The following is a 57,671-nucleotide window of genomic DNA, read 5'->3' as shown; positions in this document are numbered from 1 at the left end:
AATAAGCCCTTACAGGCGGACCGGAGCGAACGTTGTGAGTGCCGACGCACAGCCGATCTTGCTGTCTGCCAGGCACGCACTGTAGGAAGGTTGCTCGGTGATATGAGTGCGGCGTGCAAATGTCGTGACCTGCGCTGTGAGCGGGGAATGACGCACGACCGCGGGGCCTCTAGCTTCCGCTTAGAAGTCGGCGAAGACCGTTGGGGCAGGTTTTTGCCCAGGGGGCGAGGAGAGGGAGCCGGCCGGTCAGTTGTTGCTGCCGTCGGCCGAGCCGTTGGCTCGTCCGGCGGCGTTGGTAGGCCATGACGGTGATGACGGCTGCGGCACCGGCGGCCGCGACGACCGGAACGGGCTTGGCGCGCACCGCGGAGCCGACCTTCGCTGCCGCGGCACGCGCGGAGGTGATCGCGGCGGACCCGGCCTCACCGGGGGCCTGAGTGCCGGTTGCCGCCGAGCCTCGCACTCGGGCCACGGCTTGTTTGCTCTTCTGCTTCACGGCAGCGGCGCGCTGGGAGGTCTGCTGCCTCACCGTGCCGAACCTTTGGGCCGCCGAGGTTTTCGCTGACTGGCTGGCTGCGGTCAAGCGCTGCTTGAGCCCGTTGGCGGCTGAGGTGCCCTTGGTGCGCATGCGGGTCTTGACGTCGGTCTTGGCGGCCAGTGCTGCGACGGTTTCGCCGAGCTCGGCGCGTGTGTGCTGGATGTCCTGCCGTGTCTTGTCCGGGTCGTTGCCTGCGTTTGCCGTGCTCATGGCTGCCTCCGATCTGCCGCGCCGCGTATCGTCTCGGTGTCTGCCCGCACGCTGTCCCTGGTTTCCGTCGGCGTGAATGGCATGACCTTCGTGACCTGCTTCTTTCCCCATCGCGCCGCTACCGCCGCGGCGATGAACAGGATGACGGCGACGATGAGCGCGGCCAGCGCATCCGGAATGAGCGCGCCCAGGGCCAGCACCGCCGCGGCGACGAGGGCGCCGCCGCCGTAGAAGCCGAGCGTGGCGCCACCACCGAGCAGCCCGGCGCCCACGCTTGCGCGTTTGCCCTTCGCGGTCATCTCCGCGCGTGCCATCATCAGCTCGTCCCGGACCAGACGGGTGATCTGGTCCGTGGCGCGCTGTACCAGCTCGGCGACCGGGGTGTCAGCAGAGGCAGCGCCGGGGCTGCCGCCGGGTTGGTCTGCCATGAGTGTCTCCACCTGTTCTCGCGGGCCGGAAATGGCCAGGAACGTCGATGACGTGACCTGGGTGGCCGCGCCCAACCTGGTGTTCAGGGAGCTCTGGGTCAGCCGTGTTGCAGTGCTGGCGCGGCCTCCGAACCGTGCGAAGGCCCGTCGACTCGCCCGTCCGGAGACGAGGAAGCGGTATCGATTGGCCAACCGGCGTGATCACCTGTCGAAACGTCGTCTGCCTGCCAGCGACGCCGCAGCGTCAGCATGCCCGCCGCCCCGGTCAACGCCCCAACCCCGAAAGCAAGGATCAGCGCCTGCCGGATGCCTGAGTCTTTCCTGCGCGCCATGATCGCTCCCTGAACCCAACGCGGCCTGTAGAGCCTTGATTGTCCGACTCGGCCACCGAAGGCGTGCACCTAATCGGCGGACCTGTATGCCGACCATGCGGGTTGTTACGTCCGTCCGCAGTTGGGGGGACCGTTGACCTCCAGCAGCCGGGTGGCTACGGTGCAGAAACCGTTTTCTCGCCGTGACGAGTGGGAGACCCAAAGCATCTCAACGCCAATTGGAGACACAGATGGCTGGGAAGAATCGGCGACGCTTTGCTGCGGCGCTCCTCGCGGCAAGCTCGATGGTGCTCCCCACCGTGGCCTTTGCGGATCCGCCCGGCAAGCCCACGCTGGCCGTGGACAAGGGTCCCGTTGGTTGGGACAGCTTCCGTCAGCTCAACAGAGTCTCGGAGCTCCCGGCAGGCGTCCGGACGCTGCAGTTCTCCAGCTTCGACCGGTCCGGCGGCAACGCTGACTTCTCGACGTGTCTGGCCGAGACACCGGAAGGCTGCGTGATCGCCGATGCTCGTGGTGCCGGCGAAATCGCTTCGGTCTGGTTCACGAGCTGGAACGAGGAGCCGGGCGATGCTGACGTGTCGAAGATCGGCAACCTGCGCATCGAGCTCGACGGCAAGACAGTGGTGGATGCGCCGCTCCAGGACATCGTCGACGGCAAGCTCGGCGCGCCGTTCGTGCACCCGCTGGTAGCGAATGCGGACCAGAGCTCCGGCGGCATCTACATCAAGGTGCCGATGACCTACCGCGAGCGCATGCGGATGGTCGTGGACCACAACCCGATCCCCCTCTACTACCACGCCGCCTACCGCGCGTTTTCCGATGCCGAGGGAATCCAGACCTTCGACCCGAACGACGCCGCGCTGGACGTGGTCAATCTCCTCGAGCAGTCCGGCACGCGGGACCCCAAGCCGCAGACCGGCCCGGAGGCCACAAGGACGACCGCGTTGGAAGCGGCACCCGGTGAGATTGTCCGCATCGCGGAGCTTGAGGGGCCAGCCACGATCGATGCGCTCAGGATGCGGCTGCCGCAACTGGTCGGCCCTGCACCCGCCCGTGAAGTGTCCGATGACGGCCGCGCGTTCGGCGCCGGTGGTTCCAACCAGTTCACCGTCAAGGTGGACCCCGACAATGAGGGCGTGCGGCTCACCCGTCGCTTGGACGCCGGCATCGGCAACCAGAAAGCCCGCGTGTTCGTCGACGGGGTCGAGGCCGCGCAGTGGAGCGGTCCGCCCGCTCAGCCGGGGTGCCGCTGGCGGGACAACGCCCTGGAGATCCCTGCCGAACTGACAGCCGGCAAGTCCGAAATCACGATCGGCACTGAGTTTATCTCCGCGGACGTGGACTTCAACGAGTTCGCCTACTGGGTGGACTCCCACGTGGGGGATGAACTAGTCCGCACCGACACGCTCGACATCGGCCCGGACTCGGTCGCCGATGAGCAGGCGCATGACTACCGCATCACCAGCCAGACCTACTCCGGCCGGGCGAACTTCTGCTACCCGCCAGACCCCGCTGATGAGGAGAAGACCCGCGTGTCCGATTCGGTGCTAGCCGACGCCCGCGTCCGGATCACTTTCGACCGGAAACGCACGGTCGACGCACCGCTCGGCGAGTTCTTCGGCTCCGGGCTCGGCGAGTACCGGGTGGCCTCCCTGATGAGTGCGATCGACCCTGACGGCTGGTACTCGTCCTGGTGGCCAATGCCGTTCCGCGACACAGCCGTGGTGGAGCTCTACAACGGCTCAGACCACTCCATCCAGGGCGCGGAGGCGGAGGTGCGCACCGAGAAGACCCCGGGTGTCGCACGTGGCCTCGCAGCTCACGGCGAGCTCGGCTACTTCCACGCGACCTCGCACGCTGCGGAGACCCAGCCGGACCGTGACTGGACGTTCCTCCGGACGCAGGGGAGGGGCAAGGTCGTGGGCGTCGTCCAGGTCGCCGACGGCATCGCCGAAGGACCGCAGGCTCCGGGTATTCGCAGCTATCTCGAGGGCGACGAGCGTGTCACCGTCGACGGCTCGCGTAGCCCGGCCATCCACGGCACGGGCACCGAGGACTTCTACGAGGGCGGCTGGTATTTCAACCGCGGCACGTTCTCCGCGCCCCTGACGGGCAATCCGGCCCACGAGCCAGGCACAAACGGCTGCCCGAAGGACTGCGACAGCCTCTACCGGTACTTCGTCGCTGATTCGATGCCGTTCTCCCGGTCGATGGACTTCGCCATCGAACATGGACCAGAGAACGATGTGCCGGCGCGTTACAGCTCCACTACCTTCTGGTACGGACGTGACGACTACGCGCTTCGAGCGAGCGACGTCCTCGACGTCGGTGACCCGGTGGACGAGGCGGCCCACGGTTACACCGGCGGTGCGACGCCTGAGCAGCCTACCTCCACGTTCGAGGGCGACGATGAGACCCGTCTCTCCGATGACGGCAGGGCCTTTGACGGGCCGGTCGAATTCCGGCTCAAGCTCGACGGCCGGGCCGACCAGGGCGCACTGTTGCGCCGATTGTCCGACCAGGCCCAGCCCGGCCAGTCGGTGGATGTCTTCGTCGACGGTGAGCCCGCCGGCGTCTGGCACCAGCCTCTCAGTAACCGCACCCACCGGTGGCTCAACGACGAGTTCGAGATCCCGGCCGCACTCACCTTCGGCAAGATGACGATCCGCGTCCGACTCGTGCCGATCGACGGCGCGCCTGCCTGGCACGCAGCACGCTACGAGGCGTTCGCGCGCACCTTCCCGTTCGCCGACCGTCGTGCACCCGATCAGGTGACCGGCCTCCAGGCCGAGGCGCAGACGGGCTTCGACGCGATCAGCATTGCGCTCGGCTGGCGACAACCGTCAGACGACGTTGGCGTAGCCACGTACGAGGTGCACGCGTCGAGGGAGGCCGGCTTCGAGCCGCGCGATGCCACCCTCATCGGCACCACCACCGCCCCTGGGCTCGTCCACGACGACCTCGCCACGGGTGAGCGCTGGTATTACCGCGTTGTCGCCTTCGACGGCGCGGGGAACGTCAGTGCACCCTCATCGGAATTGGCGGTCACCGCACCGGAGGAGTACGTCGACAACGCCTCGATCGTGCTTGGCCCGGAGAACGAGCCGAACGGTGTCCGCCAGCTGGACCACGACGATGGAGTCACCGAGGGCGTCAGTGTCGCTGGCCGCACCGCACGGCGCACTGTCCCTGGGCGTGATCCGGCATGGAGCCGGCAGATGTACTTCGATCTTGACGACGAACTGGCGTTTGATGGAAGTCGTGCCCTCACCGTTACGGTGGAATATCTCGACACGGGCGCTGACAGCTTCGCGCTGGAGTACGACTCGGCGAACCCCGATGGTGGACCGCTGCAAGGGGCGTTCACGCTGGCAGGGCGGATAACCAAGACCGACAGCGGCGAGTGGCGCACCGCGACGTTCGAATTGCCCGACGCGCGGATGGCGAACCGGCAACAGGGCCGCTTCGACTTCCGGATCGTGGCGGGCGTCGGGGACGCCGAGGCCGAGACGATCCACCGCGTGACCGTCACGAGGCGGCGCTAGGTTCCCATCACGCTGCCGACGGCGAAGTAGCGCAGCTCGTTCATGATGGGGGCATGGAGGTCCCCGGCAGCCGCATCCTGTTGGGTCCCACCGAGCTCGCTCGGAGTCACCGGTTCTAGCGGGACACGTTGGGGCTGGCGATCTACCGCGAGTTCGGCGAGGAGGCACCTGGCCTGGAATTCTTGCCTCGGCAACGGCCTGCTCGAGGTCAGCGGCCGCGCGACCGAACCCGCCGGGGGACGGGATCGCGCGGGGCTCCAGATCGGCGACCTCGGTGCCGAGCATCGATGCGTGGTCGACGCTGGGGTGAGGGTCCTGAGGGAGCCGAGACGGGAGGCGTGGGGCCTGGACGAGATGTGGATCGCAGGTCCCGACGCAGTGCGCATCGTGCTGGTCGAGGTCCCGAGGGAGCATCCGCTCGCCGGGACCAGCGCCCCCTGGCCAATGGCGATGCATGAGCCTGCCCACGTCGACCGCAGGCAACTCCGGTAAGTCGCATCGGCCACTGGACCTGCCCCGAGCCGGTCTTCCTCCATCCACTGCTCGAGCACGACATCGAGCTGCTCGTCGATGTGCGTGCGCTGCCCGTCCGTGGACGAGGAATACACAACGGTTCTTTCCGACGCTGGCGGGGTGGAAGTCCTTCCAACGCCGACATCAAGTCCCGGATTTCCTGCCCGAGTCTGACAGACCTACCGGAGGACTCGGTAACTCTGATGGGGCTGCCGCTGCGGGAGTCCCTGCTGAAAGCCCTCGCCCGGCAGCAGCGCCCGACGTCCTTGGAAGATCCACGCTGCTCGAGGTCGATGCGGCACCGTAACCAGCGGCTGGCGTAGATGCGAGCAGGTTTGGTCTCAGGCACACGACTTGGTTTATCGTCCGAGCCCGCCGCCAGCGACTGATGCAGGGATGGCGGCGAGCGAGACACACGACGACCGTGAGTTGAGGCATCAACGCGACTCCCCGACCCGACGCACGGACGAGGCACTATTGGTCGGAGACCGCTTCGGCGGACCCGAAGGCATCTAGGTTCGGCAGAAGCAATGCGGCCTCGATCACCGCTCTGACTGACGTTGCGGTCGTACTAGGCTTCGCGGTCATGACCGGGGCATCTGCCATGTCGATGTTCGCCGCACTGCTGGACCGCTCGGTGGCCCGGATCGGGGAGCGGGTGGCCGACGGCCGCCGTTTCGACCGGCAGGCGACCAACCCCCACGCCGTCTCGCACACCGTCGACATGCTGCTGTCCCTCTGGGATGACTCCTTCACCGTTACCCGCCGCGAACCCGGCGCCCACTGTCACTGAATGCCTGGCTGAACTGGACGCCGTACCTCCGGGCGTGCCGAGAGCAGCGCACCTGCGATGGCCGACGGATATGGGGCGCGGAGGCAGTGGGCGGCGGACCGGGCGTTGCGGGCGCCGATGCGATCGCCGGGCCGACCTGAGCCCTCGCGCGCTGTGCAGCGGGAGTTCTGGCGGCTGATCGCGACGGGGGTCACGACGGTCGAGGCCGCACTCGGAGTCGGCGTGTCGTGGCCGGTCGGGGCGCGGTGGTTTCGACACGCTGGTGGCATGCCGCCGATCAGCCTCGACGAACCATCGGGCCGCTATCTGTCGTTCGCCGAACGCGAGGAGATCGCGCTGCTGCGGGCGCAGGGCAAGGGCGTGCGGGAAATCGGCCGCAGCATCGGACGCGACGCGGGGACGATCTCGCGTGAGGTGCGGCGCAACGCGGCGACCCGGGGCGGCAAACAGGAATATCGGGCCACGGTGGCGCAGTGGAAGGCGCAGCAGGCAGCCAAGCGCCCGAAGACCGCCAAGCTGGTGTCGAATCCGCGGCTGCGCGAATACGTCCAGCAGCGCCTCAGCGGCAGCGTCCGCTGGTGTCACCCGGCGAGGATGATGTTGTGGAGGTGGGCGATGCCGGAAGCGGTGTCGGTCAATGTGTGGGCGGCGCGGCGGTAGTCGCGCAGGATCTTGAAGCACTTCATGCGGGCCAGGGCGTGTTCGACCTGCGCGCGGACGGTGCGGTGGTGCTTGTTCAGGTCGGCCTTCCAGTCGGGTAGTTCGCTGCCGTCGGCGGGCTTGCGGTACGGGATGATCACCTCGGGGTTGCCGCGGTAGGCGCCGTCGGCCATGACCGGCCGTCCGGCCAGTTTCTGGTCGATGCCGGAGGTGCGGTAGACGATCGTGTCGTTGCGGTTACCGGGCTGCGGGTCGCCAAGGGCGACCACGAGGCGGGTGTGGGCGTCGATGGCGACCTGCAGATTTGTGCTGTAGCGGTAGTTCTTGCTCGGGGCAGCCAGGCGGTGGTCCCTGGTCGGGATCAGCGTGCCATCGACGATCGTGATCTGGTCGACCCGCCGCCGGCGCACCGGTGCCAGGGCCAGAAGCGGGCCGAGGGTGTCGATGACCCGGTGAGCGGCCGAATGCGACACCCCGAACAGCGGGCCGATCTGCCGCATTGTCAGGTTCGTCCGCCAGTACGCTGCGACCAGCGATACCCGATCGGCGAGGTCGAGAGACCACTGCCGGCCCGGCCGACCGTCCGCGATCGCGTCACCACCACGCTCGGCCACCAGCTTGACGAGGCGGCGGAACTGGGCGGGCTGCAGCCCGGTGAACGGGAAGATCCACTCCGGGCGGGCTGCCGAGATCACCTGCGCCCCGACATGATCCACCATGGACCGACCGCCGCGTTACGAGACGTCCCTTAGTGGCCTGCGTTTGGGTCGTAGAACTGCTCGTCGTCGAGGCCGAGCCAGGACGTCTGCTGACGTTCGGGCGGGCTGCCCGGTGCACCACAGTTTGTCCCCCGTGCGAGCTACCTGCGAATGTCCACCGTGCGGTGACTACTTTGGGCGGGCAAATCCATAGCGTTCGGGGTAGCCCGCGACGCTCCCGCCGCGGCTTCTCAAGGAGTCATCATCGTGCGTCTGGTATGGCAACTCTTGGCGGTTGCGGCGGTGTGGATCCTCGGCAATCTGGGCACGGCAGCGGTGAAGGACACTCCCTGGCTGGCGCTCGTTGCCGGCCTGCTGACGGCCGCCGTCGGGGTCCTGGTCTACGACTGGGTGGTGCGGCGAACCGAGCACCGCGCCCCCGTCGAGGTCTCGCTGAAGGGAGCAGGTGCCGGAATCGGCTGGGGCACGCTGCTCGGCATCGCGCTGTTCGGGGCAGTGATCGCGAACATCGCCTTCTTCGGTGACTACACGATCAACGGCCTGGGCGCGCCGGCGAGCGCCGTCAGCCTGCTCGGGATCATGGCGGGTGCCGCTGTGGCCGAGGAGCTGGTCTTCCGCGGTGTCCTGTTCCGGAACATCGAGCGTTGGACCGGAACCTGGGTCGCGCTCGCGCTGACCGGCTCGCTGTTCGGCCTGATCCACCTGGCCAACGCGAACGCCACCCTGTTGGGTGCCATCGCTATCGCCATCGAGGCAGGCGGGATGCTGACCGCCGCGTACATTGCCACCCGCAAGCTGTGGGTGCCGATCGGTCTGCACTTCGGCTGGAACATCGCCGCTAGCGCCATCTTCAGCACCGAGGTGTCCGGCAGCAACACCGCGCAGGGCCTGCTGGACGCGACGATCTCGGGTCCCGCGCTGGTCACGGGCGGCGACTTCGGACCGGAGGCCAGTGTCTACGCGGTGGTGCTCGGCGTGCTGGCCACCGGCACGTTCATGTGGCTGGCCTACCGGCGTGGTCACGTGGTCCCCGTCCGTCGCCCGGCCCGGGCGGACGTGGCCGCTAGGCTCACTCGGTGACCGATCTCCGGCGGGTCCTGGACCGGTGGCGTCAGCTCGACGTCACGGTCCGGGACCTGCCGCTCGCGTTGGTGCCGGCGATCGCATCGTTCGTGCCGGCGTTCCACGGGCTTGGGACAGAGATCGGCGCGCTGCCGACCCGTCCCTTCGACGCGCTGGCCGTCGTCGCGATCGTCCTCCAGTGCTTCCCGCTCGCCGTTCGTCGGCGGTGGCCGGCCGCCTGCCTTGTCCTGGTGTTCCTCGGCTTCGCCCTCGATCAGCTCCGGGGTTACCACACGTTGGCGGGCGCCGGGCTCGCTATCGCGCTCCTGAGCGCGGGTGCCCACCTGGAACGCCTTCGCCGCACGGTCGCGATCCTCCTCTCGGCTGCCTACGTGGTGCTGGCGGTCGCGCTCGACCTGGTCGGCGGGACCGAGCGGGCGGACGGGTACCTGACGTTCTACGTGGCGCTGGTCCTCGTGTGGGCCGCGGGCTCCTGGCTGCGCGCCATCTGGGCGGCCGAGGCCGAACGGCGCCTCCGGGTCGCCGAGGAGACCCGCACCGCGGAACGCACGCGGATCGCCCGCGAGCTGCACGACGTCGTGACCCACCATGTGACGGCGATGGTCGTGCAGACAGAGGCTGCTAGGTATCTGACGGGCGCGCCCGACCGTCTCGACGACACCCTGAACGCGGTCACTGACACGGGCCGCCGGGCGATCGGCGACCTACGTCATCTCCTGGACTTGCTCGACCCGGGCCACGACACCGCTGCCCGGACACCGTCGCTCCGGGAACTGTGCACGCTCGTCGAGCAGACCCGCCGCGCCGGACAGCCGGTGGAGCTCACCGAGGAGGGCACGCCGTCGGAATCGGCCGGGAGCGCCGAGCTGGTCGCCCACCGAGTGGTGCAGGAGGCTCTGACGAACGCCCTCAAGCACGCACACGGCAGCCCGACTGCGGTGAGCGTGCGCTACGACGACAGGGAGATCACCGTGGAGGTCAGTACGGCGGGCGTGAACCCTGAATCCGCCGGCGCCCGACAGCGCCCTGCCGGCGGGAGCGGCCGGGGGCTCGTCGGGCTCCGTGAACGGGTGGACGCCCTCGGGGGCGAGTTCAGCGCGGACCGGCGGGCGGACGGCGGGTTCGTCGTCCGTGCGCGCATCCCTACCGGGAGCCGGGCGTGAGTGCGCCGCTCCGGGTCCTGGTGTGCGACGACCAGGCGCTGATCCGCACCGGTTTCGCGACAATCATCGACGCCCAGCCCGACCTCGAGGTGGTCGGCGAGTGCGCGGACGGGCAGGCCGTCGTCGACCTTGCGGGCCGACTGAACCCGGACGTCGTGGTGATGGACGTCCGGATGCCGGTGCTCGACGGCATCCAGGCGACCCGCCTTATCGCCGGCGCCGGGGTGGCGCGCCCCGTCAAGGTGCTCGTGGTGACGACGTTCAACCTCGACGAGTACGTCTACGAGGCGCTGCGCGCCGGGGCCAGCGGATTCCTGCTCAAGGACGCCCCGACCGCGCAGCTGCTGAACGGCATCCGCACCGTCGCGACCGGGTCCGCACTGCTGGCACCCGAGGTGACCAGGCAGCTCGTCGGCCGGTACGCGGCCCGGATCCGGCCCCCAGAGAGCGCGGACCCCGAGTCCGCGCTGACGCCGCGCGAGCTCGAGGTGCTGCGCCTCATCGCCAACGGCCTGTCGAACGGCGAGATCGCCGCGACGCTGGTGATCAGCCAGGAGACCGTCAAGACGTATGTGTCACGCATCCTGGCCAAGCTCGGCCTGCGCGACCGCGTGCAGGCAGTCGTCCACGCCTACCGCAGCGGCCTGGTGACCTGAGGATGGCGCACAGCGGCCCCGTGCACAGGCTGTGCACGGGGCCGCCGTCAGCGGCGGGTGGTCGTCATTCGACCCCGAGCGCCGCCACGGGTGAGGTGCGGGCCGCGGCCCGCACCGGTAGCACCGAGGCGAGGAGCCCAGCGACGAGCGCGATGGCCACGACCGCCCCGACATTGGTCCACGGAACGGCGTACCGGACGTCGCCCGTGAGGGACAGCGCGGTGGCGGCGCCGGCCCAGCCGAAGATCAGTCCGAGCACGATGCCGAGGGTCGCGCCGACACCGGCGATCAGGACGCCCTCGATGGCAAGCATGCCGCGCAGCTGCTCCTTGCTCAGGCCCGGCTTGGGACTTATCTGGTGGCTCGCCCGGAAACGCCGCTGGCATTCGGCAATCGCGCCCCAGTGCCGGACCTCTCTGGCCGTGACCCGCGGAAGCCGGAGTTCCGTCGTGACGTGGGCGCGGTCGCCCGCAAGGGCGAGGCCCCGATCGCGCAGATCGCGAAGGACTTCGGGATCTCCGAGTCGTGCCTCGTGGCGAGTCCGTAGAGCGTGGCGGTGACCGCGCCGCCGACGGCGGCGGCGAGGTATCCCCGGCGGATGCGGTTGCCGATGGTGGGTTCGGGTGTTGACGTGGCGGGTGTTCCGGCGAGCCAGGTGGTGGGTGCCAGGTGCGCGACGGCGAAGGCGGTGAGCATGGCGAGTGCAGTGTCACCGTCGGTGCCCCAGCCCCGAGCGGCGCCCTCATCTCGTGGCCATCGCCCAGCCGGTCCTACCTGCTTGGCCGCACCGTCAGCAGGCAGACCAAACAGGCGCTTGCCGATCATCTCGGTGAGGCGCGCAGTTCCATGCCTTCAGCTCCCGCGCGTTCACCTTGATCGGACCGTTGTCCGCCTCGAAGGTGAAGATAAGATGCTCCAGATGCATGTCGATATCAGAAATCATGCGAGAGTGAGCTGGCGCGCGGCCGTTTAACAGGTCTATCTCTTGAGTCCCGACTCCTCTGTCGAGCTCAGATCCCGGCCGTATTAAGATCTGATACGAGTCAACGTTCTCCATCGCACGGATCACCTTGGTGCCATCGATTCCCACGAGGCCGGCTGCTCCTCGTGGCGCCAGATTGGAATGCTGAAACACGACCTGCCCGCTCTTCGCCGATCCAACCGTCGAGGGTGGGCGACCAAGAGCGACCTCGACGGCGTATGTGGCGAGGTCGATGCCCAGCGCCCGACTGTAGAGGTCGCGCATGAACCCACCGAGGCGACCGTTGACCTCGATGATGTGGGGCCCGGACGGTGTCAACTTGATCTCTATGTGCAGGACGCCGTCCTTGACCCCCAGCGCCTTGGCAGACTCGATCGCCAGGTCGGCCACACGCGATTGTTCTTCAGCGTCGAGCGTCGAGGGGAAGAACTGGCCGGGCTCACGAAAGGGCGGGATCAGCTTGAACTTCCCGGTGATCGCACTGAAGATCGGCCGCGAATCGGACATCACGAGCTCCACCGAGACGTAGCTCCCGAAGTCTCCGGCAAGCCCGTCCGGCAGGTACTCCTCGACGAGCGCCGCTCCCTCTGAGTCGATGACGCGTGTCATCGACGCTCGTGCGGCTTCAGGGTCGTCCAGCAGAAGGGTGTTCCGGCTACCTTCACCCAACACTGGTTTGATAATGAGTGGCAGCGGCATCGACGCGAGAGCCTCGTCGGCCTCCGCAGCGTTGCGCACCAGCCTCGCACGCACGGAGTCGACGCCCGCCTCCATCAGCCGGCTACGCTGCAGATGCTTGTCGGTGAGGTGCGCGACAGTTTCGGGACTATGGAAGGGCAGGCTGGCTGCATCTGCGTAATCCGCCGCCGCCCGAAGCATGCGTTCACTGAACGTGACCACACCTGCTATGTGATGGCGTGCCAACGCGTCGATGCTTTCCGATATCTTATCTAGCTCGACGACCGGCACCTTCAGGGCTCGAATCACGGGTCGCAGGGCTGCGGTGTGCTTCGTGTCCGGGATGACAAGTACCGGTTCCGCGACGGCACGTATCGCGTCCAACGCTTCCAGGAGGCTGACCGCGCCTCTGTCGTAAACCAATGCAATTCGCTGCGGCACGTTTCCTCCGTAATGGCCAGCGATCCGAGTCGGAAGGACTGTCAGGTGGCCGGCGGATCCGGGACGGGGTTCTGGCGAATCGGTGGGCACGGCGCCTGCACATCGGCAGCGATGAGTTCAAGAGCTTCCCGGACGAGAGCACCCAGCCTGTTGGCAGTTCCGGACAGGTGGGCTGCGTTGAGGCCGGTAGTCACGCACAGGAGTCTGGCTCCGGTGCTGAGGCTGCGATCAAACTCGATGCGGAGGCCGAAGCTGTGGATGTCGTCGAACCACCAGTCGGCGACCTTCGCCCTGGTGAGGTTCCGGACGGCGTCAAGGTTGTGGAAGTCGACGAAATTGAAGGCGATCTGGTAGAGCGGGCCTCGCGACAGGCGTTGGATGTGGCTGACCGGGTACCGGCGATGGGGCTGCGCTGCGCGTTCGGTGTCGAAGGCCGCCCGGGCGAGGGTGGCCCAGGAGTGCTGCGACACGTCGACGGTCATCGGCAGGACGTTCAGCAGGACGCCGAGGAGGCGATCGGAGCCGGGCTCGTCGAGTCGGCCGTTCATCTGAACGCCCGTCACCGATGCCGGTCGGCCGGTGAGCCGGGCCAGCGCCCAGAGGTGCGCGGCGAGGTAGAGGGACTTCTGAGGTGTGCCGACGCGTGCGGCGGCGTCGCGCAGCTGCGCGTCCAGGGTGGCCGGCAACTCGATGCGACACTCGCCATGGAACTCCGGCAATTCGGGCAGCCGCGCGTCGGGCAGGCCGGCTACGACTTCGGTCCAGAAGGCGCGCGTCTCCGGCGATTCGATGGCCGCTCGCTCTGCGGCGACGAAATCGCGGTAGCGCGCCGGCGGCGCCGGATCGACCGGGTCACCACCCGCCAAGGCCGCGTCGTATGCCTGGAGCAGGTCCGTCATGAGCTGCGCCACGCTCCAACCGTCCAGCACGATGTGGTGCAGCGCGACGGAGAGGTGGAAGTCGTCGGGTCCGCGTACGAGCACATGGCAGCGCACCAGAGGCGCGGTCTCGAAGTCGAACGGGTCCGCCTGCTCCCGCTTCCACCATGCGCGCAGCTCGGCGTCGGGGTCCGGGCTCCCCGCCTCGTCGACGACCAGCGGTATGCGCGCATGGCGATGCACGAGCTGCATGGGCTCATTGAATCGTCCGACGTCGAACGACGTACGGAGAACCTCGTGGCGTTCGGTCATCGCATCGAGCGAGCGCCGAAGGGCATCGGCGTCGAAGCGACAGCACAGCCGCACACTGGCCAGGTCGTGGTAGAGCTCCGGCTGGTCGTCGGCCATTTCGCACTCGTACAGAATGCCGAGCTGCATCCCAGCGGCCGGATAGGCGTCCACCACACCGTCGGGAAGCGCCTGTGCGTCGACGTCCGCGAGTGAACTCTTCAGTGCCACGTCCGCATCGCCGATGCGGTCGCACTCGGCGGCGAGTTCTGCGATCGTGGGGTGCCGGAACACCCGCTCGATGGTCACGGGCAATCCCGCAGCGCGGGCCGCGACGCCGACGCGGATCACCGTGATCGAGTCGCCTCCGACCGCGAAGAAGTCGTCGTGCGCTCCCGGTGTCTCGATGCCCAGTTCATCCGCCCAGATCCGGGCCAGCGTGCGCTCGGTAACGGTGAACGAGTCAGCGGCCGGGTCGTGGGGCGCTGTGGTCTGCGCTGCCTCCGGCGGTGGTAGCGCATCACGATCGAGTTTTCCGTTCGTGGTCAGCGGCAGCGCGGCGCATGGCACGATCGCGGAGGGAAGCATGTATGCGGGTAACTGCTCCGCGAGGCGGGCCCGCAGGTCAGGCAGTTCCGCACCGGCCGGCACGACGTAGGCGACGAGCCTCGGCTCCTGGGGGACGTCCTCACGCAGCAGACACACGGCCGCACGTACACCCGGCTGGTCGAGCATGGCCCGCTCGATTTCGCCGAGCTCGATGCGGAACCCGCGAAGCTGCACCTGCGTGTCCGAACGTCCGCGGAAGGCTAGCTCGCCGTTGTCCAACCAGACGGCCAGGTCGCCCGTTCGGTAGAGTCGGCCGCCGGGCGTCCCGAACGGATCCGGAATGAACCGCTGTGCCGTGAGCGCGGGCCGGCCGAGGTACCCGCGGGAAACACCGGGCCCGCCTACGTACATCTCGCCTTCCACACCGGCGGGAACCTCCCGCAGCTGCGCATCGAGGATGTGGACCCGCAGGTCGCCGATGGGCACACCGATAGGGCTGACCGCCGCGTCGAGATCGGCGAGATCCAGCGGCCGGATCGCCACGTGCACCGTGGTCTCGGTAATGCCGTACATATTGACCAGGTGAGGCTGAGCCACCCCATATGCCGCGACCCACGACCGGAGTATCGCCGGATCAAGCGCTTCGCCGCCGAAGATCACCCACCGGAGCGCGAGAGGCGGGAAGTCAGCGCCCTCGGCGGCGCCGGCCAGGTGCCGGAACGCGGTGGGGGTCTGATTCAGCACCGTGACGCCCTGCAGTCGCAGCACCTCCAGGAACGCGGCCGGATCGCGGCTGGTGACGTAGTCGACGACGACGAGCCGACCGCCGTGCAGCAGCGCCCCCCACAACTCCCAGACCGAGAAGTCGAAGGCGATCGAGTGGAACAGCGTCCACACGTCGTCCGGTCCGAATCCGAAGTCCGCTGCGGTGGTCTCGAACAGTCGCATGACGTTGGCATGCGACACCACGACCCCCTTGGGCCTCCCCGTGGACCCTGACGTGTAGATGACGTACGCGACGTTTCCGGGACGGACATCGACGTGCGGCGCCGTGTCCGGGGCGTCGGGCGACACATCGCTGAACCTGACCACGGTTCGGCCGGTCGCGGCGAGCGCGGCGGCGTTCTCGTCGTCCGCCAGGACGCAGCGGCAATCCGCGTCGTCCAGGACGAACTGTGCGCGGTTCATCGGGTGGGTCGGGTCCAGCGGCAGGTAACCCGCTCCCGCCTTGAGGATCGCGATGACACCCACGACCAGATCGGCGGTGCGCTCCGCGTGCAGTCCGACGAGGTCCTCCGGGCCGACGCCGTGCGCGATGAGCCGATGCGCGAGCTGATTAGCTGCGGCGTCCACCTCGGCAAAGGTCAGTACGCCGCGGGAATCGACAACGGCGACCCGGTCGGGTGAACCGGCGGCGACGTCCGCGAAGAACTGGTGCAGGCAATCGCGACCGGTCTTCGTCGTCTTTTCGATCTTGATGCCGGCCGGGCCCGCGTGGGAGCCCACCGCATCGACATGCCGGCCCCGCAGGCTCGCCGGTCGCATATCGGTCCACACACTGGCGATGTGATCGAGGCATTCGGCCTCGGTCCCGGCGCTGCCGACCGGTCGCCAGCCCGCGGGAATCGGGTGCGTCTCCACCACGGTTGAGTACTGGCCCTCGTCATTGACGACCACCAGATGGCGAACCGTCTCGTCCTTGAGAATCTTGTCAGTCATCGGAGTCGTGCCGCTCCCACCCGCGCCGCCGTCAAGCCGAGCAGCTCGTCCAATGCTTGATAGAAACCCTCAACCTCGGCGACATCGGTGTACAGGTACGCCGACACGCGAAGCACCTCACCCCCGGCCAGGTCCGTGACCAGCGGCTGCGCGCACATGTGCCCACTGCGCACCATGTATCCGTAGGAATCGCTCAAGATGCGGGCGATCTCCCCGGTGGGGAATCGGCTGTCCAGCCGCAGACTGACAAGCGGCAGCCGGTCTGTCTCTTCACGCGGCCCGATCAGCCGGATGTCGGGACGGTCCAACGCCCCACTGACCAGGGCCGCGCAGAGCTCCTTGCCGTGCTGGTCACGCTCCGAGGCGTCCAGGCTCTCCAGGTACCGGATCGCCGCCGCGCTGCCGATGGCCCCGGCGATGGCCGGTGTCCCCGCTTCGAACAAGTAGGGAGCCCGCCGATCGACGCTGCCTTCGAGGTCGACCCAGTCGACCATGCCGCCGCCGACTGCTGACGGGCGCAGGCACCGCAGCATCCCGCTGCGGCCGAACAGGCAGCCGACGCCGGTCGGCCCGAGCATCTTGTGCATCGAGAACGCGAGGAAATCGACGCCCAGGGTATGCACGTTGACACGCTCGTGCGGCAGGAACTGCGCGGAGTCCAGGACGATCGTCGCGTCGCAGGCTGCTCGGACCTCCGCGATGAGTTCCCCCACGGGGTGGATAACGCCGGTGACGTTGGAACAGTGCGTGAGCGCGACCACCTTCGGCCTCCCACGCAGCAACTCCTGAAAGTGTCCACGGTCGAGGCGGCCATGAGCGTCCACCCGGGCGAGATCAAGACGACCGGCCCTACGCCACGGCAGCAGTTGGGAGTGGTGGGCGTCCAGGACGCCCACCACACGATCATCAGGATCCAGACCGAGGCCGTTGGCCACCACGTTCAGCGCCTCGGTGGTGTTGCGAAGCAGGACCAGTTCGTTCGCGGCGGCGCCGATGTGCCGGGCGATCACCATGCGGGATGCCTCATAGGCGTCCGACGCTTCCTCGGACAGCCGATGCTTTCCGCGGTGAATGTTCGCGCCGTTGGTCTCGTAGTATTCCGTCATCGCCTGGATCACGGAGCGCGGCTTGAGGGTCGTTGCGGCATTGTCCAGGTAGGAGATCGCCTGGCCGTCGATCGTGCGGCCCAGGGCCGGGAAGTCCTCTCGCCGAGGATGCTGACCGAGCATCATCTACCCTCCCGTGGATATGCAGGATTGGAACTTTCCGCTGCGTTCGCTGGCGATGTAGTCCGTGGCCGCGAGGCGCACTCCGTTCGGCGCCAAGGCGTCGGCCAGCCGGGCTTCGATCTGCGCGACGCCTTCCGTGACGGCGTCGGAATCCGCCTCGCCGTTGGGGATGTACCGGAAGGTGCAGGCACCGGTCGGGTCCTGCTCCAGCTGGTACAGGTCCAACCAGGGCGCCCTTCCCACCAGCGCGTTCACGCCTCCGGGCGTGACGAGCCGGCCGTCCTGCAGCCGGATCATGCCGGTGGTGCGGCCCTCGATCCGCACCACGGGCAGTTCGCTTCCGCACTCGCAGGTGGTCGGCAGCGGTGTGAAGTAGTCGCCGGTGGCGTAGCGAATGCGGGGGATCAGAGCATCGTCGATCGTGGTGACGTACAGCTCGCCTATCTGGCCCGCCTCGACGGGACGGCCGTCCCAGACAAACTCCGGATAGAAGTCGATGTTGTTGATGTGCCGGCGACCGAAGTGGCACTCGAATCCGAGGTATCCGAGTTCGGACATGCCGATCATGTCGCCGATCGGCACGTTCGGACCCAGGAACGCCTCGATCTGGCGCCGGGCGACATCGGTCATGAGGGTGTATCCGCACACGACGTGCAGCCGGCGCGACGATGTGATCTTGCGGCCGAGCCGACGTGCCCACCGGATGAGGAAGGCGAGGTGGGTCGGATCGACCACCAGGAGGTCGGGCTGGTACTCCTCAATCTCGTCCAGGGCTTGGACGATCTGCCACTCTGGGGTCGCCAGCAGGTCGTGCGCGACCGTCAGGACGAGCGTGCCGTCGGGCAACGTCCGGTCCTGCATGGTCGAGAACCCGGTGGCGCACTCCACGTCCGAGCAGTTCGGCGGCGCGTACCGGCAGATCTTGGGACGGCCGCCCGGCCGCCAGAGCTCGTCAAAGCGGCGGTTCACGCCGAGGCCGGTCGCCTGCCGGCGGGCCAGGTCGAAGGAGAGAATGGCGCTGTTGAGACGTTCGCCGGAGGTTCCCGAGCTCTGGAAGCGCATGACCTCCGGAGAGCTGAGGGTGTAGCCCTTGGCCAGCACGCCGGCCGGATAATTGCGCCGATAGTGTGCCTTCGAGGTCGGCGGGATCCGCCGGAAGTCCTCCGGGTCCGTGATGTCCTGCGGCCGCAGGCCGTTGGCCTCCATGTGCTCGCGGAAGAACACGGTCCGTTCGAAGGCGTAGGCGATCTCATCCCGAACGGCTTCGAACATCATCGAATCGCTCATCCCATGGCTACCAGGAGCTTCCGCGGCCCGGAGTACGGCCTCCGGCCATGAGCGAACTGGACGTTGTCCACGACCAGGATGTCGCCTTCCTGCCAGCGGAACGCGATCTCCTCCGCGGCGTAGGCGGCCCGGATCTCGGCCAGGTCGGCCGGATCGAGCGCGGTGCCGTCACCGAGCGTGGCGTTGCGGGGAAGTTCGTCCTCGGCGAAGCTCTCCCGCAGTTCGCTCTGCACTTCCTCGGGCAACGAACTCACATGGAACAGGTGTGCCTGGTTGAACCAGCACTTCTGTCCCGTCGTCGGCGACTCGACGCTCGCCTGCACCACGTGCTGGGTGCGAAGTCTCTCTCCGCCGAGCCACTCCGCCCGGATGGAGTGCTGCTTGCAGTAGGCGTCTACCTCGCTGCGGCTCTCTGTCTGGAAGACCTCCTGCCAGCTCAGATCCATACCGCTGCCGAAGTTGCGCACGTACCTGACGCCGTGCCGCTCGAAGCGCTCCCGGATCGCCGCTGGCACCCGGTCGTAGACCCGGGCGCTGTCCGCCAGCGGTGTCTCACCACCTTCGGCTGCGCGGATCACACTGCCGAAGAACAGCGTGGCCGGCCAGGAGTCCGAGTACGACATCTCGTTGTGCAACGGAATGGTCTGGTCGGCGGGGTATTCCGTGGACGTGAACACCTTGCCGCTGACCCTGGTCCGCGGAGTGGAGCGATTGTCGTAGGAGAGCAGCGATCCCGACAACGCCGTGGCCAGGGCGGCAAGTCCATCGGCGTCCAGCGGGCTGAAACCGCGTAACAGAACTGCGCCGTGCTCATCGCGCAGCCGGGCGAGGGTGTCGCCGGAGCGGGACACCCAGTCCCGCGCGTCGAGCCCGGCCAGCGTCGGTTCGCAGGAAACCGCTCGCGTTCCTTCCAGCAGCGGTGTCACCTTGACGAGTTCCCCGTCACCGACCGATACGGCTTTCCGGGGACGGCTGAAACGGCCCGGCGAACGTGCCTCTGCTTGCATCACTTCACCTCGGCCTTCTCCGCGAGGACCTGGTCGATGTACTCGGCCAGCTCCGCGAGCACGGGTCGCTCGAACAGGTGACGTAGCTTCAGGTTGACCTTGAACTCCAGGCGCAGTTTGGCGACCAGCTGGGTCGCCAGCAGCGAATGGCCGCCGATCTCGAAGAAGTCGTCGTCGGCGCCGACACTCTTCAGCAGCAGGAGCTGAGCCCAGACGTCGGCGACCTTCCGCTCGGTCGCGGTCCGGGGCTCGACGGTCGACGTGGACCCGGCATCATAGGTGCTGGGCTCGGGAAGCATCGACGCGTCAATCTTGCCGGAGCTGGTGAGCGGGAAGGCCTCCAGCGCCACGAAATGCGCCGGAATCATGTACTCCGGGAGACGTTCGGCGAGGTAGCAGCGAAGCCAGTCCGCGGACCCCCGCGTGCGCTCCACGTCGGTCAGGTATCCGACGAGCCGTGCCGTCATGCTTTCGCCGGTGAACACGACCAGACTGTCCGTCACCCGCGGATGCTGGCGCATGACCGCCTCGATCTCGCCGATCTCCACCCGGAACCCGCGCACCTTGATCTGGCGGTCGCCTCGACCGAGGAACTCGAAGGTCAGATCGGGAAGCAACCGCGCCCTGTCACCGGACCGGTACATCCGGGCCCCCTGGACCGGGGTGAACGGGTCCTCGATGAACGACTCGCCGCTACTGGCAGTTCCAGCGAGATACCCCTGCGACACCGAGGCACCGCCGATCCAGAGGTCCCCCGGAACGCCGACGGGCAGCGGCCGGCGGTTGCGGTCCAGCACGTAGCAGCGCGCGTGCCGCATCGGCCGGCCGAGCGGCAGCGTCGAGGTCAGCCCGGCCAGGCGGTTGTCCGTGATCTCCCCGCACAGAACACCGACGGTGGTTTCACTCGGACCGTAGTGGTTGAACAGCTTGCAGTCGCCGAGCAGGGGCTGAAGCAGTCCGTACGAACCCCAACCGGTCGCCTGGCCGCCCAGGACGAGCGCCTGGCGGGGGATCAGCCTCGACGGCTCCCCGGCTACCGAGATAACGGCCTCGAGGTGGGACGGCGTGATCTTGATGAGGTCGAACGTCTCCTCGGTGAGCAGATCCGCGAGGGCCTGGGCGTCGCCGGAGTCACAGGCACCGACGATTCGGAGCGACCCGCCGGTCATGAGCGGCGGGAACAGCGCGGTGTTGCCCAGGTCGGTGCCGAGCGTGCTGAGCGCGGCGGAGTCGATCGCGCCGGTGAGGCCGAGACGGTCGACAACGCCGTCCAGGTAGACCGCAAGCTGCCCGTGGCCGACCATCACGCCCTTGGGCGTGCCGGTGGAGCCGGAGGTGAACAGCAGGTACGCGAGGTCGTCGTCCGTGGTTTCGACGTCCGGGCGCCCACTGCTCCGGTCGGCGCAGACCGTCAGCTCCGCGTCGAGCAGGACCACGTCGCAGTCCGCGGGCAACTCCAACCCGTCCGCGTCGGTGGCCACCACCTGCCGGAATCCGACCGCGTCCGCGATGGTGGCTCGGCGTTTCGACGGCAGTTGGGGGTCGACCGGGACGTAACCGGCTCCGGCCTTGGCGATCGCCAGCATCGCGACGATCGCCAGGTCCGAGCGTTCGAGGCACAGGCCGACGAGGTCGCCGCGGGAAACGCCGCGCGCGATCAGCTCGTGGGCCAGGCGGTTGGCGCTCTCGTCGAGTTCGCGGTAGCTCCAGACACGGGCGGTCGCCTTGAGCGCCGTAGCGTCGGGGGAGTGCTGAGCGGTTTGCTCGACCTGCCGGTGCCAGTGCGCGGGACGGACGCTCGGGGCGTGCTGGGCGTTGACGGCCTCGATGAGCGCGCGGACCGCATCCTCGTCGAGCATGGCCCACTCGGACACCGGGGTCGAGGGGTCGCCGACCATGGCCTCCAGGGCGGCGCGCAGGCAGGTCAGGAGAGCCTCCGCACCCCCGTCGGCCATTCCCTGTGCCTGGTACGACAACGTGAGGCGGATCCCCTCAACCGTCGCCCGTGCCACGAGGTCGACTTTGTGGATGAGGCTGAGCGGCTCCACCCACAGGTCCTCATAAACCATCGCCGAGTCCGCCGGGAACTCCGCGACATCCGTGAACGTGAAGCCCGGGATCACAGCGGCGTACTGCATGGGCAGCTCGGCCAGACCGCTCTCGAAACCGGCCGACATGAGGCCCTGATCCGTGCCGGCGAGCAGGCCGCTGACGGTCGTCTTGTCGTCGAAGGCGGCGAAGACCGGCGCGGGGGTCTCGAAGCTGCCCACGGACGCGGCCAACTCGTCGAACGGCCGCCCGGGAAGCGTCGCATCCACGGCGAAGGCCTCGGGCTGGCCGGTGGCGTGCCAGAGAGCGACGAGCCAGCCGGTCAGCAGGACGCTGCGCAGTCCATGGCCGAGGTCGCGGCCGAGCTCTCGCAACGAGTGGGCCAGCGGGGCCGGGACCGGCCACTCCAGCACTTCGCGCCCGGTCGAGTCCGAGCGCAGTTCGAGCGGCAGGTGCAGCGGTGCCAGGGCCATCAGGCGTGCGCGCTCCTCGGCGGCGGCCTTCTTCTGATCCGCGGTCGGCGCAGCCTCCTCCAGCTGCCACTGCGCGAAGTCCGCGTACTGCACGACGTCGTCGCGGGTCCAGGACTTGCCGTTCAGACGTTCGGCATAGGCCTGCTGCAAGTCTCGGAAGAAGATTCCGGCCGAGGTGTCGTCCATGCTCAACCGGGGCGCTGACAGGATCAGCGACCGGTGCCCGTCGGCGTCAGTGTGCAGGGTGAGGCCGATGACGTTCTCGTAGGCATCCATGCGCGACTGCTCGCGGACGATCGTCCTCACGTCGCCGCGACTATCGGTCACGTTGATGCGTGGTTCGTCCTCGATGACCATCAGCATGCTGCTGTTCGCACCGAGGACCCGGCGATAGGCGCAACGCAGGCTCTCGTGTGCCGACGCCACGTCCTGGGCCGCCCGCTCGAGCGCATCCAGGTCAACCACCGGTCCGGCGAGCCGGACGCCGGCCACCGTGCGGCCCCTCGCTCCGGCGGAGACCAGATCGATAATGCGTTCCTGCTGAACAGAGAGACGAAAACCTTCCGTCGGCTGCATCAGTTCTGCTTCGGATCGATCCACAATGCGCCTCCCGTGAACTTGTTCCAAGTCTCGATCGTGTCCGGGCCGAAATACTCGGCGACCACTCTCCAGAACCCGGCGTATTCCGTCGGCAGGTCTACCAGGGTGTGGCCGACCTGCGGCGGCATGTGCGCCAGGACGTCGCCCAGCTTCATCCGGAGAATGTCGGAGGCCTCGTCACGACTCAGCGGGATCACCTCGCCGGTGCGCCGGTCCTTGATCTCCGGAATCCCGTCCGGACGCATCAGCTTGCGGAAGCTTTTCCCGAGCGATGCGTAGCTCATGACGGAGAACGTGAAAATCATTTTCTCGACTTCGGGTCCGACGATTTGCCGAACCTCGACGCGTCTTTCATCCGGAATGGATTCCACGTCGTCGTTGTGGAGTCCCTCCGTCCCGTATGCCCCGTGGAAGAGTCCGGCCAGGCAGACCTGTTCCTTGGCCTTCATGTCTTGGAGAATGGTGCACGCCCGGAACATGTGTTCAACCAGGGTCACGTCCTGATGCGCAGCCTTGTGCAGGCCCAACTGCTCGAGTGCGCCCCGATATGCCTCCATGTCAATCATGTGCTCTCACGCTCCAACTGGAAATCGTCGCGGACAACAAGGTGAGATACTGACCGCACGTGACGGAACGGCGACATCAGCGCCAGTGCTGCCGGAATGATGAATCCCAGCCCGATGACCACCATCGTGGTCCGGGCACCTAATGCGTCGCCCATGAACCCGGCGATGAGCGCGCCGACTGGAAGAGTCCCCCACACCATAAAGCGCATGGAGCCGGTCGTTCTGCCCATGAGGTGCGTCGGAGTGATCATCTGGCGAATACTGATGGCATTGATGTTGAATAGCGGTTCAGCCGCACTGATCAACGCGAATCCGGTGGCGACGACGGCGATCGCGAGCCAAGAGGAGCCGCCGGCCGCCGCCAGCAGCGCACCGCCGACGCTGCCTGCGCACATGGACAGCACGATGCACCAGCCCAGGCCGAACCACCTGGTAATCCGCCCCACCACCGCGACACCCAAGAAGGAGCCGAGGCTTCCGACAACGACCAGGGCCGCGGCGCTGGCGCTGCTCATCTTCAGGTCCCGGGCGAGGTAGACGAAGAAGATCGCGAGAAGACCGCTCTTCAGCAGGTTCCACATCGCGATGATGGCAACGTTCCATTTCAGAAGGCTGGTACTGAAGATGAAGCGCAGACCACTCTTGAAGTCTTGCCAGATTGACGCATCGTGCGCGACGACGGGTTTCGGATCGGGGGCTCGAATCGAGTGGATGAAGAGCGCCGATACCACGAAGGAGAACGCATCCACGGCTATGGTGACCGGCGCCGAAAGCACCTTGAGCAGCACGGCGGCAACGCCCGGTCCGGACACATTCGCCAGCGACCCGCTTGCCTCCAGCCACCGGTTCGCCGTCAAGAGATCGGTCGGCCGCACCAGTGAGGTAAGTGTGCTCTGATAGGCGATGTCGAAAAAGACGGTGCACGCACCCACGGCGAACGCGACTCCGTACAGCCAGTGGATATTGAGGGTATGCGACAGCCACAGTGCCGGGATCAAACCCAGCGCCACCGCCCGAATCCAGTCCATGAGAATCAGCACCCGGCGCGACCGCCAACGATCGATGAGGACGCCGGCGAAGGACCCGAACAGCAAGAACGGTAAGCGCTCCACCGCCGACAGAATTCCCACCTCCTTCGCGTCGGCGTCCAGCGCATACAGTGCTGCCAGCGGAAACACGACAAAAGTGACCTGAGAGCCCAGGGCGGAAATGGACTGCGCAATCCAGAGTTTGCGGAAGTTCGGATGGTCAGCGGCGAAAGACCGCGCAACCCGACTGTTCACCTTGGCGAGCATGTCCCCTCAACCGTGGGATTGACAGATTCGAGGCATAGCCCGCAAGGATTTGATCCTATCGCTGCCTCCCCCAGGCCCTTAATCAAAGTACACCGCGAGCCAGCCCATCGCTACCCCTCAATCCCTGGATGACCACAGGGCGTAGACCAGGGCCCCGGCAAAGTCGTCAGGGGATGCCGAGTAGTGCCAGCGGGCGGGTGCTGTCGCGGCCGTGATGGCGGTTGGCGGCGGCGATGTTCGTGATGCCGGCGGTCCGTAGTACGCCGATGGCGGCGTTGCGCAGGGCGGCCATGACCTCGGGTCCGGTGCCGGTGCGGATCTGGCTGCGGTCCTCGTCGTTACGTCGCGGACCCAGTGGACCTTGTTCTCGATCGACCAGTGCCCGCGGGTCCACGCGGCCAGTTGTGCTGGTTTCGCTTGATGGGCGTGGAGATCGGTGATGGCGTAGACGGTTTCCGACTCCAGGCCGTGCGCAAGGCCCGCGCCGGCGGCATCCCGCTGCACCTGATCACCCACGAGGACGTGCTGATCTTCCGCCGCCCTCGATCGACTCGAATCCAGGGAGCCTGGACAACGCCACATGTGTCGCGGCCGGTCCCGTCAACGGTCCGGAGGTGCGTCATTGACCAACAGGCCTCACCACGCATCGGATCCTTGTGCACCGGCCACGGCGGACTCGACTGGCCGTCAAGCTGGTGCTCGGCGGCCGACGCACCTGGTAGGCGAGATCGACCGACACGCGCGCACCGTCCTGGCCCGCCACTGGCCCGGTGTGCCCAACCTCGGAGACATCCGCACCGTCGACTGGACCCGCGCCGCCCCGGTCGACATCGTCACCGCCGGATTCCCTGCCAGGACATCAGCAACGCCGGTAAACGCGCCTGCATCACCAGCGAGCAGCCTCTGGACCAGGATCGCCGACGCCATTCGGCACTTCGACCCGCGCTCGTCTTCGTGGAAAACGTCGCCGCACTGAGCCGACGCGGCCTCGACGTCGTCCACGCCGACCTGACCGCGATTAGGTATGACACGCGCTGGCTCTGCCGACGCGCATCCGACATCGGCGCCGCCCACCGCCGCGAGCCGCTGTTCCTGCTGGCAACACCTCAAAGACACTCCCCGCGGGCACGGACGCTGCCCACCCCGTGCGCGCGAGACGGTAAGGGCCCGCGCCACCCTCACCCCTTGACCTCCATAGGAGCATCGGGATGGCAAAAGCGCGCGGTCTGTGGGCGCGCCCGATGGTGCCCGACGCAATAAGGGCTGCGTCATCACCGCCGGTCAGCCAGCATGACGGAGTGCCTGAGCTTGTGTGGGACGACGTCAAGAACTTCTTCGACCCGAACCTGATGGGTGCGTTGCCAGACGTGTGTGTCGAAGATGCTTCGGTGGAGGACTGGCAGGCGGTGTTCGACCTGGTCCAGACGCAGGGCTGGAAGTGGGAGTACTCAGTGGGTAACGCCGTCGTACCGCTTCCTCCAGCAACTGATGTGCTAGCGCGGCCTGCTGGCGCTGAGTTGCCGATTTTGCGGGTGTGGCCGGTCCCTGCCGTCCAGGTTAACTTCTGGCCATATTCTGTGGGTGAGATCGACTTCGATATCGACCTGCGGGAGCTGCAAGGCCAGGAGCGGCTGGACATGCTGTGCGGGTTCTTTGCAGCGATCGGGCGCAGGCTCGGCAAGTCGGTCTTGATGGCTCCCGAGAGCGACTACCATCATCCGGTCCTCGGGTTCGACGTCGAGGCTGACCGGGTCGTCCTCCTCGCCGACCCACGTCTACCCGACTAAAACCAAGACGGCCCTGGCGGGTGACCAACTGGGAGACGATCGGCGCGGACACCTGCGGACGTCCACGGACTCCGAAGGACTGTTCGGCGGCTCAGCGACGACGTAACGGCAGGTAAGAGCCCGTTGTTGGTTGCCTGGGGGTCAAGGCGTCGCTGGGTTGACATCCATAGGAGCATCGGGGTGGAGTCCCGCCTGGGGCTAGGGCTGTCAGCACCGGCGGCTTCCCGCGCCTATGGTGATCGGATGTCGCAGCGCTCGATTCCTGCTGAAGAAGTCGATTGGTCGTCGGTGAGCCACGCCTACGGTCCGGCCATCGAGATCCCAGGGCTACTACGATCCGTTAGATCGGACAGCAAGCAGGCTCGCCAAGGCGCATACAGTGACCTCGTTGATCTGCTCGGGCATCAGGGGTCCCGGTACGAGGCGAGTGCTGTGGTGGCCCCTCACTTGATCGATATTGTTGCTGATCCGTCGGCCCCGGACCGTTTTGCTGCCTGCCAGGTGTTGGCGGCGATCGCGGTGGGCGACGAGAGTTCCTGGCTCAGCGACCGTTCTGATCCGGCAGAGATGAGGGCTGAAGTGCGGCGCCGCGCACCGTTGAGCCGAGAGCAGTTGGAGGCGGAGCACTGGGCCTGGGTCACAGCGGCAGCAAATGAGGAGGAGCGCAGCGCACGGGAACGGCGCGCCCAATGGCGAGACGTCGAGGCAGACCGCGACGAGGAACGCTGGACGATCGCGGCGTATGACGCTGTGCGGGCTGGCGTTCCTGTCTACGTGGCAGCGCTGAAGGCGCCCGAGGCTGCGGTCCGGCTGTACGCCGCTTATCTGCTCGCTTGGTTCCCTGAGGAAGAGGGCTTGGTCGGCCCAGCGTTGGCCGATCTGATCCGGCGGGAGCCTGAACCGATCGTCGCGGCAACTGGCTGCGTCGCGGCTGGCCTGAGTTGCCCCAACGGCAGCGAAGCACTCATTGGTGCGCTCTCAACTCGCCGAGACAGCACCAACCGTGCGGAGCGCTGGTCGGCGGTGTTGGGCCTGTCGCGGATGTTGAGGCATCCGGACCGATCCCTGGTCGGGGATCTCTACTCGTGCCTCTTCGGGGCCGTCGCACCCGTTCCCCACTGGCCCTTCTTCGAAGGGGACATGGCCGGCATGGCAACCCTGACGATTGCAGACCTGAGTCCCGAAGTCGCCGGAGACCGCATCGATGTGCTGGCCGAGAGGGCGGTCGCCGCTGACCCCGCCACAGACAACTTCACTCTGCTGACGGCTCTATTAGATGCCGCGTTCCCCGAGCCGTTGCCGGACGGTGCGGAAGTCGACGACCTCACGGTGGTCCAGCAACGAGCGCTCTCAACGCTGTTGCGCAGCAACATCCTGCAGAGAGGGGCGATGGTGGCCATGCTCCTCCGCCGCTACAACCTCCCTGATAGCGAGCCACAACTTCGAACTTGGTGCGGAGGTTGATGCGGCCGACGGTTTCCTCTTTGACGACGGCTGAGTGCCCAACTGGGTGACGATACAGCGCACGCCCCCGTGGTCGCCGTGCCCGAGGCGTGCCCGATGCAGCGGTCAACACCGGCTAACAGGGGCACGCGGCACGGCTCCAACCTCAGCGATCGGCCTTGCTCGACCAGCGATACGGCCGTTCAGCGCATAGCCCAAGCCGCCCGACAGGTCGACGCAAGGCACCTTCCAAACTGACGGTCCGGGCGCACTCCCGGACAGGTTGGATGGATGTACGGTCCATCGCCATGAGCTATGACCTGATCTTCGTGCCTCGAAGCGACGACCAGTCCTGGGATGACGCGTTGGACGGGGCAGAGGAGGCCGACATCGACGAGCGCCAAAGCGGCGAGAGCTGGTCCCGACTGGTGGCGGCGGCGCGGCAAGTGCTCGGTGAGATTTCCGTCTTCGAGGGGGCCCACGACTACGAGCTGAGCCACGAGTCGACCGGCATGCAGCTCAGCTACTACGCAGAAGCAGCTGGGATCACAATTCCCTACTGGTACCGAGGTGGGGGTGCCCGGGCGATCGTCACGGCGATGTATCGACTCGGTGAAGCTGTCCAGGCGGTCACGGGCCTACCCGGGTACGACCCCCAGCTGGGACTGCCGCTGTTAGATGCCGTCGCGCAGCCGGACCTTGCCGTCAGGGTCTTCGATGACGTCGCAGCGTCCTTCGCGGAACGGGGGATCTCCAGCCCCAGTAATGGCTGAGTGACTATCTGGGTGACGACGGGTACGAGCAGCGGTGGACGGCCACGGACTCCGGTGGAGAGCTTCCTCAGCTAGGTGCAGCTGAGAGCGCAGGTCAGCACGCCGTATTGGTTGCCTGGGGGTCAAGGGTCATCGGGTCGAATCTGCCGCCCGCCATGGGCTCGAGGAGGCGGCGGGCGAGGGATCCAGTCACTGTCTACGCCAGGCGCCGGCATCGCGGTAGCGCCACCAGTACAAGACGGTCAGATCGTCCGGCCACGGTGCGAGCTGGCAGAGGGTCGGTTCGAAGGTGTCGCGGCCGAGGTCGATCGGGCGCCAGTGCGGTTCGCGGTCATAGTCGTTCGTGTCGGCAAGCTCGACCCCCAGCGGTAATTCGGTGCAGGCGCCTGTATGCGCGAAGTCCCGCTGGCCCTCGATGAGTGAGACCTTGTTGGCGCCGCTGGCAAGCTGTGGCCAACGTAACTGAAGGATGTCGTCTTCCCACCAGCAGACCGGGCAGATGCCGTAACTGCCCGGCGCTCCGCTCATCGTCCGGTAGCCGCAGCACGGACAGGGGTATACGAGTTCCACACCGCCTACCATCCGCTCGCACCTGCCGTGGTGTCCCGTGACTTACACGGCCATGGCGCGGTCGAGCCACGAAGCTGGCCAGCAAGGCAAGGCAAGGCGAGTTGCGCAAGCAAACAAGCCTCTGGGTGCTGGAGCCCACGGGGCTGGATATCCCCGGCGGACCGAAGCCGCCATACCGGCGAAGGTGCGGGTTCGCGACCAAGCCGGCGCTGGGGTTGCAGATGCTGCGCCGCGCGCTGGACGCGGGGCTGCCGGCCCGGTGGGTTACCGCCGATGAGGCCTACGGCAAGGACAGCAAGTTCCGGCTCTGGCTGCAGAGCCGCCGTATGAGCTACGTCCTGGCCGTGGCCGGCAACCAGAAGATCCCGACCGACGGCGGCAGCGCCCGTGCCGACGAACTGGCCGCCGCGGCCCCTGCCCCCGCGTGGAAGCGGCGCAGCTGCGGCGCCGGCGCCAACGGACCCCGTCTGTTCGACTGGGCCGTGGCCACCCTGCCCGACACCGGCACCGCCGACCACGGATTCACCCGCTGGCTGCTCATCCGCCGGTCGATCACCGACCCCACCGAGCACGCCTATCGGCGCGAAGGCGAAGGTGGGGCCCTGCGACGGGTGCTGTCGGTGGAGTTGGCCGCCCGCTTACCCCAGCCGTGACCGGCTCCCGACCGGGGTGTTGGGCGTGACGAGGGCCATGAGCGTCGTCCCGGGTGGACGGGAAGTGCCGGAGTGTCGGGTTGTTGTCATAGATATGACCGTTCTTCCGATCAGAACCGTTGGTGACCCCGTGTTGCGTCAGGCGGCAAAGCCCGTCGAAGCTTTTGATGCGGAGCTGCGCCGGCTCGTCAAGGACCTGCAGGAGACCTTGGCTGACAGCAGGGGCGCGGGCCTGGCCGCGCCTCAACTCGGTGTGGGACTGCGGGTCTTTGCCATTCATCCCGAGCTTTCCGATGGCAAGCTCGACCACCTGGTCAATCCGGTGTTGAGCTTTCCGAATGAGGACGAGCAGGACGGCATGGAGGGATGTCTCTCCATTCCCGGCGTCTACCTCGATACGAAGCGTCGAATGAACGTGGTTGCTGCCGGCTTCAATGTTTACGGTGACCCCGTGCAGATCGTCGGGTCGGGGCTGCTCGCGCGCTGTGTTCAACACGAGACCGATCACCTTGACGGCGTGTTGTTCATCGATCGGCAAGACCCTGAGGGGCAGCAGCGGATCATGTCGATCTTGCGTGAGGCGGCGTGGTTCGACGGCCAGGAGGCCGCCATCAAATTCAGTCCGCACTGATGGCGTAGGTCCGAGGTGGTCGCATCAGACGCGAGGTCGTCGCGTGTGATGCGACTGGTGGAAGGCTGAGACGCGGTGCCGCCATGTTCCTTACCGGGAACTTCGCTGAGCGTTGGTCGTTCGCTGGGTGACTGACGCTTCGCCGCTGATCGCGAACCAGCCGACCAGCAATGGCGGGGAGCACCTCGTCAGCACACCTGCCTGACGCCGCACCGGCTCGACCCCCGGCCGCTCCCGGCGAGCCGGGAGCCCAGCACGCGACGGCAGGCAGCGGGTGCGGGCCACCGACGACCCGGCGCGGCAACGCAAGCTGTGTGACCGCGCCGGGCTTGTCGGCCCATGTTCGCGGACCCTGGCCTCCGCGGCCGCCGGGCCACCGGCATGATCTGACAGTCCGACGCGGCACCGCACCGGGTGCGGGTCTGTGCGGCATGGTGGGCGAGAACCGCGCGGTCCACTCGGCGCTGTAGGCGGATGAACCACGAATAGCTCGCGCGACTCGATATTCGATGTGATCTTCCCAACTGGACTGTCTCGCGCGGGATCATACTTGCTGGTAGCGATATTCATGGCAGTAGTGTCTGGCGTGTGCCCGACACAGTGCCTGACACGCCTCACCATTTGATCGCGGATCGGTATCGGCTGCTGGAACCGCTCGGCCAGGGCGGCATGGGCCGTGTATGGAAAGCCCGCGATGAAATGCTGAACCGGGACGTCGCTATCAAGGAGCTGGTGTTTCCGCCCGGACTGACCGATGAACTACGCCGCGAACTGCGCGAGCGTTCCCTGCGCGAAGCGAGGTCCATCGCCCGGCTCAACCAGTCCAACGTGGTCCGCGTCTTCGATGTGATACGTGTCGATGCCAAACCGTGGATAGTGATGGAGCTCGTGCCGTCCCGCTCGCTGCACCAGGTTCTCGCGACTGAGGGGCCGATGCGGCCGGAGCGGGTCGCGGAGATCGGGCTGGGCGTGCTGGCGGCGTTGCAGGCCGCACACCGCGCGGGGGTGCTGCATCGGGACGTCAAACCGGCCAACGTGCTGCTCGGTGCGAACAATCACGTGGTGCTCACCGACTTTGGGCTGGCCATCGGATCCGACGATCCCGCTGTCACTCGTACCGGGATGGTGGTCGGGTCCCCGGCGTACCTCGCGCCGGAGCGAGCCACCGGCGGAGCGGTGGGACCGGAGGCCGACCTCTGGTCGCTCGGTGCGACGCTCTACGCCGCCGTGGAAGGGAAGCCACCCTACGACCGCTCGTCGTCGATCGCGACGCTAGCCGCGCTCGCGACCGAGGATCCACCGAAGTCGAAGCAGGCGGGCCCGCTGGCGGCCGTGCTCGACGGCCTGCTGCGCCGCGAGCCGTCGGAGCGACTCAGCATGGCGGAGACGGAGCGGTTGCTGCACCGAACCGCCGGTACGGCGACCACCGCGACCCCGGCATCGGACGCGTCGAGCCCTGGCCTTGCGGCGAACGCGTCGAGCCCTGCGTCCGACCCGGTGGGAGTGAGCGGCGACACCCACCCCAGCGGTGGCGGCGGCAAGGCGCCCGTCTTCACCACGACGCGACGCTGGTGGCTCGCCGGGGTGGTGGTGGCATTCGTGGTCAGCGTGCTGCTGGTTCGGGCCGACGTGTTCGGCATCTCCGATGCGGGGTCGGCGGTGGCGGTGCCGGGAAGTTCCCCGAGCGTCATGCGCGACGCCCCGCTCGCCGCAGACGCGCAACCGATGGCCGACTGGCGTGACTACCTGGACAACACGGGCTTTCGCGTGCTGGTGCCGAGTACGTGGCTGGTACATCGCGAAGGGCAGCGGGTCGAGTTCCGCTCGCAGAGCGGTGGCGACACGCTTACGGTGAGTCAGTCGCGGGCACCTGAGTCCGACCTGGTGGCCGCCTGGAAGTCAGCGGAGAAATCGCGGCCGGACACGGAGCGGTACCGGGACTATCACCGGGTGCGTATCGCCGCGGTCGACTACTACCTGCGGGCCGCCGACTGGGAGTGGACCTACACCGGCGAGAACGGCGAGCGGATGCACGCCATCGAGCGAAGGTTCGCCACGAGCGCCGACCAGGCGTACGACATTCTGTGGTCGGTGCCGGACGCGACGTGGGATGAGAACCAGACCGCGTTCCGGCTGATCAAGGAGAGCTTCCGGCCGGCCGGCACGGCCAGGACGACCCCGGGTCCGAGTGCGAGTCCGACTCGGCCGGTCGGCTCGGGACAGGGGCCGACACCGATGCCGACTGTAGCCGCACGTGCCCCGTCGGAGCGGCCCACGCCATCGAGCCCCGAGCCGGCTCGGCCCCAGCCGGTGCCCGGCGCCGAGGTCCACTGGTTCGGTAACAACAAGTGCCTCACCGCCCCGAGCGAGGCGGCCGGCGGAGATGTGTCGGTGAGCATCTGGAGCTGCAACGGCAGCGCGGGTCAGAAATGGACGTTCGCCGCCGATGGCACCGCGCGGGCACTGGGCAAGTGCCTCACCGCGGACGGCGGCCGGAGCGAGAACGGTACACGGATCCGGCTCACCACCTGCAGCGGCGCCGCATCTCAGCAGTTCGTTCTCAAGAAGTCGTATGACCTGGTCTACGTCACAGCGGACCGTTGCGTCGACGTGATCGACGGAGGCACCGCCAACGGTACCCACCTGCAGCTCTGGCAATGCAACGGCGGCATTAACCAGAAGTGGCGCCGATAGCTGCCGAGAGCAGGTGCCGTCTGCGTGCTCACCGGCCGCCAGGGCGAGCACCTGGGCATTGAGGCGGTGGCCCGAGGACGCGCAGGACGACCTGGTCAAAGGTCAGGTCAACGGTGTGCCTCGGTGCCGGCGGCCGTAAGCGGGCGGACGAGAACGCACGCCAGCCGGGTGCGGTCGAGCGGCGCCCGGCCCGGCGCGCGCGCGGGACGTGCTGCCGCGCACGCTCGCGCCGGCCGCCTGACGTACGTCGGTACTGCGGGTAGCGGAAGGTTTTGTCAGATGATGCCGGAACGCAGTGCGTAGGCGACCGCGTGTGAACGGTTGCGCAGCTTGAGGCGGTTTGTAATGCCGTAGATGACGTTCTTGACGGTCCGTTCCGAGTAGCACAGCTTGCCGGCGATCTCGTTGGTGTCGAGCCCGTCGGCCATCAGCCGGAGCACGTCGATCTCGCGCGGGGTCAGCCCGGAGGCGTTCAGACCGTTCGGCGCGAGCACGTCGCGTTGCAGTCGCTCAATGTGCTTGAGCAACTCGCCGACCAGGTTCGGCGGCATCACCCCTTGGCCCTTGGCCGCGGCCAGCACACTGTGCGCGAGGCGCTCGGCGGTCACCGCGGACCGAGGCAGGATCGCGACGACCCCGCATTCCACGGCGGTGAGCAACTCGGTCTCGTTGATCTCACTGGTGACGAGGACCACGGGGACGCCGAGCTCGGTCGAGGCGCGGCGAAGCATGGCGGCGTCGGTGGTGAGCCGCTCGACGGACATAACCAGGACCGTCGCCTCACCATGCTGAGCGGGGCGTAGTAGGACCACTTCCGGTCGTGACCCCAGATAGCTGGACAGACCTGCGTAGCTAAGCGCGTCGGTCGCATGCACTGCCACCCGAACCTGTTCCACAGCTTCCTCCGGTTCATTGGTTCGACCCAACGAGTCTCCGGAGGAGGCCTTCACAGAATCTCCACACCCATCACGGCAGGGCCGTCGGATCGTAGAGATCGCAGCGCCGAACGTGCCCAGCCGTCGGCCGGCGGGGTTTCGGCCTGGGTCACTACTGTTCGCCAGGGTGCGGCACACACCGGGCAAGGCGCAGCGCCTCGGCGTACTTGGCGAGCTCGGTGATCGACTCCTCCAGCCGGCCGGGCGCCAGTTGGTCGATGAACAACGCATCGACCACCCCCTGGGTCAGCTCGCAGACTCCCCGGCCGGATGGCGACTGCCAGCCTCGAACGGCCCGGAGGCGTTGCCTGAGGATCGAGCGCGTCTGCTCCAGTGTGGTGATCATGTCGTCGGCCCACGCCGCGTCAACCACGAGCCGACCCTCGGCGGCCAAGGCCAGGAACAGGTCACCGGCGAACGATGGAGGCGCGATCTCACCCGTCAACTTGCCCTCCTCGGTTGTCAGTGCCCCGGACTCCCGGTGCTTCCGTCAGTCCACCAACCCGCGACCAACTGACGGAAGAGCAACAGCAGGAAACTGCCCGAAGCTCCCATCCCTTCTACCCGGTTGACCACGGACCGTCATTGCTCGTCACCCACGGTGGAGCACATTCCACAAAGGCCGTTCCCCGGTCTATTAGTCACGTCACGTCCACTTTGGAATCTGGGCGTAGGCCAGCTATGAAATATTCGGGACAGATGTGTCGAGTTCGGGGTGCCGGCGCGACGGTGGATCGTGCGGGGAAACCGGTCCTGGCCACTGGTCCGGGGAAAGCCGGTGGCGGGGCGGGGCGGAATGCATCTGACGGGGACGTTAGTGAGGTGGGGGAACGAGGTCGCACGTTCCGCCGCCAGGGAGCGATCCGCGGCGACGAGGAAAGCCATGACGGCAGAAAACAGAGGCTTGGAGCTGTGTCTGCTCGGCCCGGTACGGGTCCGGCGGGACGGAGCCGAGGTGGGCCTCGGGTCGAACCAGCGCACCGCGATCTTCAGCGTGCTGGCGCTGAACGCCAACCACGGAGTCACCCGCGACCAGCTCGTGAACGCAGTCTGGGGCGATGATCCACCCGCCAAGGCGGTCGGCAACGTCTACACCCACATATCCTCTCTGCGTCAGATTCTTGAGCCGAACCGTGAGCGCCGGACCACGGGGCAGCTGCTCGTTTCCGAAGGCGGTGCTTATCGCCTGCACGTGCCCGCGAGCTCCGTGGACGTGTTCCGCTTCGAGTCACTGCGGAAGGAGGCCCGTGGACACCGCGCGTCCGGCGATTACGCGGCCGAACTCGCGGCTCTGGAGGCGGCGGTCGGGCTCTGGCGTGACGACGCGCTAACCGACGTACCCGGTCCGTACGCGCAGGCCCAGCGAGTGCGTCTGGCGGAACTGCGACTCGCCAGCGTCGTGCGCCACGCCGCACTCCTGATCGAGCGTGGGCGTCCCGAGGACGCGGTCGAGCGGCTGCGACCGTGGACGCGCTCGCATCGCCTGCAGGAGAACCTGCACGCCACGCTGATGACGGCGCTGCGCGCGGCCGGTCGCCGGCCCGAGGCGCTCGCGGCGTACGACGAGTTCGCCACACTGCTTGTGGAGGAGACCGGTACCGAGCCGAGTGCGATGATGCGTGCGCTACGTGAGCAGGTCCGGGTCGGTCCCGGTGCGATAACTTTGGCGGGCGGGCTCGTGCGATCGGTGGCACCGGAACGGACGCAGCTCGTGGGGCGGAAGGCCGAACTGCGCCTGTTACGCAACGCGGTGGCCGACGTCACCGCCGGCAAGGGCCGCAGTATCTGGCTCAAGGGCACCCCCGGCATGGGCAAGTCGGCGCTGCTTGACGCCGCGCTCTGGGACGCCGACACGGCGGGCGTACGGATTGGCTGGAGCAGCGGCGACGAACTGATCCGGCGGGTACCCCTCGGCGTGCTGTCCGAGTGCGTCGAGTCGGCGATCTGCGACGACGAGGGCCGTGAACGTGTCCGGCGGCGGCTCGCGGATCGTCCCGAGGCGGATGAGGGCGAAGCGACCGCACCGACGGTCCGAGCGGTCGAGGTGGTCCGCGAGCTGGCTGCGAGGCCGTTGGTCCTGGTCATCGACGACCTGCAACTGGCGGACGACGCGACACTACGTGTCTGGACCGAGCTGCACACGCTCACCCGGGAGTTGCCGCTCCTGCTCATCAGTGCCAGTACCCCGGCCACCGACGACCGTCGACTCGACAACCTGCGCGCCGTACACCTGGCCGAGGTGATCCTCGCCGGGCTGACCCGGGACGAGTCCGCCACGCTCGTTCGCCTGCTCAGCCCGGCCGTACCGACACCCCGGGAACTGTCGTGCCTGGTCGACGACGCCGGCGGTAACCCGTACTACCTTCGGCACCTCGCCCTGGCGGCCGGGATGACATATGACGACCTCGCGTTCGGCATGCCGGCGCCGGTCATCGCCGCGATCGATCGGCACCTTGCTTCGTTCGGCGAGGAGACTCGGATCGTGCTGCGTGCGCTCGCCTGTCTAGGCGACGACTGCACGATCGAGGAAGTGGCTGCGGTGATCGGCCGCCCCGTCGAACAGTTGCATCGCGCGTTGGCCCCAGCTCATGCCGTAGGCATCTTGACCCGTGAGGGTGCACAGCCACGCTTCCGGCACAGGGTCGTGGCTCAGGCCCTGCACGCTGGCATGCCGCCAGCCCTGCGGATGGTGCTGCACCGGCATGTCGTCGACAGGATCTTCGGAACCGGCCGCACGGTGGACGAGTTGACCGCCCGACTACGGCGGAGCCAGGGGGCACAGAATGGCTGGGTCGACAGGTGGATCGACGAGCACCTGGAGCGATTCGCGCGGCGGGACGAGGCCCTCGCGGGGCTGCTGCTGGAGCGGGCGGAGCCCAGGATCGGCCCGGACATCCGACTCAGGCTGACGGCTCTGGCCGTCCAGCGAGCATGTCTGTTCTGTGCGGAACTCGATATCCCGCTTGATACCAAGCCGAACCGACTCGGTGATCGGGCAGCAACTGACGATTGTGGGCGGACTGCCAGCGGCAACCGTGCCATCCGTGATCACGCCGGCCATCCGGCCGCGGGACGAGAGGCACAAGGCCGTTGGTGCGGTTGCCGCACCTGTACCGGGTACGAACCTGCCTGCCAGCCGTGATCAGAACCATGAGGAAGGTTCGCGCGATGCCGGAGGCGGTGTCGGTCAATGTGCTGGCGGCACGGCGGTAGTTCCGCGGGATTTTGAAGGTCTTCATGCGGGCCAGGGCGTGTTCGGCCTGCGCCCGGTTCCTGCGGTGTTGCTTGTTGAGGTCGGCCTTCCAGTTGGGTAACTCGCTGCCGCCGGCGGGCTTGTGGTACGGGGATGATCACCTCGGGCGAGCCGCCGAGATCACCTGCGCCCCGACGCTATCCACGATGGACCATCACGGAGTTACGAGGCATCCCTTAGCCATGCAATATGGACCCCATAGTCCAGCGCGCAATGCTTGGAGACATCCGTCGGATAGGGGTGCAGCGTCATGATCCTTGGGCATGCTGCTGTGCTCCAGGCCACCGATGGTCGGCAAGGCTTGCCGACCGACGCCACGCGCGCCTAACCTGGACGCAATGGTCCAGTCCGTGCTCTCGGGGTTGCCGGGGACCACGTCGCCACCGTAGAGAATCTCATCACCTGGGCACTCGTCTGAGGCGGACGGCAGGGCCGCTACCACATCGACATCGACTGGCCGAGTGGAAGCACGGGTGGCAGCGAGATCGCTTTCGCCGGCCACCCGACCCACCCATGCCACCCCTACCAGCACGAGGACAAGCCCCGGGCGGGGTAACCGGCGCCCCGCAGCGAAACGCGGCAAACCCACGCCCACCAGGAGCGACAGAACGGTCAAGCCGAAACGGATGGCCGGGGATCAAAACCCTCTGCCGGATCGAGGTTAGCGCTGTCGGGTCGCCACCGTGTCGGTTCCGGCATCGATGAGCCGGGAGGACGAGTGTCGACTGCATGTGACCACAGGCTGCGCGTTTCGGTCCTCGGCCCGGTCCGGGCCTGGATCGGGGACCGCGAGGTGAAGCTCGGTCCGACCCGCCAGCGCACCCTGTTCGCGGTACTCGCGGCACGTCCCAACCGGCCGGTCCGTCGGGACGAACTCATCGAGGCGGTGTGGGGCGCTTTCCCGCCCGCCACCGCGGCGGGCAGCGTGTACACCTACGTCTCGGGGTTGCGGCGGAGTCTGGAAACGGCCTGCGCCTGCGGCAGAAGCACGGAGATCCTCAGCTCCGGTCCGACCGGTTACGGGCTCACCATCGCCGGGGATGACCTGGACAGCGCGCGGTTCGAGCGGCTCTGTGCCGAGGCCAGCCGGCTGGACGCCGACGGGGACCCCACATCGGCCGCGGCGAAGTTGGACGAGGCATTAGGGCAGTGGCACGGCGAGGCGTACGACGGACTGTCCGGCCATTGGGCCGAGACGAAGCAGGTTTACCTGGCTGAGCGCCGGCTCGCCGCGATCGAGCAGCGTGCCCGCCTCATGCTGAAACTCGGCGACGACAGCCTGGTTGCCGAGCTGATGAACATGGTCCGCCACCATCCGCTACACGAGCCGCTGTACGAGCTGCTGATGGATGCCCTGGACCGCGCCGGCCGACACGTCGAGGCGCTGGAGGTGTTCAACACCGCACGCCGGACCATCAAGACCGAGCTGGGCGTCGAGCCCGGCCCCGCCCTACGTGAACTGCATCTGCGGGTCCTGGCTGGGCCGACCGTACCGGCGGCCGAGCCCGACAGTCCGGTGCCCGCATCGCCGGTGGTGCCGCCGACGGTGGTCCGCGCCCATCGGACCGGGACGGGCTCGCGACCGCCGGTCGGCCGGGCTCGTGAGTTCGAGCGCCTGAACGGCCTGCTCGACGCCGTCGCCCGGGGCAAGGGAGCGGCTGTGTGGCTGGAGGGCGACGCCGGCATCGGGAAGACCGGGCTGCTGACCGCCGTGTTCGCCGGGGCCGCCGACACGGGTTGCCAGCTTGCCTGGGCAGTCGCCGACGAACTGGACCGGCACGCGCCGCTGCGGGTCGTCACCCGGGCGCTCGGCATCGATCCCACGTCGGCCGACCTGCATCACGCCGCACCGACGACCGAAGCGGGGATCAACGAGGCTGCGGACCGGCTGTTCAGGTACGTCCGGTCGAGGTGCGCTGTAGCCCCGCTGGTCCTCATGATCGACGACATGCAGTGGGCCGACGATCTAAGCCTCCTGCTCTGGAACCGGCTCTTCACCGTGACCCGGCGGTTGCCGCTGCTGCTGGTCGCCGCCGCCCGCCCCGAGTCCGGTCGCCGGGAGTTGGCCCTGTTGCGCCACCGGGTGCAGACCTGGCGGGGGCACACGCTGCGGCTGCAGGTCCTGCCACCGCACGACATGGAACAGCTGGTCAGCACCGTGGTCGGCGCCCCGATAGGGCCACGATTGCAGAATGCGGTTTCGTTCTCCGGCGGCAATCCGCGCTGCGCCCGGACGATGATCAGTGAGCTGATGTGCCGCGGCGCGATCCACTTCGACGGGGGCAGGGCCGACATCGACGAGCCGGTCACGGCCGAGGTGTACGAGCGGCTACTTGCGGTCGTCCGCACCACCCTGGATCTCCTCTCCGAGGACACCCGGCAGGTACTGCGCGTGGCCGCGGCACTGGGCAACGAGTTCGCCGTACGCGACCTGGCCGCGGCTACCGGACGCTCGCCGCTCGACCTGATGGTCAACATCGAGGAGGCGCTCGCCGCGAACGTCATCGTGACCGCCGGCCCCGGTCTGGCTTTCCGGCACCCGTTCCTACGGCAAGGATGCGCGAGACCCTTACGCCACCAACCCCCCCGGGCAGCGACGGCACCACGGTCGAGACACGAAGTGTCAACCCCGTGACCCGACACGTCGCGCCGTTCGCCGAGCTGCCCAGCCGATGAGTGAGGGGCGAACTGGCCGATCGAGGTGCTGGGGCGAAGAGCCAGATTGATCGGTGACCGCGACATGGTCACAAGTCGCGGCCGACACCGTCCGACACGACGACCGACGGCACGGACTCCTCAGCGGTGGGCATCCGGGGTGTCACCTGTCCGGCTGCAACCAGACCAACGCCCAACGATTGTTCTTCGCAGCCAACTCCCGCTGGTCGGCGTGGGGACTCGCGCTGACGCCGTCACGTCGGTCGCGCAGAGTGATCTCCAAGGAGTCATCCGGGAGCCCTCCGGCTCGCAACCAGCTTTTTGTGGCTGCGGCGAGTTCGTCTCTCACGGCGGCCGCGCGCATCTCGGAGGCGGTAGTGCCGGAGTTGTTTCCCCCACCCTCAACGATCACCTTAGGGAAAGCGGAGTTGGCGACGTGCTGACGGTAGATGTACTTCTGCACGATCCATTGCGCGACGGACTCTGCCTGGCGCTGGCCAGGCTCGTCGAGGTTGCGTTGGCCCCGGCCGAATTTGAACGACATCGACGGTGTGTCAATTGGGGACGTGAGCGCATCGGTCATTCTAACGGTACGGCTGACGAAGCCCTCGATCAGTTCGACGTCGTGCCTGACATCGCCGATGCTGACGCGAGTATCTCGCCCGAACGAGCGTAGCTCGACTCGGGCCAGACGATCGTTGTCCCGCGACACTTCCCAGCTGGGAACGTGAGAGCTTATGCCGAAGACGCGGTCCTGAGTGTACTCGGCATCGCTCAAGGACAGCGGCATCAGCGCGTTGTAAAGGAGATTCCGAGGCGTAATTGTGGTCCGATCACCCATCAGTTCTACGCGTATGTCGAGGAAGCTTCCGACGTTCGCCGTGGCACCCAATGCGAGGAGTCCATCGATAGCGTTTTCGGCATGTGTTACGAGTTCGTTCGCGATCCTGTCGGCGTTCTGACTCAGCCAACCCTGCGCGCGGTTGGAGAGCAGGTTCCGCATCGCCGCGAGCGAAAACCGGGACGCAGCTAGAAGGTGGTTCTTTCGGAGCCGGGCCGACTGCTGCAGAACCTGCGCGACCTCGTCGAGCGCGAGTGCCACCACATGGGTGTATGCCATCGACATGAATCCGCGAATTTCCATGGCGTCCCGGATCGCATCGAATTCATGCTGCGCTCCTTCCTTAAGCTGAAATCTCCGTGACAGCCGCCGGGCGAAGGCGCGGGCTGCCCGCACGAGCGGTACCCGATCAGGCTCATAGGTGTGCTGCGCGACAAACTCTAGAAACTGATCCATGGCGGTCAGCGGCACTCCGACCGTGTACTGCATATAGAGGTCGCGGAGGGGGTCGGCGTCGCGGGAAAGTGCCTCGAAAGGTTTCAGGTTGTAACCGGCGACCATATCCTCGGTTATCGAGAATCCACGCTCGTACGAATAGAACGTATCCAAGCGCGGAGTCCTAGAGTTCTCGGCGAGCCGTGTCAACTCATTCTCGAAGGAGCGTAGAACGGCGTCACGGTCACGATACTCCCGCTCGCCGTCCAAGATATTGAACGGCGGCGACACGAGCTCGATGATGACCTGGTTCCGCACGTCGAGGTGGATGGCCAGGTTCTTGGAGGCCGCAATTTCCTTGAGGTGCTCACGTCTGAGCAAGTTCTCTGGCACGGTTGTCGCGAAGGGCGTCTCGGCCTCGAAACCGAGCGCACCGAACACGCGGCCGGTCGGCGGATCCGTCAACGCCGCCGCGAGCTTGCCGCGTGCCGCTTGCGGGATCTCCCGCACGCTGCCGTCCGGGTCGATGAGCACGGCTCGGGCATAGAGCGACGGGAACTCGGGCATCGCCGACCTGACACGATTCGCGGGCTCCTCGGATCCCGGTTCAAGCCACCAGACGTCCGACTCAGTCCGGTGAAGCGCCAACGCATGTCCGGGGCCGTTCGCGCGCTGGACGACGAAGAGCATCGTCGAGCCGGGCGGCGCAGCCCGCATCGTGTCACCGGCTTCGCTCCAGGTGACCTGATCCTGCCATGCCCAGGACGGGAGCAGTCGGGCCGTCACCGTGGTGCCGCCGGCGTCTGCTTCCTCAAGGCTGCGAGAAGGACGGACCGCCGGATGCAACAAGGACCGGAGTTCTTGAACCTGGACCTCACATCGGATCTGAGCCGGCGCGTCCATCCCGGCCACCTGATCGACGATCGCCTGCAAAGCTGCCTTCTGGACGACCGGTCCCGTCTGCGGAACCTCGGGGGGACGATGAGCAACAACCGCCGGAGGTGGCGGACCCGCGACGGTCTCGCCGGAGTTGTCCACGAGAGCGAGGAGGTCGGTGCCGGACAAGGCACCCCGGTGGTCGGTCTGGGAGCGGCTGTGCGGATCATCGACCAGCCCGCCGGTAAGCGGGAGCTCGTTACCGGCCTGGGTACCAGACGAATCCGCCCTGGTGGGATCGCTGGTGGGCTGGGTGTCAGGGTGGTTCGTCGGTGGGTCGGACAGGAACGCCTGCACCTGGGCCAGTGATACGACCCGTGACTGTTGTTGCAGGTACACCGGCTGTTCTCGGTGCAGATTGTTCAGGTAGTACGCGTACGAGTTGGTGAGGTCGTCGTTGACCTCGTAGGCGGTACCGGCGAAGAGTGCGCCGACGGTGGTGTCCGGCCGGTTGGCCGTCGAGGCGGTCCAGAGGCGGCTCAAAATGTCGAACACGTCGTTGACCAGTGTGTCGTCTTTGTGTTCGTCGGGTGGGCCGGGCCGCGTCGGGCCTCGCGTGGCGATGATTTCGGGGATGTTGACGGGTGCTTCTTCCGGGTCGGGTTCGCCGTCCTGGTGTGCCGATTCGGCAGTCTCGTAGAACAGGCGGTTGTTGCGGCCCCGCCACAACGATGCTCTGGTGCCGGCGACCACGGTGATCATGCGGTCCGGGCTCCGCATCAGGACCGAGCCGGGTTGGAGGTCCGCGCCGAGGATGGCGACGTTACGCACTCCCACCACGATGTCACGCTCGGTTGCCCGGCCGTGAAGTACGGGATCCCGCGATAGCGGCCGATCATCCTCGGTCAACACCGGTCGTGCGGCGTTGGTGTCGGTGGCGTGCGCAACGCTGGTGGGCGTCGCGCCCACGGCTCCGGCTGGGGGCCCGCCGAGCGGCACGTCAATCGGGCCTACCGGGATGAACAGGATCTGCTCTGGGTTCTCGGGCAGCCATGTCTGCCCGGTCTGGCTGTCGACGATGACCACGCCGTCTGCTTCGTGGAACGCGTTGAATACGTGTCCGTCGGGACGGTCGGCCAACCGTACGGTGAGGAAACCGTGTGCACCGAGCGGTGCCTTGGCCAGGGCCTCGGTGACCTGGGCGTAACTCTCCACCCGGACGAGTCGGCGGGGCACGACGCCCGGCCCGACGTCTCCCCTGGAGCTGTTCGCGTAGTTCGCCGCGTCCCGGGTCCCGAGTGTGACGCGCGGATCGAGCGGTGGGGCGTGGAACATGTCGCCTTGTCCCTCGCTGATGGTCAGGTGGGTACTGATCGCGGTGAGCAGGCAGTTCACCAGCCAGCCTGGGTCTGGTGCCTCTCGTGTGGCGTGCGCGTCGGGACCACCGTCGTTGACGTCGCGTATCCATCCGTACCGCTGGTCGAATACTGCGACACGGTCACCGGCGGGGTGCCAGCCCGCCAACCCGTCGATGGAGCGAGTCGCGGAATCCATCGCACCGATTGGGAAGTCTGCGCCGAGCACCCGGTCGGCGCGTTCCTCGGCCCGGCGCAGGGCCTCCTCCAAGGTGGCGTACCCCGCGGCCGACTCGGACGCTGTCAGCAGCGGTTTGAACAAGTACCGCAACTCGAGCACGATCATCTGTTCACCGTCGGGACGGGTGTCCAAGGGGAGTTCGGAATGCACCCTCATCGCTTCGAAGAGGGTGACCGGGGCGCGAACCGAGTTGTCTATCGGATTGCGAAGCGAGTCGAGTAGCGCGTCGTCCAGGAACTCTCCGACGATGTTCAATGGCCCGAACGGCGGACCGCCGACGGGTTCATCGTTGTAGTCCCGGAATTGCCGATCGTAGTCGGGGAATCTTGCCAGGAAGATCTCGGCGAAGCGGTTGCGAATGTGCCGCGCATTGTGGTTCAGGTAATGCCGTGGGCGTAGCTCCAGTAGGCCGCGTACCTTGCGGAAAGAGTTTCTCAGAGTGGCGGCGGTGAAGAACTTGCCACGGCTGTCGCGGGTATGGCTCAATGCCGAGCCGGCCACCTGCATGTAGGTGAGCAGCATGAAGTTCTCCAGCAGCAGGGCCTCGTCCGGCCTGGCGTTGCTTACCGCAGCCCCGAACCATTCCGCGATCTCGTTGGCGAAGGAAGTCGCATCGTCCTTGATCTCGTTCACCGGATATTGGCTGTCTTTGTGCCATGAGTGGTGATCCCACAGCTCGGTGAGAAAGTAGCCGACAGCTGCCAGCCGGATACCGACGCTGAAGTGGGCGGACAGGTCCGGAATCCCACCCGGCATCAGCGGCACGAACCTGGTACCGGCCAGATCAGGGTTTATGTGCCATCCCTCGGTAGCGGGCAACAGCTGTTCGAGGGGTACCTGCAGACCCGGCCGCCAGCCATTCTCCAGCATCCTGGCCGAGGCCGCATTGAAGCGCTCGATCGTCCGCTTGCGGAAGGTACCTACTTCATTACTACTCAGACCCTGCTCACCGTTCCATACGCGGAACGGCTGATCGACGAACTCGATGATCGGCTGAAGTACTGAGTCATCTCGGACCTCAGCAGCGTCGATGCCGGACTCGGTCTGATACTCGGTACCTGAACGTAGGACGGAAACGTACGTGAGATCGAGTACAGCAGTTATGCCATTGCTGTCGTTCCTGGCAACGTACTTCACGGTTCTCCGGTCGACCCCGGCGGGGAGCGCCAGGTAGCCGCTGTGGAGTTCGTGTTCGGTGCCGGCTCTGGCGGCTAGCCTGCCCGCTAGCTCAGTTGGGTCGACGAGGGTGGCGTTCTCGGGTTTGTCGATGCGGTCGGTGACGGGGAGGAAGAGGTATTCCGCGGCTTCGTCGGGGGCGGGGGCTAGTCCGGCGCGTTGTCCGTCGAGGAAGACCACTCCGTTTTCGTGGTGCACGACGTTGAACGCGTGCGAGGTTTCCAGGCCGGTTGGTGTGGTGGTCCTCGCGCGTACCAGGACGATGCCGCGTGATCCGGGTGGGGCAGCCTTCATGGCGGAGCGGATGGAGTCGATGTCTGTCCGGTATACGAATGATTCGGTGTTCGAAAGGTTCAGCTCACCGCGTTGGTATTCGACGACGTATGCCTCTGGGGTGGAGAGCATGGCCGGGACCTGCCAGACCATTCGGGGGTCCTTCAGGGTTTGGTCGACGCCGATGGCCACCCATACGCAGTTGGTTCGCGTGGATCCGTAGAGAGCCTCCGCGGGTACGTTGTCTGGTTCCACCCCGGGTGGAAGGTTGGCCTTGACCAGGCCGTTCGAGTCGATTTCGAGTGACCGGTCCGCGTTGACCTCGGGTAGCCAGGGAAAGACTTGCAGGACCGCGTCGTCGTCAGGGAATCGAGGTGAAGTTATAAGTGTGTCCCAATCCGGCTCGGGCCACGACAACTTCATGTCGGTCGTTGCCGCGTCGGACAGGAACGCCTGCGCCTCGGCGAGCGATACGCCCTTCGTGCCCTGCAGCCACAGTGGCTGATCCTGATGCAGGTTGTCCAGATAGTACGCGTTCGAGCCGGCGAACTCGTCGTTCACCTCGAACCCCGAGTCGGCGAAGAGCGCGCCGATGGTGCTGCGGTCCCGGTTGGTCGTCGGGGCAGCGAAAAGCCGGGCCAGTACGTCGGTAACCTGGGTGATCAGTGACTCGTTCGATGGCCCGTCCACGCCGACCGGACGCGCCCGATCCGGCCTTGCGATGATTTCAGGTGTGTTGACAACCACCTCTTGCGGATGGGGTTCTCCGGCCTGACGTGCCGATTCCACGGATTCGTGGAACCGCCGCCCGTTCGGGCCCTGCCACAATGCGGTTCTGGCACCGGCGACCACGGTGACCAGCTCGTCCGGGCCGGACATCAGAACCGAGTCGGGCTCGAGACCCGCCCCGACAAGAGCGACGTTACGAACCCCCAGCACGATCTTCAGCCGCGGTTCCGATCCGGGCCCCGTGTTTGCGGGCGTTGGACGGGACGACGCGCGGCTATCGGCGGCAGGGTTGCTGCGTTCGGTGGTGTGGTGTTCGCCGGGCCCACTGACCGGCGTGTCTTTCATGTCGGTTGGGCCTACGCGGGTGGCGCGTGCGGGTTCGTTGATGCCGTTGGTGGTGGGGACCGCTGCAACTGACGGGACTGCCCCGACCCGAGTGTTGACATTCGAGGAGGGGAGAGGCGGTCTCGGTTGCGTCAGCATCCGAAGCGTGCTCGTCCATGTCCGGCGCACCGGCGCCGTGGTGCGCGCTGCCGTCAGTCGGGAGCGGCGGCTGGTCCCAGACACCGTTCGGCTGCGGGTGGCGGGTGTGCCGGAAGGACGACCGCGCACCATGCCTTGGGCACCGTCGTTCGGAGAGGTCCGCCGGCCCGGTCGGTCCGGCGCGTTCTGGTAGATGCGGTTGATGTACAGCGCCAGTCGGGCCCTGCTCGACCGATGGCGCGTTCCCGATCCGGCCGACGCCGCATTGGTTGCCGCCATGGATGCCTTGCCCTGCCGTACGTCGATCCGGGTGCGGACCTCAACCGTGCGCTGTTGGCTCTGCTGGCCATCCGCCTCGGCGTTGACGTCCGCCCGGTTGGTGGCGCGTGACATCATCGCGATGATGCGGTCGGGCAGGCGGACGTTGGCGATCAGCCGTTCGAGAACTCGCGCCGTGTAACGGATACGGCTGGTGGCAGCCGAGGGCATCCGGGACAAGCGTCGGAGCAGCTTCTCCGTCTGCCCCAGCGACGGTGCCGGCTCGCGAGACGACGTCGATGCCGAGCCCATAGCGGGAACAGGACCGGCGACCCGGACACCGACCGGAGGATCCAGCTCCGGCCGGCCCGCATCACCGGCACGATCCGCACGGTTCTGCCCTGTTTCCCGACCGGGCGAAACGGTGCGGCCCGAATCGGGAGGCGTCTCAGCCACCTCGGCCGGCCGAGTGGCGAAGCTGTCCGATGCCGCCGCGACGGGCATCGGCGCGGATCGCGTCTTCCGTACGATCCGGCGGGACCAGCCGGCGGGCGGTCGCGCGGGCGGACGGACGTCGGCATCCTCTGCGGTTGCCCTGACCAGGCTGTGCTCAGCGTGTGGATACGATCGCGCGACCCGCAGCCACAGCCGACGCTTGAACCGTGGCCGCGACTCGAGCCCGCTCGATGATTCCTGCGGATCACGCTTTACCGATGTCGCGTAATCCAGTACACGGTGCTCGTCGACGTCGATTTTGATGGCAATGGCGGATGGCCGCGTGCCCGGCCGAACGTCGACCGGGATCCCGGCCGCCCGCTGCCCGCCCCGCCGGTTGAGGCGGACGCGTGTGTCCACTGTCTTAGCTATCCGTGGCAGACGCTTGGAAACGCCATCAGGAAGACTCACCTGTGAACCCAGGCGCCGCGCGGCCCGCCGGGCGGAATTGACCCAATCGCCCGCGGCCGACGAGCGGCGTGCCGGATCTTGAACCACCTGACCGGCCGTCGGCGACGTCGGCGACGACGGCGGCGCCAGATCCCCATCGTCGGTCCAGCCCTGCGGCACACCGCGGCTGGTCGCCGGGCTGTTCACCGCAGCGACCGGCCCGCTCTCCGTCGAGTCACCGCGACCCGGAGGGTTCCCGGCCACCGCGCCGCTTAGCCCTTCCAGGTCGCTTGGCTTGGCTGGGCCGCGTTTGTCGGTTGGGTCTATGCGGGTGGCGTGTGCGGGTTCGTTGATGCTGTTGGTGGTGGGGAGGAAGAGGTATTCGGCGGTGTCGGTGGGGATGTGGGCCAGCCCGGGGCGTTGCCCGTCGAGGAAGACGACTCCGTTGTCGAGGCGTACGACGTTGAACGCGTGGGACGTCTCCAATCCGGCGGATGGTGTGACGGTACGTGCGCGCACCAGAACCACCCCGCGAGCCCCCGGTGGGGCGTCCTCCATCACGGTGTGGACGGAATCTAGATCCGTCCGGTAGACCCGAGATTCGCTGTCCGGAAGATTCAACTCGCCGCGTTGGTATTCGACGAGATACGTCTCCGGGGTTGGCGGCATGGCCGGCACCTGCCAGACCGAATCGGGATCGTTCAGGCTCTGGTCGACACCGATCGCCACCCACACACAGTTCGTCGACGGCGATCCGTCCAGAACCCCTGGGGGCAGGCTCGCCGGATCCGTCCCGGGCGGCACGTCGGTCTCGAGCACACCCTTCGAACCCGCTCCGAGCGACCCGTCCGCGTTGACCTCCGCCAGCCACGGGAACACCTCGAGGACGGCCGCGTCGTCAGGGAACCGGGACGAGGTGACCAGCGGACTCCAGTCCAACCCCGCTCCCGATGCTCGTCCGGGACCCCCGTACGGATGAGTCGATGAACGCCTGTCCTGCCTCGACGACCTTGACTGTCCGCGACCGAGAGGGCGCGGTTGCTGTTCCTGCGGATACGAATAGCTGGGCTGCTGTTGCTGTCCGAACACAGGTGGTCCGTACTGCGTCGACTGCATAGTCGGGTTGGGGTGGTAGGGCGCTCCCTGCGGCGGATTTTGAGCACCGGTCGAGTACTGCATCGGCTGAGTGCCGGGATACGCGGTCGTCGGTGTGGGCGGCTGCTGCACGGGCTGCCCGAAGACGGGCGGGGCGTGCCGTCGGGCACTGTTGACGCTGGAAGCCGAGCTGGATGATCCCCAGCCAGCAGGCGGTTGGGACTGTCCGGCGCTGCTGCCGGGCGGCCTGGTGAGCCAGCTTTGCAGCTCGCCGAGGATCCACCGTTGGGGATTCGACTGGGTGACTCCGAAACGGGCTAGTACGTAGTCGGGAACGCTATCCACCAGCTCATTTGAGTCATCACCGTAAGCCATTCGGTGGGTGATCGTCGTGATACTTCCGGCAACGCCTGGAAGTTGCATGATGAAGGTGAGTACGGCATCCCAGACCGCCCGCGGGTTCGGCGTACCGTCAATCACCGGGGCCACCGCGGTGAGGTAGAGGTCTCCGGGGCGATTACGCAGGTGGCGTAGGAGCGTCGAGACCACCCTGATCGCCACCCATCCCTCCGAACCAGTGGACCAGGTTCGGTTTGCCGATAGTGGACGCTCAGTTCGTCGCCAGCTACCTGCGCTGCCAACGGTCAGCTGGCGCTCGAGGTTGGGCAGTCCCGGGAAGTACCCGGGCTGGGCTCCCTCGCGGTAACCGTGCCTCTGCACCGTCTCCAACAGGCTCAATGGACCGGTTCGCAGGACGATCGAGTGACGCCGAAGAGCGCCATATCTCGTTCGCACTACGCGATTGGTGTCTTGCTCGGAATGTTCATACGGCCAGCGCTGGTTCTGGTAAAGCGCCGGCTGGGTGATTCCATAGTTCCGCTGGATTGTCGACAGCGCCGCCTCGATGAAGGAGTGTCGGCGGGCGGCGAGGAACGCGGAATTGGCGACCCCACGTGTGTGCACCGCGAAGCCCTCACCGTCAAAAAGCTCTCTGAGCCCCACCAGGGACCGGAACTCGTTGTCGACGTCCGTGTAGATACCCCCGTAGCGATAGAGGATCTCGAGGCGCAAGATGTCGCTGGCAGCACCGAACCCGCTGTTCACCAGCTTGTTCATCTCGGTCCGATATTGCTCGTCGAGCGACATGGGCGAACGGTCCGAGAAAAGCTCATCGACGTTCAGCAGCACGGCGCCGGCTCCCCGGGCCCACTCGAGCATGCCCGCCAGCTCGGTGCCTGGGGGAGCGGCCCGGAACTGAGACCTGGGAGTGTCGGTCCAGAGCACGAACATGGCGTTGGCGGCGCCCACCCCAGCCGCCCAAGCGGCGAGATTGTCGTGGTACCGCTGTGGCAAGGCCCCGCCGAGCCAGATCGCGTGGAACACCAACGGCATGTCCGACCCGGTCGCACTGAAGACTCGACTGTCGTCGTCTCTGAGGTCGGCAGCGCTCAGATCGAAGCGTGGCGTGCGCGACGAGGTGAGGTCGAACATCTCGAACAGGTCGGGGATCTGCGTCGTCCGGAGACGGTTGGCGTCGATGAACGGGAACCTGTTGGGCAGCGCGGGTGCCCGATGGGTTCCGAATAGATCTGGGCCGAGCGTCCCGCCCTCCGTCGCTGAGGCGTCGGGACGCACCGCCGCTCGCAGGTGACCGAGAACGCTCTCGTAAGAATTCGGGGCGCCGCCACGGCTGCCCGAGGCCCCCGGACGCTCACCATAGGACGAGGGGTTCCCACCCGAGTTCGGGTCGAGTAGGGCGTCGACGGTGGTGACCACCTCAGCCGGCCGAGCTGACCCAGTTCCGGGCGGCAACCCTGGCGGCTGGTCCCCAGCCCGCGCGAACCGTTCCAGCAACTCCGTGACGGTACTCGGTCGGCCGGTTTCATCGAGTACGAGCAGCTGCGTGCGCGGGTCGGTGAGGGCGGTGGCGTGTGGGTCGTGATCTTGAGCCTTGTCGCTGAAGAGCCCAGAGCGCTGGGTGTCGATCCATCGGGGTATCACCGGGTTGGAGCGGTCGTCGGCGAAGAGCCAGTAGACGTGGCCGACCATGTTGGAGGGGCGCGCGTGAACAAGCACCATCATGCCTGGGGTGCCTCGTACTGCTTGCCACAGATCGTCGATGCTGATGTCGCGTGCCGGCGACAGGCGGGCGTCGAGCAGCGTTTCCAGGTCGGCGACGGTCGGGGTGGTCAGGAAACTGTCGTCGAGCGAGTGACCGTTACCGAGCCGTCCGTGGAGTGCGGTGAAGGCTCCCAGTGCCCGGGGCAGGCAGTCCACGAGAGGCGTCGGGGATTCGTGGGTGCGGACTTCGACAGTGGCGACCCACTCCGCCAACCGGTCCGCCGACGTGCCATCGGTCGGGTCTTGGGACACCAGTTCTGCAGCGGCCCGCCACGCGGTCACCGCCCGCGGTGATACCCACGCATCTCGCGCGGGTTGTCCCCCCGAGCCCCTACTACCGCCGCCTGTCCGGGGCCCACCGCGACCGGCCCCACCCGCGGGCGGGTATAGGCCATCCGCCCACACGCCCGGCACCGACTGAGGCGACGGCGTACCCCGCGAGTCCTCACCCGCCCAGGTGGGCTGTTCGATACCAACCGGTTGGTTCAGCGAGCCGACAGGCCGGGCCCAGGTGGCCCGCTGTTCACGGAGACGGCGGAGAGTCTCATCCGCGGCCGGGTCGCCACCGGTGTTCCGGATCCTTTCTTCCAAATCGTTGATCGTCTGGTCCAGCCCGGCGACCATCGCATCGGAGGTATCGGCGGGGAACGTCCGCATATCCCGGGCAGGTCCGGGTGGAGCGGTACTGTCCCAGTGACTGCGATCGGATCGGTACAAGGTGATGACCGGACCGTTGCCGCCACCGATCTCCTGAACCTGCCCCTGACTCGCGCCGGGAAAGATGATGCGGATCCGTACGTTGAATGCGGCCGCCGCCAGATACGGAACCAAGTCCCCGCCGGCGTTGTCCCACGAACGCGGCGTGCGGATTTGATCACGGATCCTCCGCAGTACATCTTCCACGGACATACCCCGCCCGTGGGCCTGGACGTCGGTCACATCCCTGATCGCCATCTCCAATACAGCCGGGGGCACCGGAGGATTCTCCGACCTGTCTACTACCCCTGGGCGTACCAGATCCGCCAACATGTCCCGCAACTCCTGGACTCTCATGCCCTCGAAAATCCGCAACTCTTCACGCGGGAATTGTGGGTCTCTCACACGTTCAGCAAAAATCGTGCCTACGAACGCACGGAAAAAACAATCCCCATCCGGAGGCACAGGCATCCACACCCGCCCATGACTCGCCAACGTCATCACCGCCGTCACCTCCGCAGGAGGATCAGAAACCACCGGCTGCGACGACGCGCCAGCCACGGCAAGACCCTGCTGCTCAGCAGCATCGTCAACCAGCGCATGCAGCCCACTTGAACCAGCATCCGTGCGCGGACCAAGCGGCTCGACATTGAATGCCCCGGGCGGGAGAACGTAGGTCAGGCGACTGCCAGGCGCAGCCACCCGACCCACAAAACGACCGTTGCCTTGCGACCAGGTCCGGTAGACGCCTGAATTCTCGGCAGCAAGCCGGCCCAGCAGCCCGTCGATATCTTCTTTAAGAAGGCGCTTGTGGAATACGTCGATGAGGATCTCGGTGCGATTCAGGCCCTTTGCCCCGGCGTTGTCGATCGCCTCTCGCAGCCGGTACAGATCGGTCTGGCGCCGGTCCAGATCGACGGCGGCCTGGGATCCGGACTGACCGAGTGGGCGTACGTCGACGCGCCTGCCAAGGGCCTGATCGCTCTCCCCAGCGGTCCGGTCAACGTTCCGCCCCATAAACTGTACATAGTTACCGTTGCTGACGCGTTGTCGCCAGGTCTGGTAGGTGTTGGGATGCGCGTTGGCGAGCTCGTTCAGCAGACCATCGATACTGGTCGCGTTGAGTGCCTTTTTGAACAGACCGTCAATGTCGGTGCGTGTCAGGCCACGCGCGCCGGCATTGTCGATGGCCCCCCGCAACCGGTCCAGTTTGCTCGCGCCGGCTGGGTCTTCACCGAGCGGATGGACGTTGATCCGCTCGGTGAGGCGCTGATCGCTCGCCCTGATGCTCGGATCAACCCTCCGACCCACAAAATGTAAATAACTACGGGGGCCGGTGCGTTGTTTCCATGTCTGGTAGGTGTTGGGCTGCTCGTTGACGACCTGCTCCAGCAGACCATCGATGTCGTTCTGACGAAGATGGCCCGAAAATACGTGGTAGATGTCGCCTCGGGCCAGACCTTTCTCACCGGCGTTGTCGATCGCGTCCTTCAGCCGTTGGAGGTCGTCTGGTTTGACGGAACGGTGTTTTCCTGTTGGTGGTTTTCGGCTGTTGTCGAGTGTTTCGGCTGTCGTTGCGGTGCCGGGGATGGTGACGGGGGTGGTGCCTACTGGGATGAAGAGTAGGTCGTGTGGGTGTGGTGGTAGTTCTGCTGCTTGGCCGGTTTGGCTGTCGATGAACACGGGGCCGTTGGAGGTTTTCACCACGTTGATCACGTGGGTGGGTTGTCCTGGTTCCGGGCCGATGACGAGGAATCCGTGGGCGTTGTCTGGGGCCTGGGTGAATATGTCGGCGATGGTCTGGTAGTCGCCGGTGACCTGAACGAACTCGCGTGGCTCGATGCCCTGCTCGTGCGGGTCAGCGGTGGAGTTGGCGTAGTTGCGGATGGACTGGAACGATGCGGGGCCGGTGTCGGCGGGTGCCTGCCACACCTGGTCGGAGTCCCATGACTGGTGGAACGCGATCGCGGTGTAGAAGCAGTTCGACAACTCGTCGTCGCTGGTGGGGGGCTGTTCGCTGACTTGTTCCAGCCACGGATACGTGTCGGTCAGAGCAGCTCGCCGGTCCCGCTCGCCTGGCAGGTCCGAACCCCACCACCGCAAACCCGAAACATCGCCCCCCACGTGGTCGCCTCGCCAATCCCCGTAAGGCGGGGCGGACTGTTCGACGCCAGCAGGCTGGTCCAGCGAGCCGACAGGCCGCGCCCAATTGGCCTGCTTTTCACGTAGAAAGCGGATGGTCTTATCCACGGCCGGATCGCCGCCGTCGTTCTGAACCTTTTCTTCCAGGTCTTTGATCGCCTGGTCCAAGCCGGCGACCATTGCATCAGAGGTGTCGACCGGAAACATTTGTATGTTCCCGTCATGCCCGGTCGGGACGGTACCATCCCAATGACTGCGATCGGGCCGGTACAAGGTGATGACCGGCCCGTTGCCGCCACCGATCATCTGGGTCCGCCCCTCGCCGGGATAGACGACGAGGATCCGCACGTTGAAAGCGGCTGCCGCCAGATATGGAACCAACTCCCCGCCGGCGTTGTCCCACGAACCCCGCGTGCGGATCTGAGCCCTTATCCTCCCCAGCGCTTGATCCGCTTGTCCGCTCATACTCCACTGCGCCAGCAGCATGGCCGGGGGAACATCCAACTCGCGAGCATAGGCGGCGGTCTCTTCGCTGATGGCCGCATCCAGCACAAGATGGGGCACCGGAGGATTCTCCGGGCGGTCTATTGTCCGTGGGCGTGCCAGGTTCGCCAACCTGGTCCGCAGCGCTTGGACATCCAACTGCTCCCGCCACTGCCGCAACATATCGGGAGTGTGGCTTGGGTCCCTCGCAAGTTCAGCCAACATGGTGCTCGCGAATGCGTGAAAGAAACAGTCCCCATCGAATGGCGCCTGATTCAGCACCCGTCCATGCTGCGCCAACGTCGTTTGAGCCTGGATCGCGCGCATGGAAGGATGTTCCTCGAGCGGCGCGACCTTGTGCGCACCCGATGGGAGCTCGTAGTCCCCGCTGCCGTCGGGAGCAGCTATCCGACCCACGAAATGAGATCGTTGTACCCAGGTCCGATACGTGTGGGGGTACGTCCCGGCGAGCTGGTTCAGCAACCCGTCAACGGTGTCTACACGAAGGCGGTCGCTGAATACCTGGACGTAGATCTGGGTGCGACTCAGGCCCGGTGCCCCGGCATTGTCGATCGCCCGCCGCAGCTTTTCCAGGTCGCTGTCCTGGCCGAGTGTGTGGATGTCGATGCCCCCGGCCGGAGGCGGATAGTCAAGCCCGGTGTTCGGATCAGCTATCCGCCCCACAACACTCAGATGGGTAAGGCCGCTTTGTTTTTTCCAGGCTTGGTAGGTGTGCGGATACGTGTCGGCAAGCTGGTTCAGCAGGTCATCGAGGACGTCTTTAGAAAGATGGTTGTGGAACACCTGCATGTAGATTTGGGTGCGGTTCAGGCCCTGCGCCCCGGCATTGTCGATCGCCTCCCGCAGCCGTTCCAGATTGGCGGGCGAGCCGTCCTGGCCGAGTGGGCGAAGGTTGCTGGCCCCGACTGGAGGCGGATAGTCAAGCCCGGAGCTCGGATCAGCTACCCGCCGCACAAAACGCAGATCAGGAGAGCGGGCGGTGTGTTGTTCCCAGGCTTGGTAGGCGCCGGGATACGTGTTGGCGAGATCGCCCAGTAGCCCGTCGAGAGAGCCTGCAGGAAGTTTTACCCCGCTGTGGATCTGACTGCGGTTCAGGCCCTGCGCCCCAGCTTTGTCGATCGCCTTCCGTAGCCGTGTCAGAAGTTTTTCGCTGCTGGTAGCCCGCCGCGGCTGTTCCAGATTGGCGGCGGCGGACGAGCCGGCCTGGCCGAGTGGTCTGAGGTTGCTGCCCTCGGGAGGGTGCGGATAGTCAACCCCGGTGCTCGGATCAGTCCTCCGCCTATGCCTGGTGCGGCCGTTGGGTTGTTCCCAGGCTTGGTAGGTGCCGGGATACGTGTTGGCGAGATCGACCAGCAGCCCGCCGATGGCATCTGCATCGAGATAAGTAAACCTGTCGCGGATCTGGGTGCGGTTCAGGCCGTTCGCCCCCGCTTTGTCGATCGCCTTCCGTAGTCCTTCAAGATCGCCCGGCTTGGCGGGACCCCGTTTTCCTGTTGGTGGTTTTCGGCTGTTGTCGAGTGTTTCGGCTGTCGTTGCGGTGCCGGGGATGGTGACGGGGGTGGTGCCTACTGGGATGAAGAGTAGGTCGTGTGGGTGTGGTGGTAGTTCTGCTGCTTGGCCGGTTTGGCTGTCGATGAACACGGGGCCGTTGGAGGTTTTCACCACGTTGATCACGTGGGTGGGTTGTCCTGGTTCCGGGCCGATGACGAGGAATCCGTGGGCGTTGTCTGGGGCCTGGGTGAATATGTCGGCGATGGTCTGGTAGTCGCCGGTGACCTGAACGAACTCGCGTGGCTCGATGCCCTGCTCGTGCGGGTCAGCGGTGGAGTTGGCGTAGTTGCGGATGGACTGGAACGATGCGGGGCCGGTGTCGGCGGGTGCCTGCCACACCTGGTCGGAGTCCCATGACTGGTGGAACGCGATCGCGGTGTAGAAGCAGTTCGACAACTCGTCGTCGCTGGTGGGGGGCTGTTCGCTGACTTGTTCCAGCCACGGATACGTGTCGGTCAGAGCAGCTCGCCGGTCCCGCTCGCCTGGCAGGTCCGAACCCCACCACCGCAAACCCGAAACATTGTCCCCCACAGCCGATTCCGGTGCCGAATCCGCCGGCGTACCGACAGCGGGCGCCACTGCGGTGACGCTGGTCGGTGGGACCGACGCGGGTACGTCCGTGCTGAGATTCCGATCGGTAAGTTGTGCCGGTCCGGGTATCTCTACGGTGAGGTTCTGGGTAGCCGATTGCACCGGTGCGGGCAGCCCCGATGGTGGTCGGACGCCGTCGTCTAGTGCAACGTCGTCGGCGGTGACCACCTCGGCGGTGGATGACCGGTCGTCGGTTGCGCGTGTTCCAGCATGGGGCCGGACGCTCCGACCCGTCGCGGTGCCGGTCGAAGGCGTGGTCGACGTGGCGCCGGGGGGCGTCGTCGTGTCGCTGGAGTTCGAATCAGCAGCCGCAGCATAAGGAAGCGGTGTGGGCTCGGCCGGCTGCTCAGGTGAGGGCTCGGCGATGCTCGTCGTCTGATCGAGTGGCCCAGGGTCGACGACAAGCGAATCCGCCACGAACCTGTCCCCGGTGAACTGGTCCGCCGTGACCGGAGCCGGCGGTGTGGATACGCCGAGCGTCGAAACCGTCGACGAGAGCTGCGTCGTGGCGGAAGAAGAGTCCAACGAGTTCGCCGTGCCCGTGCCGGCCGGGGTGGGTGACGTGGCTGCCGGCTGCGTGATGGACGACGGGTTCGTGGGGTTGGTAGCCGGCGAGGTGGGCGTTTGGACCGGGGCAGAGACTGTCGATGGCTCGGGCGAGATGGACGGGGAATACCGGCCGGGTGAATCGGAACCAGCGGCACCGTCGCCGTGCGAAGGGGTGACGCTGTCGAATCCCGGTAACCCCCCAGGGAGGCTTGTCGGGGTAGGGCCGGCCGGGTTGGTGGTGGCGACAGCCGTTGGGTTGATGATGGCGGTCTGCGGGGACTGCGGACCGGTCGGCGAGGTGTTGCCCGTTGCTGCGGTCGTGGTTCCATCAACTGCTGCGGTGGGGGTGTTGCCTCGTGCGCCACCACTGTCGGTGGTGTGGCCGCCGCGCGGGGTGTCGACGGTGGTGTCGGTGCCGTTGGTCGGTGCAGCGTTGAGACCATTCTCGATGTTGAAGTCGTCATCGGTGTTGAGGCCGTTGTCGGCGTTGGAGTTGTCGTTCACGCCGGTGGCCGGAGCGAGACTCGTCGCGTCGTTGTCCGCACCGTTGACACCGGCCGGCGCTCCGCTGTTGTTAGAGGTCCCCCCGGTGGTCCCGGTATCAGCCGTGGTGTCGTCGGTTGTGCCGTTCGCCGGGCCGTTGCTCGTACCGGTGGCGCCGGTCATGTCTGCGCCCGCAACCACCGTTGTGCCTGTGCCTGCCGCCGAACCCACGGCCGCTCCGGTGCCTGCGCCCCCGGCTGCGCCCCCGGCTGCGCCTGCGCCCCCGGCTGCGCCTGCGCCCCCGGCTGCGCC

Annotated in this window: 30 protein-coding genes and 3 pseudogenes; 15 read left to right on the top strand and 18 right to left on the bottom strand. The window is 66.8% G+C overall.

Translation table 11 applies throughout. From position 1 onward, the window contains the following. Window positions 1-169: 169 nt before the first annotated feature. Both ABZS42_RS24295 and ABZS42_RS24290 read right to left on the bottom strand, forming a co-directional pair. Complete coding sequence (locus ABZS42_RS24295) at window positions 170-748, bottom strand: DUF3618 domain-containing protein (protein WP_355148883.1); 579 nt, start codon at window positions 746-748, stop codon at window positions 170-172. Further along, a complete protein-coding gene (locus tag ABZS42_RS24290; protein ID WP_355148881.1) occupies window positions 745-1,176 on the bottom strand; it encodes a phage holin family protein in 432 nt (143 codons plus the stop codon). The genes ABZS42_RS24295 and ABZS42_RS24290 overlap by 4 nt, the downstream gene beginning before the upstream one ends. A gap of 562 nt (window positions 1,177-1,738) precedes the next feature. Here ABZS42_RS24290 and ABZS42_RS24285 point away from each other — a divergent pair. The 3 genes and pseudogenes from ABZS42_RS24285 to ABZS42_RS24275 form a co-directional block, all read left to right on the top strand. Further along, entirely contained in the window at window positions 1,739-5,053 is a 3,315-nt protein-coding gene (locus ABZS42_RS24285; RefSeq protein WP_355148879.1) for a glycoside hydrolase family 172 protein, read from the top strand. Between the two features lie 1,099 nt (window positions 5,054-6,152). Continuing rightward, the gene (locus tag ABZS42_RS24280; RefSeq protein WP_355148877.1) at window positions 6,153-6,359 is read left to right on the top strand and encodes a hypothetical protein; all 207 of its coding nucleotides are present in this window, start codon (window positions 6,153-6,155) and stop codon (window positions 6,357-6,359) included. A 57-nt stretch (window positions 6,360-6,416) separates the two neighbouring features. Beyond that, window positions 6,417-6,932: pseudogene (locus tag ABZS42_RS24275) on the top strand (helix-turn-helix domain-containing protein); the annotation flags it as partial. Between the two features lie 8 nt (window positions 6,933-6,940). Here ABZS42_RS24275 and ABZS42_RS24270 read toward each other — a convergent pair. Next, a complete protein-coding gene (locus tag ABZS42_RS24270) occupies window positions 6,941-7,738 on the bottom strand; it encodes a transposase family protein (RefSeq protein ID WP_355148875.1) in 798 nt (265 codons plus the stop codon). 246 nt (window positions 7,739-7,984) lie between these two features. Between ABZS42_RS24270 and ABZS42_RS24265 the strand changes: the two genes are divergently transcribed. From ABZS42_RS24265 to ABZS42_RS24255, 3 genes are read left to right on the top strand one after another with little or no spacing between them, the layout of a single operon-like run. Further along, window positions 7,985-8,818, top strand: a complete 834-nt coding sequence (locus tag ABZS42_RS24265; protein ID WP_355148873.1) for a type II CAAX endopeptidase family protein — start codon at window positions 7,985-7,987, stop codon at window positions 8,816-8,818. Next, window positions 8,815-9,984 (top strand): histidine kinase, encoded by a 1,170-nt coding sequence (locus tag ABZS42_RS24260; protein WP_355148871.1) that lies wholly within the window; start codon window positions 8,815-8,817, stop codon window positions 9,982-9,984. The genes ABZS42_RS24265 and ABZS42_RS24260 overlap by 4 nt, the downstream gene beginning before the upstream one ends. Next, window positions 9,981-10,640 (top strand): response regulator transcription factor, encoded by a 660-nt coding sequence (locus tag ABZS42_RS24255; RefSeq protein ID WP_355148869.1) that lies wholly within the window; start codon window positions 9,981-9,983, stop codon window positions 10,638-10,640. Before ABZS42_RS24260 ends, ABZS42_RS24255 begins: the two co-directional genes overlap by 4 nt. Before the next feature lie 64 nt (window positions 10,641-10,704). Here the strand turns inward: ABZS42_RS24255 and ABZS42_RS24250 are convergent, their stop codons facing one another. The 10 genes and pseudogenes from ABZS42_RS24250 to ABZS42_RS24205 form a co-directional block, all read right to left on the bottom strand. After that, complete coding sequence (locus ABZS42_RS24250; RefSeq protein ID WP_355148907.1) at window positions 10,705-10,977, bottom strand: FtsX-like permease family protein; 273 nt, start codon at window positions 10,975-10,977, stop codon at window positions 10,705-10,707. Window positions 10,978-11,430: 453 nt separating this feature from the next. Next, window positions 11,431-12,741 carry an ATP-grasp domain-containing protein gene (locus ABZS42_RS24245; protein ID WP_355148867.1) on the bottom strand — a complete coding sequence of 437 codons (1,311 nt, stop codon included), beginning with the start codon at window positions 12,739-12,741 and terminating at the stop codon, window positions 11,431-11,433. A gap of 41 nt (window positions 12,742-12,782) precedes the next feature. Continuing rightward, window positions 12,783-16,175 (bottom strand): amino acid adenylation domain-containing protein, encoded by a 3,393-nt coding sequence (locus ABZS42_RS24240; RefSeq protein WP_355148865.1) that lies wholly within the window; start codon window positions 16,173-16,175, stop codon window positions 12,783-12,785. Continuing rightward, a complete protein-coding gene (locus ABZS42_RS24235; RefSeq protein WP_355148863.1) occupies window positions 16,172-17,407 on the bottom strand; it encodes an aminotransferase class V-fold PLP-dependent enzyme in 1,236 nt (411 codons plus the stop codon). Before ABZS42_RS24235 ends, ABZS42_RS24240 begins: the two co-directional genes overlap by 4 nt. After that, window positions 17,408-18,691, bottom strand: a complete 1,284-nt coding sequence (locus ABZS42_RS24230; protein WP_355148861.1) for a phenylacetate--CoA ligase family protein — start codon at window positions 18,689-18,691, stop codon at window positions 17,408-17,410. Then, the gene (locus ABZS42_RS24225) at window positions 18,688-19,698 is read right to left on the bottom strand and encodes a TauD/TfdA family dioxygenase (protein WP_355148859.1); all 1,011 of its coding nucleotides are present in this window, start codon (window positions 19,696-19,698) and stop codon (window positions 18,688-18,690) included. Before ABZS42_RS24225 ends, ABZS42_RS24230 begins: the two co-directional genes overlap by 4 nt. Next, entirely contained in the window at window positions 19,698-22,712 is a 3,015-nt protein-coding gene (locus ABZS42_RS24220) for an amino acid adenylation domain-containing protein (protein WP_355148857.1), read from the bottom strand. The genes ABZS42_RS24225 and ABZS42_RS24220 overlap by 1 nt, the downstream gene beginning before the upstream one ends. A gap of 83 nt (window positions 22,713-22,795) precedes the next feature. Then, complete coding sequence (locus ABZS42_RS24215; RefSeq protein WP_355148855.1) at window positions 22,796-23,386, bottom strand: DUF6817 domain-containing protein; 591 nt, start codon at window positions 23,384-23,386, stop codon at window positions 22,796-22,798. Then, on the bottom strand, window positions 23,383-24,681 hold the full coding sequence (locus ABZS42_RS24210) for an MFS transporter (RefSeq protein ID WP_355148853.1): 1,299 nt from the start codon (window positions 24,679-24,681) through the stop codon (window positions 23,383-23,385). Before ABZS42_RS24210 ends, ABZS42_RS24215 begins: the two co-directional genes overlap by 4 nt. Window positions 24,682-24,847: 166 nt before the next feature. Then, window positions 24,848-25,140: pseudogene (locus tag ABZS42_RS24205) on the bottom strand (ISAs1 family transposase); the annotation flags it as partial. Window positions 25,141-25,203: 63 nt separating this feature from the next. On the opposite strand from ABZS42_RS24205, the gene ABZS42_RS24200 reads away from it, so the two are divergent. From ABZS42_RS24200 to ABZS42_RS24185, 4 genes are all read left to right on the top strand, one after another. Beyond that, window positions 25,204-25,941, top strand: coding sequence for a DNA cytosine methyltransferase (locus tag ABZS42_RS24200; protein WP_355148905.1), 738 nt, complete (start codon window positions 25,204-25,206; stop codon window positions 25,939-25,941). A 38-nt stretch (window positions 25,942-25,979) separates the two neighbouring features. Next, window positions 25,980-26,468, top strand: a complete 489-nt coding sequence (locus tag ABZS42_RS24195) for a hypothetical protein (RefSeq protein ID WP_355148851.1) — start codon at window positions 25,980-25,982, stop codon at window positions 26,466-26,468. A 243-nt stretch (window positions 26,469-26,711) separates the two neighbouring features. Further along, window positions 26,712-27,932 (top strand): hypothetical protein, encoded by a 1,221-nt coding sequence (locus tag ABZS42_RS24190; protein WP_355148849.1) that lies wholly within the window; start codon window positions 26,712-26,714, stop codon window positions 27,930-27,932. A gap of 287 nt (window positions 27,933-28,219) precedes the next feature. Continuing rightward, window positions 28,220-28,684, top strand: a complete 465-nt coding sequence (locus tag ABZS42_RS24185; RefSeq protein ID WP_355148847.1) for a hypothetical protein — start codon at window positions 28,220-28,222, stop codon at window positions 28,682-28,684. A 189-nt stretch (window positions 28,685-28,873) separates the two neighbouring features. Here ABZS42_RS24185 and ABZS42_RS24180 read toward each other — a convergent pair whose 3' ends face one another. Continuing rightward, window positions 28,874-29,254, bottom strand: a complete 381-nt coding sequence (locus ABZS42_RS24180; RefSeq protein ID WP_355148845.1) for a CPCC family cysteine-rich protein — start codon at window positions 29,252-29,254, stop codon at window positions 28,874-28,876. Between the two features lie 101 nt (window positions 29,255-29,355). Here ABZS42_RS24180 and ABZS42_RS24175 point away from each other — a divergent pair, with 101 nt between their 5' ends. The 3 genes from ABZS42_RS24175 to ABZS42_RS24165 all read left to right on the top strand — a co-directional run bounded on the left by ABZS42_RS24175 (window position 29,356) and on the right by ABZS42_RS24165 (window position 33,232). Continuing rightward, window positions 29,356-29,907, top strand: a complete 552-nt coding sequence (locus tag ABZS42_RS24175; protein WP_355148843.1) for a transposase — start codon at window positions 29,356-29,358, stop codon at window positions 29,905-29,907. 94 nt (window positions 29,908-30,001) lie between these two features. Then, a complete protein-coding gene (gene def, locus ABZS42_RS24170) occupies window positions 30,002-30,538 on the top strand; it encodes a peptide deformylase (RefSeq protein ID WP_355148903.1) in 537 nt (178 codons plus the stop codon). Window positions 30,539-31,138: 600 nt separating this feature from the next. Beyond that, the gene (locus tag ABZS42_RS24165) at window positions 31,139-33,232 is read left to right on the top strand and encodes a protein kinase (protein ID WP_355148901.1); all 2,094 of its coding nucleotides are present in this window, start codon (window positions 31,139-31,141) and stop codon (window positions 33,230-33,232) included. Window positions 33,233-33,507: 275 nt separating this feature from the next. Here ABZS42_RS24165 and ABZS42_RS24160 read toward each other — a convergent pair whose 3' ends face one another. Beyond that, complete coding sequence (locus tag ABZS42_RS24160; protein ID WP_355148899.1) at window positions 33,508-34,128, bottom strand: response regulator transcription factor; 621 nt, start codon at window positions 34,126-34,128, stop codon at window positions 33,508-33,510. 151 nt (window positions 34,129-34,279) lie between these two features. Then, window positions 34,280-34,612: a hypothetical protein gene (locus ABZS42_RS24155; protein WP_355148841.1), complete on the bottom strand. Its 333-nt coding sequence runs from the start codon at window positions 34,610-34,612 to the stop codon at window positions 34,280-34,282. 438 nt (window positions 34,613-35,050) lie between these two features. Here ABZS42_RS24155 and ABZS42_RS24150 point away from each other — a divergent pair, with 438 nt between their 5' ends. Further along, complete coding sequence (locus ABZS42_RS24150) at window positions 35,051-37,309, top strand: BTAD domain-containing putative transcriptional regulator (protein WP_355148839.1); 2,259 nt, start codon at window positions 35,051-35,053, stop codon at window positions 37,307-37,309. A 22-nt stretch (window positions 37,310-37,331) separates the two neighbouring features. Here the strand turns inward: ABZS42_RS24150 and ABZS42_RS24145 are convergent. After that, a pseudogene (locus ABZS42_RS24145) lies at window positions 37,332-37,511 on the bottom strand (IS5/IS1182 family transposase); the annotation flags it as partial. A 702-nt stretch (window positions 37,512-38,213) separates the two neighbouring features. Here ABZS42_RS24145 and ABZS42_RS24140 point away from each other — a divergent pair. Beyond that, window positions 38,214-40,055, top strand: a complete 1,842-nt coding sequence (locus tag ABZS42_RS24140; RefSeq protein ID WP_355148837.1) for a BTAD domain-containing putative transcriptional regulator — start codon at window positions 38,214-38,216, stop codon at window positions 40,053-40,055. Window positions 40,056-40,238: 183 nt separating this feature from the next. On the opposite strand, the gene ABZS42_RS24135 is transcribed toward ABZS42_RS24140, so the two are convergent. Next, window positions 40,239-57,542: a toxin glutamine deamidase domain-containing protein gene (locus ABZS42_RS24135; protein WP_355148835.1), complete on the bottom strand. Its 17,304-nt coding sequence runs from the start codon at window positions 57,540-57,542 to the stop codon at window positions 40,239-40,241. Window positions 57,543-57,671 lie beyond the last annotated feature (129 nt).

The organism is Micromonospora sp. NPDC005367 (genome assembly GCF_040606825.1).
In the GTDB taxonomy this organism is placed as follows: domain Bacteria; phylum Actinomycetota; class Actinomycetes; order Mycobacteriales; family Micromonosporaceae; genus Micromonospora.
The sequence above is the reverse complement of the archived record's forward strand: the minus strand, read 5'-3'. Positions and strand labels throughout refer to the sequence as shown.

Excerpts from the sequence above, each read along its gene's own strand:
- ABZS42_RS24285 (WP_355148879.1), top strand. The coding sequence starts at position 1,739 with ATGGCTGGGAAGAATCGGCGACGCTTTGCTGCGGCGCTCCTCGCGGCA.
- ABZS42_RS24270 (WP_355148875.1), bottom strand. The coding sequence starts at position 7,738 with ATGGTGGATCATGTCGGGGCGCAGGTGATCTCGGCAGCCCGCCCGGAG.
- ABZS42_RS24215 (WP_355148855.1), bottom strand. The coding sequence starts at position 23,386 with ATGATTGACATGGAGGCATATCGGGGCGCACTCGAGCAGTTGGGCCTG.
- ABZS42_RS24230 (WP_355148861.1), bottom strand. The coding sequence starts at position 18,691 with ATGAGCGATTCGATGATGTTCGAAGCCGTTCGGGATGAGATCGCCTAC.
- ABZS42_RS24240 (WP_355148865.1), bottom strand. The coding sequence starts at position 16,175 with ATGACTGACAAGATTCTCAAGGACGAGACGGTTCGCCATCTGGTGGTC.
- ABZS42_RS24190 (WP_355148849.1), top strand. The coding sequence starts at position 26,712 with ATGTCGCAGCGCTCGATTCCTGCTGAAGAAGTCGATTGGTCGTCGGTG.
- ABZS42_RS24210 (WP_355148853.1), bottom strand. The coding sequence starts at position 24,681 with ATGCTCGCCAAGGTGAACAGTCGGGTTGCGCGGTCTTTCGCCGCTGAC.
- ABZS42_RS24235 (WP_355148863.1), bottom strand. The coding sequence starts at position 17,407 with ATGATGCTCGGTCAGCATCCTCGGCGAGAGGACTTCCCGGCCCTGGGC.
- ABZS42_RS24185 (WP_355148847.1), top strand. The coding sequence starts at position 28,220 with ATGAGCTATGACCTGATCTTCGTGCCTCGAAGCGACGACCAGTCCTGG.
- ABZS42_RS24280 (WP_355148877.1), top strand. The coding sequence starts at position 6,153 with ATGACCGGGGCATCTGCCATGTCGATGTTCGCCGCACTGCTGGACCGC.
- ABZS42_RS24290 (WP_355148881.1), bottom strand. The coding sequence starts at position 1,176 with ATGGCAGACCAACCCGGCGGCAGCCCCGGCGCTGCCTCTGCTGACACC.
- def (WP_355148903.1), top strand. The coding sequence starts at position 30,002 with ATGACCGTTCTTCCGATCAGAACCGTTGGTGACCCCGTGTTGCGTCAG.
- ABZS42_RS24295 (WP_355148883.1), bottom strand. The coding sequence starts at position 748 with ATGAGCACGGCAAACGCAGGCAACGACCCGGACAAGACACGGCAGGAC.
- ABZS42_RS24150 (WP_355148839.1), top strand. The coding sequence starts at position 35,051 with ATGACGGCAGAAAACAGAGGCTTGGAGCTGTGTCTGCTCGGCCCGGTA.
- ABZS42_RS24135 (WP_355148835.1), bottom strand. The coding sequence starts at position 57,542 with ATGACCGGCGCCACCGGTACGAGCAACGGCCCGGCGAACGGCACAACC.
- ABZS42_RS24225 (WP_355148859.1), bottom strand. The coding sequence starts at position 19,698 with ATGCAAGCAGAGGCACGTTCGCCGGGCCGTTTCAGCCGTCCCCGGAAA.